This is a genomic window from Algoriphagus aestuariicola (genome assembly GCF_017254835.1).
Taxonomy (GTDB): domain Bacteria; phylum Bacteroidota; class Bacteroidia; order Cytophagales; family Cyclobacteriaceae; genus Algoriphagus; species Algoriphagus aestuariicola.
The window spans coordinates 1-57,671 of sequence record NZ_JAFKCW010000001.1; the positions used below are offsets into that span (position 1 = coordinate 1).

The window sequence follows — 57,671 nt, forward strand, 5'->3', positions numbered from 1 at the left end:
CGCCTTGACGAAAACCCCTACTCCTACGGATTACAGCCAATTGGATGAGGTGATCAGTTACGAGCTGGTGGTTACCAACTCAGGCAACGTGACGTTGACCGGCGTTGCGGTAAGCGACGTGGGCACGACCCTTGACAACCCTCAGGTAGGCACACTGGCACCAAACCAGAGCGCCACGGTAACGGGCAGCTATACGATCACGCAGACAGACATTGACAACGGCAGCTTCGTGAACACGGCTACGGCTACGGGTCTGGATCCGAACAGCGGAACGCAGACCGCTACGGCGACGGCGACGGTGACTGCGAACCAGACACCTGCTTTGGATCTGAAGAAAACAGCCAGCCCGCATACCTACAGCCAGGTGGGCGAGCAGATCAGCTATACCCTTGAGATAGAGAACACGGGCAACGTGACCCTGACCAATGTGGTGGTCAATGATCCGTTGGCCAACTATACTTCCCCAAGCTTCACGTTGGTTCCCGGCCAGACCGAATCGGTATCCGGCATCCTGACCATTACCCAGGCAGATCTGGACAGAGGCTTTGTGGACAACGTGGCCACGGCGGTGGGCACCGATCCGAACAATACGGTACTGACGGTGACGGCCCCTGAGCGTATCACGGCAGGCCAGAGTCCATCGATCAGTCTGTCGAAGACTGCTGACAGACAGACCTACGACCAGGCCGGTGATGTGATCACCTATACGCTGGAAGTGGAGAACACGGGCAACGTGACCCTATACGGAGTGGTGGTGACCGATCCGCTGCGCAACTTTACCTCTCCGACCCTGCCTGAACTGGCTCCCGGCCAGACGGCAAGTTATTCAGTCGGCTTGACGGTGACCCAGGCGGACGTGGACGCAGGGGGAATCCTGAACACGTCCACGGCCACGGGTGTGTCGCCTGCGAATGTGACGGTGGACGCGACGGACGACGAGCTGGTACTGGCCAATGTGGCCCCGGCACTGGATCTGGTGAAGACCGCCAACCCTAAGGTCTTTGTGAATGCGGGCGAAGTGGTGACCTATACGTTTGAGGTGAGCAACGTGGGCAACGTGACCCTGACAGGGGTATTGCTGAGCGATCCGTTGATCCCATACAACCAGAGCATCGGCACCATGGCTCCTGGCGATAGCCAGACCTTCACGGCGACTTATACGCTGACTCAGGCAGACATAGACAACCGCATCCTGATCAACACGGCGGCGGTGACAGGCACTGCACCGGACAACAGTACGGCCACGGCAACAGACAGGGCTGTGATTGCCTCGCAGGACTTCGGTGCGATCGAAGTGGATAAGGTATCGCTGGATCAGGTATACAGTACGGTAGGGGAACAACTGGAATATGAGATTACGGTGACCAACATCGGTAACGTGACCCTCAACAACGTGGTGTTGACAGATGATCTGACCGGATTGACGCAGTCAGTTGGCACGATGGCACCTGGAGCAAGTTCGGTTTACACGACGACTTACGTGGTAACCCAGCAGGACCTGGATTCAGGGCTGATCACGAATGAGGCCACGGCCACGGGAGTGGAAGCGACCCCTCAGGCCACCCCTGTGAGTGATAAGGACAATGCGGTTTCGGTAGCCAGAAGACAGCCGGGTATCAAACTGAACAAGCAGAGCAGTACAGCAAGCTATGCCCAGCCGGGGGATGTGATCGACTACACGTTGACGGTTACCAACATAGGCAATGTGACCCTGGACAATATTGTACTGGATGACCAGTTGACAGGAATTACCCAGGTGGCATTGAACGACCTGTTGCCGGGAGCATCTACGGTAATAGCGACCAGCTATACGGTTACCCAGGCAGACCTTGACGCAGGCACCGTGGACAACACGGCCAGTGTGAGCGGTCAAGGTCCGGGTGGAAGAACCGTTGCCTCAAAAGACAGTGAATCCGTACCGGGCGTGCGTGCAGGCGGCATCCAGCTGATCAAGACCGCAACGCCGAAACTGTACATCCAGGCAGGCCAGGTGATCAACTATACCTTGGAAGTGACCAATACGGGCAACCTGACCCTGGACAATGTGACGGTTACTGATCCGCTTACAGGAACCAATACCAATCTGGGAACATTGGCACCTGGGGCTATGACAGTTGTACCGGCGACTTACACGATTGTACAGTCGGATGTGGACAACGGCACGGTGACCAACACGGCCACGGCCGAAGGCACGGATCCGTTCAATACGACCCTGGGCACGATGGACAGCGAGGTGGTCCGGGCGATTGGGGTCTCTAGGCTACAATTGATCAAATCCGCAGACGTGGCAACATATGATCAGGCGGGAGATGTGATCAATTACACCTTGACCGTGACAAATGCTGGAAACGAGACTTTGGACAATGTAATCCTGACCGATCCATTGACCGGCCTGAACCAGTCCATTGGCACAATGATTCCAGCTCAGGTGATCACGGAGACAGAAAGCTATACGGTTAATCAATCCGATATTGACAATGGAGCTGTGGTCAACGTAGCAACGGTCACGGCGACGGATGCAAATAATACGGACTTGAGCGACACGGCCACTGCCACGGTGACGGCAGTTCAAACTTCAGGAATCGAGCTGACCAAAACAGCGGATGTCGCCATCTACAATCAGGTAGGTGATGTGATCACTTATACCCTGACAGTGAGCAACACCGGAAACGAGACTTTGGAGAATGTGACCTTGACCGATCCACTGACCGGCCTGAACCAGTCCATTGGCACAATGATTCCAGCTCAGGTGATCACGGAGACAGAAAGCTATACGGTTAATCAATCCGATATTGACAATGGAGCTGTGGTCAACGTAGCAACGGTCACGGCGACGGATGCAAATAATACGGACTTGAGCGACACGGCCTCTGCCACGGTGACGGCAGTTCAAACTTCAGGAATCGAGCTGACCAAAACAGCGGATGTCGCCATCTACAATCAGGTAGGTGATGTGATCACTTATACCCTGACAGTGAGCAACACCGGAAACGAGACTTTGGAGAATGTGACCTTGACCGATCCACTGACCGGCCTGAACCAGTCCATTGGCACAATGATTCCAGCTCAGGTGATCACAGAGACAGAAAGCTATACGGTTAATCAATCCGATATTGACAATGGGTCTGTGGTCAATGTGGCAACGGTTACGGCGACGGATGCAACCAACTCAAACCTGAGCGATACTGCGACTGCGACCGTGACAGCCATCCAGTCTTCTGACATTGACCTCACCAAAGTTGCAGACGTCACGACCTACGACCAAGTGGGCGATGTGATCACTTATACCCTGACAGTGAGCAACACCGGAAACGAGACTTTGGACAATGTGACCTTGACAGATCCTTTGACCGGACTGAATCAGGCCATCGGTACCCTGGCACCGGCCCAAGTAGTGACAGTGACAGAAAGCTATACCATTGCCCAGTCTGATATCGACTCAGGCTCTGTGGTGAACGTAGCGACTGTAACTGCGACGGATGCGACCAACACCAACTTGAGCGACACTGCCACGGCTACCGTTACGGCAGTCCAGTCTTCGGGAGTTGATCTGACGAAAACAGCCGATGTTGCAACCTATGATCAAGTTGGTGATGTAATCACTTATACCCTGACAGTGAGCAACACCGGTAACGAGACTTTGGACAATGTAATCCTGACCGATCCGTTGACCGGCCTAAACCAGTCCATTGGGACAATGGCACCTGCCCAGGTAGTGACGGTAATTGAAAGCTATACTATTAACCAAGGTGATATTGATGCTGGACAAGTAGTGAACATAGCGACGGTGACCGCAACAGATGCAACCAACTCAAACCTGAGCGATACTGCGACTGAGACCGTGACAGCAATCCAGTCTTCTGGTATTGATCTGACGAAAACAGCAGATGTTACAACCTACGATCAGGTGGGTGATGTGATTTCATATACGTTGACCGTGACCAATACTGGCAATGAGACTTTATCAAATGTCCTTCTGACCGATCCGTTGTCAGGATTGGTTGAGACTATCCCGACTATGACACCTGCAGAATCGCTTACCTATACTACCACCTACACGGTGACACAATCGGATATGGAAGCGGGTAGCATCACCAACATTGCCAGTGTGACAGCTACAGACGCAATTGGAAACAGTGTCGGGGATAGCGACGATGCAGTGGTAGTTACGGATGCGAAACCGGACATTGAGATTGTTAAGACCGCGGACATTGACGTTGCAATTGCGAGTGGACAGGTGATCACCTACACCTTGCTGGTTACTAATACTGGAAATGTTGATTTGACTAATGTCCATGTGACGGATCCACTGACAGGATTTGATCAGACTATTGCCAGTTTGGCTCCACAAGAGTCAACGGAATTTGTAACCACATATACGATCACTGAAGCAGATGTTGCCTCAGGAGACACGGTTGTCAATATAGCCTATGTGACAGCCCCCAACCCGATAGATGCAGATCCTCTGACGGATCAGGATGACGCGATCACCAGAATAGAGTGCAACGGCGAAACTCTGGTCACGGGATTGATATATCATATCATTGGTCAGGAAGGCCTGGCAAATGTACCGGTCATTCTTCTTCCAGGAGAAAACACACCTGGCGATACATTGATCAGTATCACCAATGGCAACGGAAGATATCAATTCATAGGTGTGCCAGCAGGAGATTACCAAGTCAAAGTACTTGATCAAAATCTGGAGATTACAAGAGGATTGAGGGCGATTGATGGGGATGAAGCGGACATCACTGTCGTACCATGTCAATATAACCCGGTTGATTTCAGGTATGCCCGTACTGGTTCAGGACCTGTTGCGAATAATCCATTCTTGAGAGGCTTCGTTTGGTACGATTTAAATGGAGATGGTGTTGAAAACGAATGGTTTGATGCCGACGGAAATGGAGATGTTACTCAAAACTTCATTACGCAAGGCCAAGCGATCAATGTTTACAGTTGGGAATGGTTTGACTTGAACGGTGACGGAAGCTACGAAGGACCTGAGAACGAAGGAGAACTTAACAAAGCAGGTTTTGGCAATCCTGGTGGACAAAACATCTTGATCAAAGGTCCGAACGGTTACGAGGCGCTGGAAACTGTCAATCAGCTGGGTTATTGGAAACACGAACTTACCCAACCGCTTCCTTATGGAGAATACGAAGTCACGCTGGTGCCTGACGTGGTATTCGATTCTCGTGGCTTGAATTTGGGAGGATCTGGTCTGGTGAAAGTGCTTCCAGATCCATCCGGAAGACTCACAGAGACTAGTGCGACGAACCGATTGGTTTGTGAAGTGACCACTCCTATAGTACAGACGGGAGTCGTTTCAACGGAGAATCCGACCAGATTCAACTTCGACTATGGCTTGAGATGCTTCCTGGTAGATGATGAGGTGAATCTTTCCGTCGAGAAAACTTCGTTTGAAGTCGAAATCTATGAAGGCGATGAATTTGAGTATGAAGTCACACTCAAAAACATCGGCGGTACAGATGCGACCGAGGTAGTCCTGATTGATGATTTGCCTATCAATGTCGCATACCTGAGCGACGAAATCGTGACCAATGCCAGCAATGCTGAGGTGGTCAGTTCCGTATCTGGCAACAGGATCATTTGGACCATACCAGTTTTTGCTGCAGATGCAGAACTTGTCATCAGAATTAAGGTGAAGGCTGGAGACCCAGGCATCATTACCAATCTGGCTTCTGTGTCATCTGGTGAAACAGACACAGACGAGATGGATAATCAAGACGATGATGTCAATGAAATCCTTCCGTTCCATATCCCGAACGTGATCACACCAAATAACGATGGAGACAATGATACCTTCGAGATTCAGGGACTAGGTAAGTTTGTCAGCAATGATATCGTCATTTTTAACAGGTTCGGAGATCACGTATTTAAAATTGAAAACTACGAGAATGATTGGGATGCACCAGGCCAAGTAGCAGGCACGTACTTCTACATCTTAAATACAGTAGACAAAGATGGAGGCAAACACGAATTCAAGGGCTGGATTCAAGTGATCAAAAATTAGATGCTTATGGTGTTTACATTGCCTATTGAGTGCCTTTGAAAGAGGATGGTCTCTTAAGTTATTGATAGATAAGTGTTTGCTGATGTCTTTAATGTATGGGAACCCTAGAGCGATCTAGATCATTTAATGGAGATTTTCAGAGTTAATAGAATCGGATTTTCTTCAAGCCATTCCTGAGAATTAGCTAATAGGGCTAGCGTTAAAGTGTGATGCAACGGGAGCGGCGATTGAAAGCAGACCGAAAATCCCTTTCAGGCCAGGTAGAGCATAGGAAGGCATTTGGCTCACCAAAAAGAGAAATGGAGAGTAGCCCCAGCATTAATAAACCTGGCCTAGTTTCTTGAACATCTCTTTTCTTTATAAAAAACGCTGAAAGAGTTGGGTATTTCAGCAAAAAATGGATAAGCTTGGAGATCGATGAGAATATGTAATGTGATTGGTTGAAACGACTTCGAAAGCTAGTTTGGGCGTGAATTCAGGTGTGAAAAGAAAGCAGTTTTGTTGTTCCATTCATGTAAAATTGGCCTAAATTCGGTCTAAACAGCGGATTCTTTCAAAAAAGTTAAAACACCCCATTGTTTTTTGAATTTAAAAAATCATAACTTTAAAACTCGATTTTAATCTGGAAACCATTTAACCTTTATCAAAAGTCTAATTAAAAACACATTATGAGAAAGTTAATCGCTTTGTTCATGCTTGCAGGTATCATGACTGTTCCTGTTTTCGCTAACGCGCAAGATGCTGATTCGGCAGCTGCAACCACAACCCCGGCAGTGGAAACCCCTGCTGCATCTCCTACAGTAGTTGACGATGAGATCGTCGCAGAGGAGCAAAGCTTTCACCAAGTTATCAAGGAGAAATTCATCGAAGGTGATCCCATTTACATGACCCCAGTATTGATCTGTTTGATCTTGGGTCTTGCGATTGCCTTGGAGAGAATCATCACTTTGAACCTTGCGACTACCAATACCAAAAAGCTGATCAACAAAGTGGAAGATGCTTTGGCATCTGGTGGGATTGAAGCTGCAAAAGACGTGACCAGAAACACCAAAGGTCCTGTTGCTTCCATCTTTACCCAAGGCTTGATGAGATATTCCGAAGGGATTGAAATGGTAGAAAAATCGATCATCGCTTACGGATCTGTAGAAATGGGTAGATTGGAAAAAGGTCTGGTTTGGATCTCTCTTTTCATCTCTCTTGCTCCAATGTTGGGTTTCATGGGTACTGTAATCGGTATGATCTTCGCCTTCGATACCATCGAGGCTGCTGGTGATATTTCTCCATCCATCGTAGCAGGTGGTATCAAAATCGCCCTTTTGACTACAGTTGCTGGTTTGATCGTTGCGATCATCCTCCAGTTGTTCTACAACTACTTGGTAGCAAAAATCGACTCTTTGGTCAACGACATGGAAGATGCTTCCATCTCTTTGGTGGACGTGTTGGTTAAGCACAAATTGACTGGTAAGTAATTCTTACTACCATTTTGTCTTAAACCCTATTCTTAACTAATAAAAAGAGAAATACAATGGATGCTACTGATATTATGCTCTATGTGAGCTATGCGCTGGTAGGGTTGGGAGCTGTAGTTTCTATACTGCTTCCGCTGATCAAGTCTTTGGATGATCCAAAGAGCTTACTAAAAACTGGCCTGGGAGTGGTTGCTATTTTGGTGCTGTTCTTCATTTGCTATTCTATTTCCACCAATGAAGTATTGCCCAAGTTTGAAAGCGAGCCATTTAACCTGACTCCGCAGATGTCTCAAGTTGTAGGTGGCTGTTTGATTACTACCTATGTTTTGACCCTTGTTGCGGTTGTCGGCATCGTGATTACAGAACTTAACAAAGCTATCAAGTAATTATGGCAAGAAGTAAAGGTAGAGGAAGTCAGGAGGTCAATGCAGGGTCCATGGCGGACATTGCGTTTCTGCTCTTGATCTTCTTTCTAGTTACAACGACGATGGCTTCGGATAAAGGGATTTTGAACATCCTGCCTCCGAAGTTGGATCCAAATGTACCGCCCCCTGACATCCAGAAGAACGAGCGGAACATCTACACTATTCTGATCAATGCCAACGACGACTTGTTGGTTGAGGGGGAATATAGAAGAAGTCCAGACGGTTTGGATAAGGAGATAAAAGAATTCGTTTTGAATTTTGGAGCTCCAACAGAGAAGGGTGTGGCATTGTACAACACGCTGCCGGCAACAGTTCAGGCCCAAGCACTGAGAAGACCTGAGTCTTCTGATGACCCTACCGAAGCGGTAGTGTCCATCAAGACTAACAGAGGTACCAGCTATGAGCTTTTTCTTGAGGTGTTTGACTTGGCGAAAAAAGCCTACTTTGAAATCTACGGAGAACGGGTAGGGCTCACCGCTGAGGAGTATCGCAAACTTACTGGTGACGATGATGCCACTCAAGCACTTTTGGACAGGGGTAAGGAAAATCTTCCAATGGCAATCTCTATCGCAGAACCAGATAAAATAGGAGGAAACTGATATGTCAAAGTTTAAGAAAAAGACGAAAGCCGAAACATCTATTCCTACTTCGGCACTTCCGGATATCATCTTCATGCTCCTGTTTTTCTTCATGGTGACTACTGTGTTGCGCGATCAGGAGATCTTGGTAGAGCAGAAAATCCCTCAGGCTACGCAGTTGCAGAAGCTTCAGAAGAAGAGCTTGATTTCCTACCTCTTCATCGGTAAGCCTAAGAATACTTCACTATACGGCTCAGAGCCTAGAGTACAGGCCAATGATGTTTTGGTTACCGCTCCGGATATCGTTCAGTGGGTGAACCAGGAACGTGACAAACTGCCTGAGGCTGACCGTGGAATGATAACCATCTCCATGAAGGTCGATAAGGATGTGAAAATGGGACCAATCTCAGATGTTCAGACAGAATTGAGAAATGCAGATGCCCGACGTGTGCTCTATGCTTCGACAGGCAAAATCTACGAAGATTAAATATTGAGATTATCTATATTTAAAGCCATTCGATTATCGAATGGCTTTTTTGTTTGAATTTATGAAGGTAGAACTAGCGAATAGAAAGAAAATCCATAGGGCTTGGGCCATGTACGATTGGGCCAATTCCGTTTATAGTCTTGTCATTACCTCCACCATCTTTCCGGTGTATTACAACAGCGTCACCAAGGGAGCTGATGGCTCAGACATTGTGGATTTTTTTGGATGGAACCTGGTCAATACGGTGTTGTATTCTTATTCTATTTCGTTTTCCTTTTTGGTTATCGCTATTTTCTCTCCGCTGCTTTCTGGGATAGCCGATGCCTCCGGCAAAAAGCTGACATTCATGAAAGCTTTCGCCTATTTGGGATCCCTGTCCTGTGTCGGTCTTTTCTTTTTTGAGGGTGACAATCTTGAGTTTGGGATTATTTGCAGTGTATTGGCCAGTATTGGATACGCGGGGAGTATTGTTTTCTACAACGCTTACCTCCCGGAGATAGCAGAGGAGCACGAATATGATTTTCTGAGTGCCAGGGGATTCGCACTGGGATACATCGGAAGCGTGATATTGTTGGTTTTTAATCTGGCATTGATCCAGTTTCCTGATGCTTTTGGAGTGCCAGAGGGTAGCTTTGCACCCAGATTCTCGTTTCTGATCACGGGTCTTTGGTGGGCTGGTTTTGCACAGATCACTTTCAAGACTCTTCCGAAAAACCCGTTTAAAAAGAAGATTGAAAGTAAGCTACTTCTCAAAGGCTATCGAGAGATCAATTTGGTTTTTTCCCAGGTAAGGCAAATTCCAGTAATGAAGCGATATTTGATGTCTTTCTTTTTTTACTCCATGGGCGTGCAGACGGTGATGTACCTAGCCGCCTCTTTTGGTGATAAGGAACTGGGATTGCCTGGCGATCAATTGATTTTGACTGTTTTGATTATACAATTCGTGGCGATCGCGGGGAGTTACCTTTTTGCTTATATCTCAAAAGTCTCCGGAAACAAGATCAGTTTGATGATACTTGTTCTAATATGGATTGGCATTTGCGGCGCCGCCTACTACGTTTACTCAGTTTACGAGTTCTATGCTTTGGCCTTTGTCGTAGGGATGGTGATGGGTGGAATACAGTCCCTCTCCAGGTCCACGTTTTCCAAGTTGATCCCCGAAGAGACCACAGACCATGCGTCATTTTTCAGCTTCTACGATGTGACTGAGAAGCTGGCGATCGTGTTTGGGACATTTTCCTATGGGATTATTGAGCAGATGACTGGAAGCATGAGAAATAGCGCGGTTTCACTAGGAATATTCTTTGTAGTAGGACTTGGGTTTCTTCTTTTAGTGACCATACCCAAAAAATCCCTTTCCGTCCAACCTTCCTAAATATGTTGAAAATTCTCTCAGGCAGCCAAGTCAAGGAGCTGGACGCAGCTTATATTAATCGAAAAGGGATTTCCAGTTTGAATTTGATGGAAAGCGCGGCGTCTGGATTCGTGGGCTGGTGGACAGCGATGGATTTTGACAAACAACTTCCGGTTGTAGTTTTTTGTGGCGCAGGAAACAACGGAGGCGATGGATATGCTATAGCGCGACTCTTGCATGGATTGGACTTCGAAGTTATTGTTGTCCAGTGTTTCACTGATTCCTCTGGTATGAGTCCGGATGCGCTGTTCAACAAACAGTCTCTGCCGGATGGTGTCCAAGTTAGGCATTGGTCGGAATTTGCGCCCTGCGAATCAGCAGTTGTGATAGATGCTTATTTGGGAGTTGGGTTAAGAGGGCCCTTGAGGCAGGAAGCTGTTGAGGTGATCCAAAAGATAAATTCCCTTGCCGGGTTGAAAATCTCGGTTGATATTCCAAGCGGCTTGCCGTCCGACGGATTGCTTGACGGACTCTGTGTCAGGGCTGATTTTACAGTCACATTAGCTTTTCCAAAGCTTTCTTTGCTCTTTCCGGAGCATGCCTCCGTCGCCGGGAAATTGGTGCTTGTGGATATAGGAATAGAAGATTCGGACTATCAAGAGTTTCCCAGCACTTATTTTTTTCTTATAAAAAAAGATCTGAAAAGCTACCATAGGACGTTTCACAGGTTTTCCCACAAGGGTGATTTTGGTAAAATCATGTTGTTTGCGGGAAGCATAGGAAAGATGGGGGCTGCGGTGCTGGCGGGAAAAGCTGCCTTGCGCACAGGTTCCGGCTTGGTCACAGTGCAGATTCCAGAAAGTGAAAGGCAGGTCGTTCAGACTGCGGCTCCTGAGCTCATGTGCAGCTTCGGCTTGCAAGGGAATTTGGGGATGTTCGATGCCCTTGGAGTGGGGCCGGCTATAGGAGTGGACGACAATGCCGGAACTCTTGCCTACCTGTTCCAAAACTTTCCAAAACCCATGGTCATCGATGCGGATGCGATCACCTTGCTGGGCAAAAAACCGGATTTGGTTCAGCTGATTCCAAAAGGCAGTATACTCACGCCTCATCTGGTTGAATTTGATCGTATCTTGGGAAGGAGTGAAAACCATCTTGAGAGGCTTGAGAAAGCCTCTGATTTTTGCAATAAGTGGGGTCTCAACATGCTCATCAAAGGGGCCAATTCGGTGATTTGTTTGGCGGACGGGAGGCAGATATTCAACTCATCTGGTACGCACTACATGGCTACTGCGGGAGCGGGGGACGTGCTCACTGGAATTTTGACCTCATTACTTGGCCAGGGCTACAGCCCGGAGCAAGCGATGATTTGCGGGGTGTATCAGCATGGGCTTGCGGGGGAGATTGCGGGTGAACGAAAGCGCCGGGGTACGATTGCTTCAGATATAGTCGAAGCTATTCCGGAGACTTTTCGGAGACTTGATATTTCCTGAAAAAATACCTCCGGGCCAAACTTAATCCTATCCATCCGGGTTTTCAAACCATAGATTTTTGACATGCAAAACGAAAAGGCGATTCTCTGGACGCTCGCTGCCATCAACTTTATTCACATCGTAGACTTTATGATTCTCATGCCGCTCGGACCGCAGCTCATGAGAATCTTTGATATAGGCCCAAGCGAGTTCAGTTTGTTGGTTTCTTCTTACACCTTTAGTGCTGGGATTTCCAGTTTTTTCGGAGCCTTTTTCTTGGATCGCTTTGATCGGAAGAAGATCCTGATTTGGGTCTATATCGGCTTTACGATTGGGACATTGGGCTGCGCTCTCTCTCCGAGCTATGGGATTTTGCTTGTAGCAAGGGTCTTGTCCGGAGTTTTCGGCGGACTGACTTCGGCCTTGATTCTCGCCATCATCGGCGACGTGATTCCCGACGAAAGAAGGGGGAGGGCAATGGGGCTTGTCATGGCGGCTTTTTCCTTTGCATCGGTCATGGGCGTTCCAATTGGTTTGTTTTTGGCCAGTATTTCCAGCTGGCATACCCCATTTTTCATCCTCGCTGGATTGTCGATTATGAGTTTTGCAATGATTTACAAATTCATCCCGCCAATAAGGGATCATTTGGGAAAGGAACTCAAGCGGCCCCATCCACTGAAGGTAATTTCGCGGGTGACCAGCGATGGCAACCAAATGCGGGCGATAGCGCTCTCGGTGATGATGATGTTTGGGCAGTTTATGATCATTCCGTTTTTAAGCCCGTACAACGTCGCCAATGTGGGCTTTACTGAATTGCAGCTTACCTATATCTATATCGCCGGTGGAGCTTTTACCATATTCACTTCCCCTTGGGTGGGCAAGCTGTCTGATCGACACGGAAAGCTGAAGGTCTTCACGATCTTCATGCTGCTCAACCTGATTCCCATCGGGATTGTTACCCATCTCGGCGTAACTCCGATTCCCCTGGTGTTGGTGGTGACTACGATGTTTTTTGTGACTTCCAACGGTCGCTATGTGCCGGCGGCAGCCATTATCACCGGGACGGCAAAGCCCGAAAATCGAGGCAGTTTTTTGAGTTTCAACTCCGCAGTGCAACAACTCGCGGCGGGTTTGGCTTCATTGGGTGCCGGGTTGATCATTGGGGAAAATGAACTTGGGCAGTTGACCCATTTTAACATCGTTGGCTATCTGGCTATTTTCTTCAGCATCCTCTGTATTCCCTTGGCTCGTAGGGTGAAGGTTGTGAGCTAAACCGGATTTGTCTTTATCTTGGAAGTGATTTAAGGTTTTCGAAGCATTTCTGATGAAGGTTTTTCAATTTTGGTGTATCACATGGGTTTGTATGATATGCGGGACATCCTTTGCCCGCCAAAATCCAAGTAATCAAGATTCTCCCAATTTTCTGTTCATTGCGGTGGACGATTTGAGGCCGGAATTGGGCGCTTATGGGCTGGACTATGTCCATTCTCCTCATTTGGATCGGCTAGCGGCTGAAAGCAGTCTTTTCAAAAATCATTTTGCGACGGTTCCTACATGCGGAGCATCCCGATATAATCTGCTCGTGGGTAAGCTGCCAAAAACGACTGCCGAGGTTGGAAATCTTGCTGCCGTCCAGATGATTTCAAAAAAGGAGGAAAGGGAGAGGGCGATGACCTTTCTGGAAAAATTAAGGGGCAATGGCTACTATACTGTTGGAATTGGTAAGATATCCCATCATCCGGACGGCTATGTGTACGACTATTTGGAGCCAAAAAGCGATCAGATCGAGCTTCCCGGAAGTTGGGATGAGATGCTGTTCGATTCAGGAAAATGGGGAACTGCCCACAACGCTTTTTTTGGCTATGCAGATGGATCCAACCGAAATACGCTCAAAGGCCAAGTGAAGCCCTATGAGTCTGCGGATGTAGCCGATGAGGACTATCCGGATGCGCTTACGGCCAATCTTGCGATTGAAAAGTTGAAGGAATTAAAGGGGAAAGGGCAGCCGTTTTTCTTGGGTGTTGGGTTTTTTAAGCCCCATTTGCCTTTCACCGCGCCTAAAAAGTACTGGGATCTTTACGATGAGGCAGAAATTCCTTTGGCTCCATTCGCGGCCATTCCCGAAAATTCATCCAAAGCAAGTCTTATCCAGAGTGGAGAATTCAACCAATACATCCTAGGCGAAGAAAAGGCAAGCTTGGACGTGGCGATGTCCGACGGATATTCCCGGAAAGTTCGCCATGGGTATTTGGCGGCTATCAGCTATGTGGACGCCCAGATTGGTAAGGTCTTGGATGAATTGCAGCGGCAGGGATTGGCGGAGAATACCATTGTGATCGTTTGGGGCGACCATGGCTGGCATTTGGGAGACCAACTGGTGTGGGGCAAACACACGCTTTTCGACAGAGCTTTGCAAAGTGTTTTGATGATCCGTAGACCAGGGAAATCCGGCAACCAAATAGAGCAAGTGGTGAGTAGTACGGATATTTTTCCAACTATTTTGGAATTGGCGGACTTGACTCCGGTAGAGGGTTTGGATGGAGCGAGCATCGTGACGTTGATGGATTTTCCGGATTTGCCAACTTGGAGAAACTATGCGTATTCCTACTACAATCGAGGCATTTCAGTCCGTAATTCACGCTATCGACTGACGGAATATTTTCGAAAAGAAGGAAGGGAACTCGAATTGTATGACTTTGAGACAGATCCTTTCCAAACCAAAAACATCGCCGGGGATAAGTTAGATCAAGTTGGTGAGCTGGTGAACTTGTTGGAAAAAGGGAATACTGGCCTCTATCAGCAGGAGCCTAGGGATCAATAAATCTACAAAAGCGCTAAAATAAGAATCCCCGACCATCGGCCGGGGATTTTCAGTTTTTAGAATTCTGCGTTTCCCGGAGTCCTTGGGAAGGCAATCACATCCCGGATATTTCCCATGCCGGTGACGAACAAAACCATTCGCTCAAAGCCCAGACCAAAGCCGGCGTGTGGGTTGGCCCCAAATCTACGGGTATCCAGATACCACCAAAGCTCCTCCTCGGGGATGTGCATCTCCTGCATTCTTTGGGTCAGGCGGTCCAATCTTTCTTCCCGCTGCGATCCTCCAACTATCTCTCCGATACCAGGAAATAGAATATCCATAGCCGCAACTGTCTTGCCGTCTTCGTTTTGCCTCATGTAGAAAGCCTTGATTTCCTTCGGGTAGTCAGTCAGAATAACAGGTTTTTTAAAGTGTTTTTCCACCAGATATCGCTCGTGCTCAGACTGGAGGTCAGCGCCCCAGGAATCGATTAGGTATTGGAATTTCTTTTTCTTGTTATGGTTGGAGTTGCGGAGGATGTCAATCGCTTCCGTGTAGGTCAGGCGGACAAAATCGTTTTCGACGACGAATTTCAGCTTCTCGATCAGTCCCAACTCGGCACGCTGTTCGGCTGGCTTGGCTTTCTCTTCATCGGCTGCGCGCTGATCCAAGAATTGCAGGTCTTCGGCGCAGTTTTCCAAAGCATAATTGATGACATATTTCAGGAAGTCTTCGGCCAGGTTTTGGTTGTCTTCTGCATCGTAGAAGGCCATCTCCGGCTCGATCATCCAAAATTCCGCCAAGTGACGGGTGGTGTTGGAGTTTTCAGCACGGAAGGTTGGGCCAAATGTGTAGATCTCACCTAGGGCCATGGCTGCCAATTCACCTTCGAGCTGACCGGAAACCGTTAAGTTGGTTTCTTTTTCGAAGAAATCCTGCTTGAAATCAATTCCCCCTGCCTCGTCTTTTGGGAGGTTTTTCAGGTCGAGAGTGGTTACTCGAAACATTTCCCCAGCCCCTTCCGCATCCGAAGCGGTGATGATGGGGGTGTGGATGTAGAAAAAGCCACGATCGTTGAAATACTTGTGGACGGCAAAGGCCAATGCATGCCTGACCCGGAACACTGCGCCAAAGGTATTGGTGCGCATGCGGAGGTGGGCAATGTCCCTGAGGAACTCAAGGGAGTGTTTTTTGGGCTGAAGCGGGAATTTTTCCGGATCGGCTTCGCCGAGGATTTCGATTGATTTGGCGTGGAGCTCGGAAGATTGGCCGGCACCCTGGGATTCCACGACGATTCCGCTGACCTTCAGGCAAGCTCCTGTGCTGCACTTTTTCAAAATCTCCTCGGAGATCAGATTTGGATCGGCAACAACCTGGTAATTGGTGATGATGGAACCGTCATTGAGGGCGATAAAAGAGACATTTTTGTTGCTTCTTTTGGTGCGTACCCACCCCATTAGGGTGATTTCTTGTCCGATCAGATTTTGGTCCAGGACGGCCTTGATTTTGACCCGTTTGTTGAATGCCATTGGAGATTGTTTATGCTGGAAAAGATGCTTTTCCGGCCGTTTTTCAGTGGAATGCAAAAAAACGATTAAATCACCTTTTTATCAAAAATTTGCCTCTTTTTCCTAAATTTGATTCACGGGCTTTTTCGGATGAAAAAGCTTTTTTTAACACCCAGTAGCAGGTTTTATCTCATTTACATGCAAAAGCTTAATCTTAGTCAGTCCCTTTCCCAGAAGCTTTCCCCCCAACAAATCCAGTTTATCAAACTGCTCCAAGTACCTACTGCAGAACTGGATGCCAGGATCGAAGAAGAGCTTGAGGTAAATCCTGCCTTGGAGGAGGGAAAAGATGAAGAGCCCGAACAGACCCAAGAGGATGACTTCGAGGATTCTTACGAGGAAGATCGGGCACGGGAGGATAGTGAGGTCAATCTGGACGACTATCTCGATGATGAGTATAGCGGATATAAGATGCAGGGTGACGGAAACTACAACGCAGACGACGAAGACCGCGAAATACCGATTTCCTCCCAGGCCTCACTCCATGAGCAACTGATTTCCCAACTCAGCTTCTTGAAGCTCGACGAGCGCCAGAAAATGATCGGCCAACAGCTGATCGGAAGCATAGAAAATGACGGATATATCAGGCGGGATCTGGAGGCGATCATCAATGACCTTGCCTTCAGCCAGAATATCGAGACTGATATTGACGAAATGGAGGAGATCCTCCGCAAAATCCAGAACTTTGACCCGGCAGGCATAGCCGCACGCAGTCTGCAGGAATGCCTGATAATCCAGCTGGAACGTAAGGAGCATCCCGATGATCAAGTGGTGCAGCACGCCTTGATGATTGTTCAGGAATGTTTCGACGAGTTTACCAAGAAGCACTACTCAAAGATCCAAAAGCGTCTCGATCTCGACGAGGAGCAAATCAAAGATGCTGTCAACCTGATCACGAGGCTCAATCCCAAACCAGGTGGAACCTCCGATGGCTTGGTGCGGACGCAGTACATTATCCCGGATTTTATCCTGACAAACACGGGCGGGAAGCTGGAGGTCAGCCTAAATTCAAGAAATGCACCAGAGCTGAGGATATCGCGGTCCTACGCAGAGATGTTTGATGCCTATGACAAGAGTGACAAAAAGGACAAGAAGCTGAAAGATACCGTCACCTTTGTCAAGCAGAAGTTGGATTCGGCAAAGTGGTTTATCGATGCCATCAAGCAGCGGCAAAATACACTTCTAAGGACCATGGAGGCAATTCTCAACTACCAGCGGGAATTTTTCATAGATGGAGATGAAACCAACCTTCGCCCGATGATCCTGAAAGACATAGCGGAAAGGATAGACATGGACATCTCCACTGTGTCCAGAGTGGCAAACAGCAAGGCTATTCAGACAGAGTTTGGCGTTTATCCGCTGAAATACTTCTTCTCCGAAGGCATAGCCACGGATAGTGGCGAGGACGTGAGCAACCGGGAGGTGAAATCCGTGCTCCAGGCTATGGTAGATGCGGAGGACAAGAAGCGGCCTCTGTCCGACGACAAATTGGTGAAGATGCTGAACAAAAAAGGCTATAACATCGCGAGAAGAACAGTAGCAAAATATAGGGAACAGCTGCAGATTCCAGTGGCAAGGCTAAGAAAGGAACTGTAGTGCTGAGATCGATTGCCCTGCTGATAACAGCGGTTTTTCAACCATTGCTCATGCCAACCTTAGTTTTCGGACTGCTATTGTTTGCAGTGCCGCAAGCCACCAGCATACCCGAGGAATTCAAGTATAGGATTTTCTTTTTGATTGTCCTTTCCACTTTATTAATTCCGATGGTTACTATCATTGGGTTTCACCTAAGCGGCACGGTCAAGAGCCTTCACATGCCTGAGGTCAAGGACCGCAAGCTTCCCTTTACCATCACCGCACTCTATTTTCTGCTCACCACTTGGTTTTTGCAGCAAAAGACAGATCTTGATCCAATTCTTTGGCTTGGGATGATGGTCATCTGCATAGCCGTAGTCTTGTTGGCGGTGGTGAGTTTTTTCTGGAAAATCTCGGCCCATATGATTGGGCTAGGGGGGCTGCTAGCTGTAGTGCTGGTTCTGGGCAGGAAGTTCCCGACATTTGAAGTGTTGTACCCGCTTTTGGGTGTGCTGTTGCTTTGCGGCATTGTGGCGTCCTCCCGACTTTTTCTTCAGGCCCACAAGCCTACTGAAATTTATACTGGCTTGGTAGTTGGGTTTTTGGTTTGTTGGCTTGGTTTCAACTGGATTTGGGCATAAAAAAACGATCCGGATTGCCGGATCGTGTATGTCTTGAGTAGAGAGTCTTTTGGTGAAGTTTGGCTCGGTTCGGGCGCTTTTTAGAACACAGTGACCGCAAGGCCGAAATTCAGCTGACTTGCTTGGGTAGCATAAGGGCCACGTCCCTTTTCCCACATGTCATTCAGGTAGAAATTTCCCCAAACGTAGAAGCCTGGAGAGCCAGCTTTGACAGAGATTGCATAACGGATCTTTTCCAGACCGTAGCCTTGGCTATCCTTGATTTTTCGCTTGTCATAGGCGGCGGATTCATACTTTACTTTGGTATGGGCCTCGTATAGAAAGCCTACTTTTCCACCCACGCTGAATCTAAAACTTTTGCTGTAGTTGTTTTTGTTGAGATGGTATCTCAGGTCGATTGGGATCTCCAGATAGTTGGCTGCGAAATTATTGGACTTGATCAGGATATTTTCTCCATAGACGTCGGTGATGTCCTTAAGCTCCGAAGAGTTGGCTCCCAATGTGGCATTTGTGAAGAGGTTCTCGTTGTTTTTGAAGGCAATCTTGTCTGATCCGACTCCCAAACCCGGGTTTAACGTAAATCCCGAGCTTTTTCCAAAAAGATAAACTGGAACCTGATAGGACATGTTGAAGGTCCTGGAACCGATGAAATCCACGCCGATTTCCGAAGGTCGGTTGGTGAGCTGGTTAAATCCAAATTCGAAATTAAGATCACTGGGGATATTGGGACGGCCTCCGATTGGAGTTCTTGGTTTAGTTTCGGATTCCTGTGCCTGCACAAAATGGAAAGCCAAGATTGCGAGAGACAGCGTAAATAATTTTTTCATTAACGAGAATTCAAATCAGTGGAATGTGGGCAAAAATATGAAATCCAAAAGGATTTACCCCCTTGGCCATCTTAATTATTCTTAAGGTTTAAGCTTGTCTGGTAAATTTTCTTGGTAGCGGTTATTTGCAAAAAACAGAATTATGGATACCTTTGCAAACCAATTCGGCTTCGTAGCTCAACTGAATAGAGCACCTGATTACGGCTCAGGAGGTTTCAGGTTTGAATCCTGACGAGGTCACAAAGCTAGTGAAACTGGGGCACATTTTAGCACGTTGTGTCTCCATTTTGTGTCTCCCTTTTTTTTCGAGGGTGACACAAATCTAGAAGCATCAAAGGGAGGAGCAGTCGCTTCTCCCTTTTTGTTTTACATGCTTCGTCACAATTTCCCATCATCTGCAAAGCTGAAATATCCGTTCCTAGCGGTAAGGATCAAGTGATCCAGCAACTCCACGTCGACATACCTGCAAGCCTGCTTGACACGCTCAGTTAGCCTGATGTCTTGATCAGAAGGTGCCAGTTTACCGGATGGGTGATTGTGGGCCAGAACTATCGAAGATGCAAGTGTTTTCAGCGCCATAGACAGAATCATCTTGGGGTCACAGACGACCGAAGCGACTCCACCCTGAAACGCCTTGTAATATCCGATCACCTGGTTGGATCGGTTCAGGTACAGGATCACAAATTCCTCCCTTGCCTCGATCAAGTCATGATCAAACACACGGTTCAGGATTTCGAAGCAATCCCTGCTGGTTTTAATGGCACCATGTACTGGTTTTTTAGAGGTGCGGTGGTAGCTCAGTTTGAGCTCGTAAAGAAAGTTTTTCATGATGTGTGCAAAAGAAAAACCCACCGCTTTTGACGGTGGGCTCTTGGTTCAACTTAAATACCAGAAATCCGGGTGGGAACTGTCCAGTGACCTGCGAATCTGTTCCGTGAACTCAAACCCGTTTACCCCACGCTCCAGAAACTTATCGATGTAGGACTGTTTATTCGCCCCTGTGAACAGGTTGAAAAACCTCCACAGATCTATCGCACCGTTGTTTTGTCTGGAGAAGTTCTGATCCTCGTAGAAAGATTCTGCAATTCGAGAAACCTGTGTGTCGTTGATCAACAGTTCCGGGATCTCGTTTCTCAGAGACTTGGGGAGAAACTGATACAACCTGCAACGTCCTATGATCTGAGCAAATTGCCGCTCCTCCAACTCATACGCAGTAAACGTGGCCAGATTTCTGACATAGCTGACGGGGTTAAATCCGGCAATAAGCTCCATCGTTTGAAGATACAAGTCCTCAGTCGATCTGGCTTTCATATCCAATTTGACTCCGTCAGTTGAAACGCAGAGGTTGGTACACACTCTGTTTTTAAACCCGATGAACACCTTGAAATGTTCGGGGCTTCCTTTACAGGCGTTCATGTTATCGAGGTGAAATGCCTTTACCCCTCCAACCGTTAACTCAAGCAAGTTGCCAGAAATCTCATCCTGAATACCCGGAATGGTGATCATGAAAGCCATCCGTTCGAAGTAAATGGTCTTCTCATGCTGTAGAAGATCCTGAGCTTTTTTGTGACGAGCTTCGTAAACACGGCCTTTGACTGGATGGGAAACCCGTATCCTTGGCTCAGGAAAATCCGAGAAACTGAAGCTGTCTTGTGCGGCCTGAGACACAGCCTCCACAAATTCACAGTGTGAGATAGCGGGTTCGTTATCCTTGAGGAAAACCGGGATCACATGATGGTCACGCATTTCCTTGAATGCCACTGCTTCTGTATTCGCTTCAATGAACGAAGATGAGGGCTCGCTGGTCAATTCGATGTTTGGCCGGAGACGGACAGGTAGCTGATCAATGCGCAGTAGTTCCATTCTGTTTGTAGTTAGGAAGTGACCGAAGGGAATTTTTCTGTGCAATGAACTCATCTCGATAGATCTGCTGCAAGTGCGGATTATCGTTGAAGAGTTTGATTAGCTCGTCAAGGCTCTGACACGCTTGGATTGTATCCAGGAAGTCGAGGCTTTTTTCAAACTCGTCAATAAGAGAAAAGGCATTAGGTTTCTGAGAAGCTGGAGCACCTTCCATGCACCACTTGAGAATTTTCTGGCCTGTCTCCTGACTAATCTTGAAGTCAGGCTGATCGACAAAAATTCCGGTGCGATCCTTTGAGGCTGAAGCCTGGTGCTTGATGTTCACATCGAATACTATGGTGAAATCGTACTCCAGTCCGTCACGCTGTACTCCCTTCAATCCGACTTTCTCAGGAACCATCTTCCCATTTTTATCCATGAGCACGTAGTCCTGTTTGCTTCTGACAGTCGCGACTACATGTGAGGTGGAGGACAGGATTTTGTTGATCAGGGCATTGTGGCGGGGAGTGATCTTCGCCCAGTTGGTGAAGCTGTTGCCTGGCATGTTGGACTGGATGTCGAGCAAAGTTTCCCACTCGTGAGAGATGCTGTCAATAATGATCACTTCCATACCGGCTTTCTCACAGACCTCGATTGCCTCCACATACTTCTCGGGGGTGTGAGGCGCACCTATCGAGAGAACATTGTACTGACCCAGGTTGGCATAGAGATCCGCGCTCTGGTTCTCGGTGTCGATGACGGCAATCTTTGACCAGTTGCCAGTCAGACCATAAGCAAGCAGCAGTGAAGAGTAAGTCTTGCCAGCCCCGCTTGGACCCTGCAACGCAATTCGGATGCGAGCTTGGGAACGTTTTGAAATCCGTAAATTTTCCATGTGTTTGAGGTTTAAGTTTAACACTGGATTTTTCGGGGGATAGGAATCTGGGTAGAAAGATCCCCACAGGAAGGCGGGGGGTGGTCCCGATGAAAGCTTGACCGGGGGGATCTCTACGGGGGGGTACCTGCTCACTGCTACATCGCACTTTTGCTAGGCCGCAATTTTGACTTTTTTCACCTGGTCATAGGTGTGGTTCATGAACTCCAGGATCCTTTCAAAATCGTCCAATGCATTAAGTCTGGCGGTTCTCAGAGGTGTGGTCTCAATGCGATGGTCTGCATCGGCCTCCACCAACTCAATGATGAAGTCATGGTTGAACCAAGTGTGCAAGAGTTCAAGATTTACCCAGTCCGCATGGTTGATAAGTAACCTGATCAGCTGATTCTTGTAGCTCTCAGCCTCGGTTCTGGTTTGAAATTCAGCTGAAACGATCAGCGATTCTCCGCTCTGCATCGAGCGAACTTGGATGTAAAAAGTGGTGTCCATGGTGTGAAAAGTTGGGGTAAAAAGAGCGTCGGAAACCGTTCGACATATAAGAATATACGAAAAAATGTGGCCAAAACCAAGCTAAATAACAGTTAATCAGGCAAATAAACGCGTTTGAGCAGGGTAGGAAAACGGTGGGAGAGTCAGGGGGCTATGTGTAAGAACCACAGGTCTCACAAGCTGTGATATATTTATCAACTTAGTTTGAAGGTCATTCCTGATACAAGTAAAGCTTGTATCAGCTTTTCGTCAGAATCCGATGATGGATCAGAATAAATCAAGGCAGCACATCAACCAAAACTTGTACAGTGTTTTTCTGGGTGGAGGAGATGCGATGTTAAAAACTCATATTGCTATATAGTACCGATCTGTTATCACCACGGTTCTGACAGATTTGACGGCTCGTTTAACGCCGAACCCGCTGGCCTCTCCTCTACCCAGACTAAAGACGTTGAACGGAATTGTGCTGTGAGGAACTAACCTGACCTCCCATTTCGGTAAGGCAGGTTCTGACTTCAGGAAGCATGACCTTTCGAATAAGCTTCGATCGTCTTGGTCCGTTTGGAATTGTTCATCTGCTTTCCGCTAGCAGAAGGTGGTAACATTTCGTTACTCCCTTTGAATCAGTCTTGAACTGTTTAAGGGAGCTTTTTTCAATTCCTTCAAGATGACGTCGTAAATTGCGACCCCATCGGTTAGCTATTTTTTAAACTCATCGTCAAGGGTACACATACTGTGTGTACCCTTTGATGGTCAGCTAAAAGGATTCCACTCGAAGGGGGGAGGCGGTATTTCACCGCTCCCTTGTAAAGCTGGAACTTGGTTAAACTTCCAACGAGGCTTGGTCTTACTCTGGACATAAGGTATGTCCATTTCGGCCACCCCTTTGAACAGACTTTCATAGGTGCCGTAATGATTCGGGCCACCACAGAGGATCTCCGAAACAGAAATCACACATTTAAAAACGGATCAAATTGAAGGGTGTAACCACTAGTTATACCCTTTCTTCGCTGGTGGGCGCTTGGCGAGAAAGGTCTTACTCAGGGATAATTTGGTTATACTATATGTCTCCTTCGGAAGGGGTCACTTTTTCGGAGACCCCTTTGCAATGCACTCTGATTGCATCTGCTGTTTTCACGTATCCAAGCACTTCATCCAGGTCTTTGACATCAGATCGAATTGGATCTCTGCTGCACATGTTTCTGAGAACTTCGGCTTGCTATTTAACTATACTGCGCAGACTGTTTTGTCTTGTGCGTAGTTTTTCAAGTTTTAGAGTTGCGGAGAGTAGGCAGTCGCTCGATTAAACGGTCATTTCACAAAAAGTGCATCGTGGTTCCCTATATAAATTAAACCACGTGACACCTCTCTGCATTCAGTTGTTGATTTAAGATTAAGTGGTTTCTGCTTGATAGAGCGAGGCATCAAACTGAAATGCTGAAACTCCTGCCTTATACTCTTTGATGTTGGTCTCTGGGACACATCTTGCCTTGATCCGATATTTGCCGTTCTTCTTTCTAGTCTCAAAGATCCTGTTCAAAAAAAAGATCGGGGGATGATCTTCCAGAACCGAGAAGGTTTGGCCTTCTGATGCTTTAAGCAACTCCCACTTTCCTTTGAGTTCGCTCTCGCTGTAGGACTCGCCAATAGTAAATTCGCGATTCAGAACGTGTTCGAAGTTGCTCGAAGATTTCTGGGCTGCAAACATCAGTTCAAGTCTTAAATTAGCCAGTCCGGTTTTCCAGCCGTTCAATTTTTCTGTGGCTTTTTGGATCCTGGATTTGAGGAATACTGGGTCGAAATATGGCGCAGCTTCTTTGAAGGTTTGAAAAACCTCAGTTTCAAAGCTGTTCTGACCTTCCTGAAATGAGTATCCCTTAGGATCAAGGATGTACTGGTTGAGTATGACTTCTACATTTAGCTTAGATCGATCAAACCATGCGGATATGATTTTCTTCTTGTTGGAAGCGGGCAAAGTTGTGTCGTTTTCTGTTGCTACATCAAATCCTGCTTCTCTGAGCGCTTTTTCAAAACTGTCCGGTTTATCAAAAACATCAGTGAATAACCTATTGAGCTCAGATATGGAGTCAACGTTCAAATAGGAGACTTTGAACTTGCCAGTAGTTTGATCTTCAAAGAGTAGTTTTCTGCCCAGGTGACGTGAGGTATCAAGAATTGCTTTGACGTTGTCAAGCGTCCTTTTGCCAAGTATGGGACAAGAGACGAACTGATGTTTTAAGCACTCGATAGATTTAATAAGGCGATTAGCTGCATCAAGCAATTCTTCGATTGAGTTCGGCGTGAAAGCTGATCCGTTAGTTTGCTGATAAAGTAGAGTTGTTGAATTTAAGCCTTTTCGCGCTCTTCCGACGATTTGTTTGAATCTGTACTCGGAAATGGCCAAACTGGTGATACTAGGGTTACACACGACTATAAGGTGGTAGCGCTCTTCAATATCAAATCCGGTGAAATATGCAGCGGTTTTAAAATTCAGCAACCCCGGCAGGGTATTCGAGTCCAACTCATGAAAGTAGCTACCAACCAGACCTGCTTTCTTTTTGCTGCACAGGATCTTTACATCATTCGCGTTTTTGATGATCCCAGCTGCTTGGATTTTAAGGCGAACACTTTCTATCGCCTCCACAGAGTTAAGTGCGACAAGCAGTTTTTCGGTTGGGAACCGCTTGAAGTGTTCTGCTATCAAAAGCTCAAGCCCAGACTCAAAGTCGTTCGTTTGTACTAGTCTGACCTTCGTTGAATTTGGGGTATCATATTTGACTATAGTGAGCGGTTCATGTTGTAGTTCTGGGTCCGAAAACTCCAAAGGGGTCGCAGTTACCGTTGCTCTCATGTTTGCCGGGTGTTTTTTGTATACTTCCATAGCATCAGACATCGATGGCCTGAAACCGGAGTCTAGTTGCAGGGAATCGGTTTCATCAAGCAGCAAGAAAAACGAGCCACGATCCTGGATAGGAATCGAGTCCATGACTTTTTTCAGGCTGTCCACAACACAGATGAGCTTCTTGTCGCCTGGACTATTTAAATATTCCTTGATCTGCTTGGCGCTAGGAGCTTTGGTGGCTTTTGATCCTGGTTTTGTTCCAGCGTAAAATCCCCCGTGCTCATTGTGTTTAGTAGCGGCAATTACCCTAAGCGGAACAACAATAATTGAATTTCTAAGCGCTTTTATCTCCACAGTAGTTGCACCCATTCCGGTTTCACTTTTAACAATTATCCCGCTTGGAAGGTGATTGAAGACATCTCCGAGCTTGGTGGGTGAACCAGTATTGTTCTGGTTTTTCAACGTGTAGATGGTCTTGTTTCCATTTACTACTTCCGAGAAAATCAAGTCTCGGTCTTTGATCAAACTCATGTGATACTTGTGCAGCGTATTTGAAGTTGCGAATCTATACCCCTGGAACTTGGTTTTCAAACAATCTTCAAAGTTGCGAGCTTTATTTTCAGGCCATCAGCTTAATCTGGATGAGGCTTCCGGAGATTTTACAAGCCATGTTTCTCACAAATCTGTCGGATTTCTCACAACTGTGACGGCTCAGGCTGCAGTGATCCCGCTGATAAAAGTCTCCACGAAATCCACGATTTTACCGATCACCCTCTCGGCTGTGGTTCTGCGGATGGACAGACCGGGCTTATTTTTCATGATGGAAACGACCTCGTCCCGGAGCGGTTCCTTCTCGGTGTAAATGTAGCGGGCGATGACATCTTCCAGCCGCTCGGATTCCAATCCTTCTTCTTCGCTCAGCTTCCGGATTGCCTCGATTCGTTCTTTGGTCCAGAACTCCGCAAACTCATCCTGTATCTGTTCTGAGTCCTCGATATTCGGCAGGTTTTCCCGGATGAATTTCTCCACCAACTCCCGCTTGCTTCGCAGCTGGGATTCTCCTACCATGAGATCGACGATTGCTTTCTGCTGCTTCTCTTTTTCTTCCTCAGGTGCGTCCTTCAGTTTGGCCAACAGCCTCAGGATGTAGCTCACATTGATCTCGTCTCGGTGGATCAGTTCCAGCTCAAAATCCACATCTGCCAGGATCGAAACTTTCTCCTTCTGGTGGTTCCCTTTCGCCTTGTCGTAAAGATCCAGGTATTTGCTCTTGTAGTCCTCGAAGGACTGCTCGGGCATGGACACATCCTCAAACGTGAACTCCGTAAAAGTACCGAGCACGTTCTTGATCCGCATCAACTCCCGGAATGCCTTGATGAAATCCAGCTCCTCCACCTCACTTGGAAGATCATTGACACTGTTCACAGTTGGTGCGATTTGCAGGAGCTTGATGAATGCCTCATTGAACTTCTGGACGTAGTCTTCATACGGCTGCATGATGATCTCATCCTTTGCGTTGATATTGGAGAAAAGCGTGATCGCATCATCGGTAGCTTGCTTCAGATTTCTGAAGCAGACGATGTTCCCCTGTGATTTCAGCTCGTTGAGAATCCGGTTGGTACGGGAATAGGCCTGAATCAAGCCGTGATATTTCAGATTTTTGTCCACATAGATCGTGTTCAAGGTTTTGGAGTCGAAGCCTGTCAGAAACATGTTCACGACCAACAGGATGTCAACCTGTTTATGCTTGACTCGAATGGCCACGTCGTTGTAATATCTGTAGAACGACTGGCTGTCCTTGGTAGAATAGTTTGTGGCAAACTTGGCGTTGTAATGTCCGATGAATTCATCCAGAAATTCCCTCGGATGCTTCTTGCTCGGGTTTCCGTATTCGTCTCTCGGATTATCTGCAGCGATTCCGAATTCGCCTTCCTCCCAGTCCTGTTCAAATCCATCGCTGTCCATCAGGTCCACATTCGCACCGTAAGAGAAGATGGTTGCAACGGTCAGGTTGTGTTCACCCGCCTGCTTTTTCTTGTGGAGGATGTTGTAGTAGTCGATCAGGGTGGGTACGCTTGAAACGCAGAAGATTGAGGTGAACTCTCGGTTGTGAGACTTCCTACCATGATTGTTGATGATATAATCTGCGACGTTATTCAGACGCTGTGGGGCTCTCATGACTTCTTCTTCGTCAATGGCCTCCACGTTGATGTCCAGGATGTGGTCTTTCTTTTTGAAGGTGCTGATGTACTCTACGGAAAACTTCAAAACGTTCTCATCCCGGATCGCATCGGTGATTACGTATTTGTGGAGGTAGTCCCCGAAAAGCATCGTGGTGGTTCGCTTACCATAGGAATTCGAGCCTGCGTTTTCTTCGAAAATCGGAGTTCCTGTAAAACCGAACATCTGACACCCCTCGAAGAAGCCTTTGATCTCCTCATGGGTTTTTCCGAACTGACTTCGGTGGCACTCGTCGAAGATGAATACGATTCGCTTGTCTTTCAGCGATTCCATCTTTGCCATGTGCCGGGCTTTGCTGATTGCCGTGTTCAGTTTCTGAATAGTAGTGACGATCAGCTTGGTGTCGTCCGCTAGCTGATTGACCAGAGCCTGTGTGTTGTTGGTTCCATCAATACTCCCTTTGCTGAAGCTGTTGAATTCCTTGGTCGTCTGATAGTCCAGGTCTTTTCGATCTACCACAAAAACGACTTTGTAAACCTGTGGTAAATTGGTCAGAATCTGAGCTGTCTTAAAAGAGGTCAAGGTTTTGCCCGAACCTGTGGTGTGCCAGATGTACCCGAATTTCTGAGTTGTCTTCACCCGGTCGATAATTGCCTCCACCGCATAGAACTGGTATGGGCGAAGCACCATGAGTGACTTTTGGGACTCGTTCAGCACGACGTACTTGGTCACCATCTTGGAGATGTGGCAAGGCTCCAGAAAAATATCCGTGAAGTTTGACAGCTGGGTGACCAGTTTGTTTTTGTTGTCGCTCCAGTAAAAGGTCTGCTTGAAGGATCGGTCTTTCAGAGCAGAGTTCGCATAATACTTCGTATTTACCCCGTTGCTGATTACGAAGATCTGGATGAACTGGAAGAGCCCCTGTCCAGAGCCGTAAGAGTGAATCGTATAGCGGTCTGTCTGTTTGAAAGCTTCTTTCAATTCCAATCCTCGTCGCTTGAGTTCGATCTGAACCAGAGGTAAACCATTTATCAGAATAGTAACATCGTAGCGGTTTTTGTATTTGCCCTCCATGGTCACCTGCTGCGTGACCTGAAACTGGTTCTGACACCAGTGGAGTTGATTGATCAGCTCGATGGTCTTGAACTCACCCAGGTCATTGGTGTAAGGGATTCGGTCTCTCAGAATCTTGGCGCGTTCGAAGACGTTCCCTTTGTTGATGAAATTGAGGATCTGAGTGAAGTCGTTGGGACTCAAGATCACTTTGTTGTGAACTTCGAGTTGAGACTTGAGATTTTGCAGTAGGTCAGACTCGTCTTTGATTAAAACTCTTTTGTATCCGAGCTTTTCGAGCTGGTCCACGAGGTTGTTTTCAAGTGTCTGTTCCGGTTGTGATGTCATGTGCGTCAAAAAAAAACGACCCGAGAGCAGATCTTACGGTATGCTACTCAGGTACATTTGATTCCAAGATGTGGATTTAGTTGATGCGAAGCAAGTGGAGGCATCTCTGTCCGTAAAAAGTCTCGCAAATAAACGATCAGTGTTTAAACGGTGGAGGTTTAAACCCCAGAAGTTTGCATGGTTTCACTCTTGTTTGATCGGTCCTCTTGCATCCATTTGATCTTCCAGCAACCCTAATATTCTTTTCACAAGGTCACTGTACTCTATGAGATCTTCTTCATTTAGAGCTAGAGGGCGATATGCTTCAGGAGGAGCATGGGAAAGCGCATTTCTTAAACTTGCCCAATCGAGAAGTTCTTCTTTGTCTGCTTTATTTATTTCGAAGCCTTGGTCCTCCACCACTTGTAGCTTCTTTAGTAGTCCCACGAGCCTCATACTTGGGAAGAACTTCTCTTTCAAGATTCCTTCAAATATTCCTTGGAGACGCCAGAGTCCAAAGTGGCATAAATACTCGTTTCCGATTTGGTGGTAGTAGATGAGATCATCATAAGCATCCGCCGCATCAGGAGATTGTTTCTCGACTGGTTTACCATCTGGACCATAAACTACAACTACATCTAGTTGTTTTTGCAGGTGGACCTTTCTGTCTTGCATGATTTTCCTGATCAGTTCAATAGTGTAGTCGAAGTCCCTCTTATTGAGGCCATAGACAAGCCAATTGAAGTTTTTGAGTTCTGGTCTCATGTTACTTTACCTAAATTTCCTAAACGCCTGAATGGTCTGATAAATACCGAAACCAACGAAGATTCTTCCCACAATATCCCAGACGTAGTACCAGTTCGAGACGGAGTATTTCTCGTAAAACTCAGAACCGAGATAATCCAGCCCATGAGTGGGCAGGATAAAATTTAGGTAGTTTGGGATTTCTTTACGAACGATGTTCCAGTCTAAGTTCAATGCTACCTCATACTTCTCAGTCTGTATGATGTTGAGATAAAAGAACAGGACGCCCACGGTAAGCGTGAAAATCACTCCTTGCATCGGTGCCCGGCCAAAATAGTTGGAGATCCAGTTAAGACCCAAGACAATCAGGTCCCAAAAACTCCTCCACCATTCCTTGAAGGTGTCTGGTTTTTGGAGTGTGTCCAGCAATTCAGTCAAAAGTGTTTTTTTCTCTAGCGCTTGGTAGGGGAGAGACTCAATCACGTTGTTTTGCTGGATGTTCGCTTGTTTCAAGATCCGGAATGTCTCCCGTTTGTTTTTGATCGGGATATCGCCAGATTCCGAAACCGCGGATTCGAACTCAGTGTCGCTAAGCTTTCCTTTTTTTTCTTTGAAGTCCCAAAGTGATAAACCGAAAGTTCCTACCGATCCAGTGATGATTGCTGTTGAGAGATCGATTCCTTCACGGATTTTGGTTCCTCGAAAAAGAATCAGCTTTTCAATAAGCGTGTAGGTGAAGAGTACGTTTTTCTCGAAGGTTGTCGCTGAGAATACGGCTGTCCCCAAAAAGTCAGTTTTGTAAAAGACTGTTTTTTGCTGGAAAGTACTTCGCCAAAAGTCTGCGAGGTCTTTAAACTTGGTGTTTCGGAAGTTTGTCGATCCAAGAAAAACACACGACATGAACCTGATTTTTCCATTTATACGGCTTTCACTAGCATCCATTTCAGAGTGAAATTCACAATTTTCAAAGGTGAGATTTCTTTCTCGACTATAGATTCGCACTTTTCCCGTAAAAACACAGTCGTTCAATCTGACGTCAACTGGTCGACTTGGGTGCACATACATGTCCCCAAAACTCAAATCAAATTTCACGAGATATCCGTCATACTCGCAATCTTCGAAAGTTTTTGAAGTTTTGAGGGTCCCTCCCTTAAAGAGATCATCCCATTCTGAAGAATCCGAGACCTCTTTTATCCTTCTGCCGGTTGAGTTTTCTGGTTCCCTTTTCATGATAGAAGTTTCTCAATTCTGGAGATAATGGCATCTCGTTGGGGCTCCCACTTGTCACCGTCCAAGGGTTCGAGGTCAAAAAGTTTTTCGAGGTCTCTTTTGAGTGAAGACCATTTCAGCCTATCCAGAATCTGGAACCCCTGAGTGGTATTGATCACACCGTTGGTTTCGTCGTAAGTAAGTGGAGGAATCAAAACTGGAACGTGCAGCTTCGACAACACCCATGTTGCTCCCATTTCCAGAAGGCAAATTTGGCTGGTGAAGTAGTGGCGTGATAGCAACGAAATCACCACGCCGTCTCTACTAACCTCACTTTTCAAGGTTTCAACCCAGTCTTTACCAAGTGGTACACCATACCCTGCAGCTGAAGTATAGAAAATCTGACTATGTTTGACTCCGATAAGTTGAAGCATGTTGACGACTTCTTTTCCGATCTCGTTATCTTTTGAGGAGTGGCTGATAAAAACTTTTTTTTCCGTGATTGGAGTCAAAGAAGGTGCTTGATGAACGGACGGTGAATTTTTTGCTTCTTCTATGAGGTCAGTTAAAAGCAGTCCCGCCTTCTCCAATCCGTTTTGTAGGTTTTTTTTCTCGTATTCAGCTTTTGGCATTTTGTCGATGTAGATGTTAGAGAACATGTACCAATAGCGGATGTTGCGAAAGTCCATCAACTCATCTGACTCATTGCCAAAGAGTTTCTTGATTGTTCGAAGTGTTTTCTTTTTCCAGTTTTCGAACTTTGCATCCGAGTAGGTCCCATCTCGAAGTGAGGGGATCTGTTCGAGCGACCATTTAAGATCTTCAATATTTTTCGTCATTCTCTCTTAAGGGTTTCACACAAACATCTTTTGCAGCAGCCCCTTCTTCCAGGTCTGCGTGTGGGTGATCTGTTGATTCAGGTTCTCTAAACTGCTGTCCAAGCTTGTCAGAAACTGGACGATTTTCTTTTGCTCCTCCAAGCATGGGAGGGCTAAATCAAGCTCTTTCATTCTCGGGACAGAAATGCTCAACACTTTGGTACCCTGTGCGATTTTCTTGATCTGGGCTCGAAGTCCATCTGACTTCATGATGTAGCCACCAAACCCCAACTCGGTAGTGTTTTGCTTTCGTTTTGCGTGAAGGGTATGAAGTCCAGCTAATACTTTTTGTCTGTTCGAATTGACTACTTCGATGGTTTTACCAATGTCAGCGTAATCCTCGGAAGCATCGGCGATCAATAGGTCACCGTCCTCCACCAAGTTCTCAGAAAAAGTTTTTCGGATCTCAACATCTTCGTTTACGAACGGAAGATCAACTTTTTTCAAGTCCAAAAGTGTGGGAAACTTGGTGTGAATGTCTCCGTAGTGGATGTTTCGGTATACTCCGGAATCATAGTTCAGCTTGTCGCGTGAAAAAGAGTTTGTGGTTCGAAACTCGTAAACCTCCCCCAACTTCTTCTCCTCCCAATCCTGGAAGGCTGAACCATCGTCGGCTTTGAAACGGAGCTTCTGAGCAAAGATTTTTTGCATCACGCCCTTCTTGTACGCTTCCAGCTTCTTCTTCTTGGCCTGAAGGAGCTCGATCCTCCGGTCCACGGCTGTCAGAAACTCTGCGATCTTTTGCTGCTCGGGGAGGGAGGGGAACCCAAGCCTTAAATCACGAATAATGCTCGTCGTTAAATTATTGAAAACTCCACCTGTTGTTGCTTCTCCTTGCATCCGTTCGTGGAGTTTCACAAAGAGGTAGTATAAGAACTCGTTTTCCACCTCCATAAGGTTTCTGAATCCCAACCATCCATCATGAATGCACGCATCAACACCAAGGATCCCAGGTATAGCAACTCGGGTACCAGAGCAGCTTAAAATGACGCTACCTTTTGGTAGGAATCTGCTTTTTTTTGCTCCTTCTTGGGTGAGGAAATCAATTTTTGGTGTGGTGTACTTACCGTCCCTTGTCACATCTTCGATAAGTACCCTTGGTATAGATCCGCCATAATACAACGGGTCACTTTTTGGTCTTGGGCTGGCTCCTCTAAAAATTTCCATTTTCTCAGAGAGTTTGGGCAAATCCCAAGTTGATGTAAATTCCAAAAACCTCAACTTCGGCACATTTCTTTTTTCGCTCATGTCAGAAAGGCGTTTGAATTCCGAGTTGCTTGCAGAAGCCAATTAGCGACACTTCGTTTGATTTCAGTTCCGAGTCCAAAGTTCTCAGATCCTTGGCGAGCTGATCCAGGTTGATTTCGTCTTCCTCTTCGAAGGTGTCCACATAGCGCGGGATGTTTAGGTTGTAGTCGTTTTCAGCGATTTCTTGGAGGGAGGCCACATAGCTGTACTTCTCAATGGGTTTCCTACTCCGATAGGTGTCCACGATCAGGTCAATGTCTGACTCCCTCAGTTTGTTCTGGTTTCCAACTTTGACAAAGTGATCGTCTCCACTCGCATCGATAAAGACTACATTGTCATCCTGCTCCCGGCATTTCTTTAACACTACGATACAGGTAGGAATGGAAGTCCCGTAGAAGATGTTTGCAGGAAGTCCGATTACTGCATCCAGCGCGTTCAGTTCCCGAATCAGATATTCCCGAATCACTCCTTCCGCTGCTCCACGAAATAGTACTCCATGTGGGAAGATACTTGCCATGATGCCGTTGTCTGCCAGCTGAAAGAACATGTGCTGCATAAAGGCAAAATCCGCCTTTGTCTTGGGTGCCAGCTTGCCGTACTGACTGAAGCGTGGGTCGTTTTGATAGATTGGATTTTCGTCACCTTTCCAGTGTGCGGAAAACGGAGGGTTGGCCACAATCGCCTCAAACTTCATGTCCAAGTGCTGCGGATGCTCAAGCGTATCATCCTGCTTGATGCTGAATTCCCGGTAGTGAACCCCATGGAGGATCATGTTCATCCGTGCCAGGTTGTAGGTGGTGCGGGTCATTTCCTGCCCGTAGTACTCACTGACCTTGGCTTCTTTTGCTACCCGGAGTAAAAGCGATCCAGAGCCACAGGTAGGGTCATAGACGGATTTGAGTTTTTCCTTTCCAGTGGTGACGATTTTTGCCAGAATCTTCGAAACCTGCTGGGGGGTGTAGAATTCCCCGGCTGTTTTTCCTGCACCTGCGGCAAACTCACCGATCAGGTATTCGTATGCATCCCCGAGTACATCAGATTCGATGTCCTCCAGACGAAAGTCGATCTTGTTGAGGTAGTTCAGGATCTGGACGATGATCGCATTTCTGGCAGCGACGGTTCTCCCGATCTTGGTCGAGTTCAGATCCAGGTCATCAAACAGGTCGTTGAAGTCTTCCTCCGAATCGGTACCCATCGTGCTTTGCTCGATGTGGTTGAGAACAGCTTTTAGGTCCTCCAGAATGTAGTTGCTTTCCGATTCGGTGTCAGAGTTTCCCTTGGCGGCCAAAGCAGAGAACAGTTCCTGCGGTTTCAGGAAGTATCCGAGCGTTTGAAGGGATTCTTCCTTGATGGCATCAAGCAACTCAGGGTCTTTCAATTCATGGTAATCCTCCACAGCTTCCCCCTGAAGCAATGTGTTGGCGTAGTTGAACTGTCGCTCAGACAGGTATTTGTAAAAGATGAAGCCCAGAATGTAGTCTCGGTAGTCGTCAGCAGCGATTTTTCCTCTCAGCAAGTTGGCGATTCCCCAGAGCTGGCTTTGCAGTTGACGTTTTTGATCTTCAGACATTGTGGTAAAAGAGTTTTTCGAAACCTGGTTAGTTCTTGAGAATCAGCAATCTGCAAAATGCAGGGCAGTTGTTTCTGGAGCTTCGAGTTCGAAAAAGTGTTTGGATGCTTAAAAATAGGTTTTTCGGTGAGAAGGGAAAGAGTGGAGGTGAAAAAAAGAGCCCTCTTTGTGGGAGGGCTTGAAATTACTGAGGATGTAGTCTGCGAAAATCGTCTCAAGACCGGGATCTGCAAAAGTACGGAGGTCTGATTCATCTTAAAGATTCAGCACGTACCAGAAAATCGCCGAACCGGCTGCAGCAATAGCTGTGATCAAAATTCTTGTGTTTCTTTCTCCACTTTCTTTTGCGAACATTTGAGGGATACTTATCCCCAGTACTCCCGTAAGGAACAAGAAGAAGCAAACTCCACTTAGGTCCTTTTGCTGAATGATGGATACTATCCACCCTAAAAGTGCAAGCCCCAAGAAAATGGCGCACCAGATTTTTCCGATTTTTTGTACAGCTTCCATGTAGTTTTTTGCGTAGTCGTGGTTAAAGGGTTCTGAGTTTTTAGAAAGATAATCCGGTAGAAGTAGTTGAAGCAATAGCTGGTTGCGTGTCTAACAGGTTCGGTTTTTTAAAAACTTAGAAATCAGACGTTAAATTTTCAGGGTGTTGATGAAAATGATTAGACTTCCCGCGCTTTTCAGTCACAGAAAAAAGCCCGAGGCTTTACTCCCCGGGCCTTGGACGTCCTCCGCCGAGTTAGTGATTGATGGGTTGGACTATAACTTTAAAGTCCCTCGTTTGCCCGATCGATTTCCTCGCTTGAGAAACTGTTCAGATACACTTGAGTCGTTCGGGTATCGGCATGCCCCAAGGCCTCTGAAATCAGAGCAATCGGCGCGTTCAGTTTCAGCAGTACAGTGGCATAAGTATGTCGGGCAGAGTAGAATGAGAGGAGCCTTACCTGTGAGGGTTCGTATTTCAGATGAGTAGCTGCCAGCTTACGGATGTGTGCATTAATCACTTTTGCCCGTTGTTTTCGGACCTTAGTGAGCAGATCCGGATTTTTCATTTCTTCGTCAGACAAGTCATCAAAGATTCGGAAAACCAGCTTTTTTGAAAGCTCATTTCTGATCTGACCCGCTTCAAGCATTTCGTTCAGGATTCTGTATTGCTTCTCTAAAATTTTTCCGTCTGCACCTGGACGGATTTTGATGTTGAAGAAGTCAAGTGTTTTCTTTCGTGCATAGAGGATCCGATCACCCACGATATTTTTGTCCCAGCGTAGTAGGCACATGTCTTTGAAATTCATCCCCTGGCAGTAGTACGAAAACAGAAACAGGTCTCTGGATTCCTCCACAAAAGGATTGTTACTAAGGTCCAGGCTGGCCAGCAGTCTCATTTCTTCCTGCTTGATCGCTTTTTTGGGTGTCTTGGCGGTTTTGATTTTGAACCCATCTCGTGGATCTGATTCAGGTTTGACGAGTTTTCTTTTGATGGCTCTTCCATACACCGCAGACATGGATCGGAGATAGATCCCGATTCCGTTGGTGGATTGTCCAGACTGTACCATGAATATCCGAAACTTCTCGAAAGTAAGCTGGGTGATGTGGCGGATCGGGATGGACTTGCTTCCTACAAACTTTTTGAACTTGTTCAATGCGTTCTCATAGGAGTCTGCTGTTCCGTTTCGGTTTTCTTTTCTCAGGTCTCGGATCACCGACTCCCAAAAGGTAACAAAGTTCTCACCGGACTGGAGTGGAGAAGATTCTGAGAAGTCTTTCGAGAATAAGTCAAAATCAAACTCGTCGTGCAGCGTTTCGATTTTCTGAGCAAGTTCAAGTGCTTTGTGCAAGAGTTTCTGTACGAGTTTGTTTTCTCTGGCTTTCCCAATGATCTGAGAACTTGCCTCGTCCCAGTGTTTGGGATGTACAGAGACTCCGGTTCGGAAGTATCTGCGTTTTCGGTTGTGATATACTTTGACGACTACCGGGAAGTTTCCGTTTTTGGTAGGCTTCCAGTTTTGAAGGATGAGATTTACCTGCGTATCTTGCGCTGCCATTACAAATGAGTTTTGGTCGCGTCGAAGATTTAGCCCTACTTCCTCCCATAGGAGCAGATCAAAAAGTGGCGATTTGTCACCCTTTTGTGTCTCCCTCAGTTGGTGAGGTGTAGTCATTGAGGCGAAACATCTGTGTAACTAACTGATTTCCAGTTGCAAACCAATTCGGCTTCGTAGCTCAACTGAATAGAGCACCTGATTACGGCTCAGGAGGTTTCAGGTTTGAATCCTGACGAGGTCACCAGGTGAAAAGCTTCCAGTGAAAACTGGAAGCTTTTTTGTTTTTCGCCTACCCAAGTGTTCAATACTGCATGGAATTGTAGCCTAAAGCTTGAAGTTGTAAAATTCGGATGGTGTAGGTTTCCACTACGTCTAGGCCTGAAAAAAGCTGGTCCTTTGTGACACCTAGTCTTTTCATGGCGATGCTACAAATACTGATCCGGACCTTGCCTTTATATTTGTCAAAGTAGGCCTCGAGTTCTGAGCCATTGACCATAGTTTTCACCACAGGGCCTTTGACCACCACTTCGAAATTTTCGACCTGGACTCCATTTTCCAACAGAATGTCGTACATGGATAAGGCTCCCTTCAGGCCATCCTCATCACTTACTCCAAAGACATAATTTGGTGTCTTGTTGAGGTCTGAGACCGTTTGCTTTTCAAAAACGGTCTGAGCCATGGTGGTTTGAGACGATAGATAGGTGAGAGATATCACGAGAGCGCACAAGAGGATTTTTTTCATAGCTGCTGGATTATGTTTTCCGAGATTGGGTGAATTCCTAAAAATAAGCTTTTTGAGGGTAGCGGAAGCGAGAAGACTGGCGAGAAAAGCGAATCTCCAGTCTTGATAAATGAGGGAGATGCAGAAGTAGCAGTGCACGGCGGCTTTTCAAGACAGTCTTTTGATAATGCTTCCTTTTCTAAATCTGGATAGTGCAGAAATAAGAAACCCTCCGGTGAAGGAGGGCTTTTCAAATTGGCTGGTAGAATGGTTTTCTACTTGATCACAATGTCCTGAGGCATTCTCACCTGAATGCCCTGGTAATCCTGAAGGTTTTTGATCTTTTGGATGAGAGGGAAGTTTTCTCCAAGCTGGGCTTGTAGGACTTTGAGCTCTACTTTGTCACCAAAGTCGCTCATCAGTTCTTCAACCCAGGTTTTCTGCTCTGGATAGTACACCACGCGATAGTCATCACCAGCATCCAGCTTGTCCGCAGCTATTTTGATCGCTGTATTCAAGCCGCCCAATACATCGACTAGTCCGCGCTCCTTGGCTTGTGTGCCTGTCCACACTCGTCCCGATGCCACTTTTTTGACGGAGTCGGGATGCATGCCTCGGCCTTCCGCCACCCGGGAAATGAACGTCTCATAGCCTTCTTCTATATTTTGCTGGATAATGGTCCGCTCTACTTCAGACAGCTCCCGGGTCGGATTCATGAAGTCGGACAGCTGCCCGGTAGAGACCACGTCGGTGGTCACCCCGAGTTTCTCATTGAGCAATTCCTGTACATTAAACCAGAGACCAAAAATCCCGATGGAACCGGTAATGGTATTGGGTTGGGCCACGATCGTGTCGGCTGGAGCTGAGATGTAGTAGCCCCCCGAAGCTGCAACTTCACCCATGGAGACGATCAAAGGCTTGGCTTTCTTGGCCTCGGTCATCTCCCGCCAGATCACGTCCGAAGCGACGATTGAGCCACCTGGAGAATTCACCCGGAGTACTATAGCCTTGATGTTGTCGTCCTTTCTGGCCTTGCGGATTTCCCGGGCAAATTTGTCTGAGCTCAATGCTCCGTCCACATCACCGCCTACTATATCCCCTTCTGCGATAATGACTGCAATTCGGTTTTTGGAAGTGATATTTGTGGATTTTGCCAAGGAGCCCAAATCTGTTGCGTTGATTGTTGGGATCTCGTCATCCTCTATGAGCCCGAGTTTTTCGCGGAGTTTGGAATGGACCTCATCCTCATAGGCCAAGGCAGTTGCCAGGCCATAGGTAACCGCATCTTCAGCTTTTCTCACCAGCATTTCCGAGTTGATCTTTTTTAGGCTGTCCAATGCAATTTTTCTGGATTCGGCGATTTTGGAAACTGCCAAATCGTTGATCTCATTGAGGAAATACTGGGTTTGCAGCCTGTTTTCGGGGCTCATTTTGTCAAGGATAAAAGGCTCCACCGCACTTTTGAACTCGCCGACGCGGAAGACCTCAGGCTTGATTCCCACTTTGTCAAAAAGACCTTTCAGAAAAATTCCTTCTGAAGAAAAGCCGTTGAAGTCTATCGCTCCCATGGGATTCAAGAAGACCTCATCTGCCGCCGAGGCAAGGAAGTATCCTCCCTCTGAATAGGCTTCGTCGTAAGCGATGACAAATTTGCCGGAATCTTTGAAGTCGATCAGTGCCTCCCTGAGCTCCAAAAGATTGGCTTGTCCGGCGATTATCAGGCCTGTATTTAGATAGATGCCTTTGACGTTTTCATTGGTTTTTGCCTCCGAGATTGCCTTTTTAAGGTTGACCAATCCCGCATTGAGATCACCTCCAAAAGGATTTCCGAATGCGCTGAGGTCAAACTCATCCTCCGCTGTCCTTTCGACCAGCATCCGGCCGTTAAGATTCAGGTGAAGGACAGTATTTTCTTTCACTGAGACTTCCTTCTCCGAGGACGCGGCAATCATGCCTATAATGCCAAAAAAGAGAAGAAAACCGAGAATCGAGAATATGAAAAGGCCGACTATGACGGCCAACACATTGCCAAGAAATTTCATGCGATTTGAATTTGGGCTCTAAATTAGCCTTTTTTGACTGACCTTTACAATCCTAGAGCTACAAGTGATGTATACGGAAGCAGTATTGAGTTTGGGGGGAAACAAGGGTAACCGGGAATTTTTATTGGCTCAGGCGGTAGAGGCTTTGCGGGATCAGTTTGGCGTGACCAAGCTCTCGGATATCTACGAAACAGGCGCTTGGGGAGGTGTCGCCCAGGGAAATTTTCTGAACCAAATCGCGGTAATCTTGACGGAAAAGAATCCGGAGGAGGTCCTGAGGATTATTCAGGCAATAGAAAAGAATCTCGGCAGGAAGCGGGATGAGCACTGGGGTGACCGAACCATGGATATTGATATCCTGTATTTTGGCGACCGGATCTTGGATACAGACCAGCTCAAAGTTCCCCATCCCTTCCTTGCGAAACGGAAGTTTGTGTTGGTTCCGCTGGCGTCCCTACTGCCAGAGAAGAAGCACCCCATCACCTACAAAAGCTCAATCGAAATGCTGGCTGAGTGTGAAGATGAAAGTGAAGTAAGCGTCTATGTCAAGTGACAGGCAGCGGTTCCGGGTTCAGTACTTAGCTCATGCCTTTGCCAGAAATAGCTGGAACTCCAAAGGACTGCAAGGTTGGAACTCATCCACTTCCAAATCCTCAAAAATCTCTTCGTCAAACTCCATCTCGGTCTTTTCGATCCGGCCGTCAGGATGGATAATCAGTTCTATGCCTGTGAATTCGTTCGGATTTACCATCACCAACACCTGATAGTCGTCAAAAACCCGCTTGAAATATTGGGAGATCGCCTTGGCCATGTTTTTTTTCCAAATCTATGCCTTATTTCCCAAGCGTGCTGGAGGCGTACACATAAATGACTTCGGCAGGTGGCTGTTGTGTCGCGCGTATGCGGTCAAAAACAAAGAAAGTTTGGGTGAGAAACTCTTTCTGGTCGATTGTGGATACCGCTTTTATCCCTTGATTTTCCACTTTGAAAAGCGGTCCGTGTGGTCCGATTATCTCATATCCGTTGGGATTTTTGATTTTTTTAAGATTGACTACGCTGCCGTCGGCAAAGACCATTTTTGCATCGCCAAAGAAAAATCCGCCCTTTCCTCTAGCAACCAACTCATTGCTGTCCTGGTCAATGATGCGCGCCTGGCGGAAGTTTGGATGATTACGATTGAAAAAAAACCGGACTTTGTCGCTTCCCTCCATAAGATCGGCGTAGTCAAATCCGGGATCGATTGCCAATTTTATCGTTTCGCCGCTTTCGTCAACGAATTTTGCCTCATGTAGAGGAAGGGACCAACCGGTCTGGTTTTGGGCAAAGAGTGTTGAGCACAGCCCAATTACAAAAAGGGAGAGAAGCGCGGATTTTTTCATGACTAGGTCGGATAAAAGTTTGATCTACTATACGAAGCGTTCATTTTCAGGGTTTTCAAGCTTTGTGATCTTGTTTCTCTTGGAAAATAGCGTTTTGGAAATATTTTTTTTGGAAAAAAGGGAAACCATGCTTTGCAAATTCCAAACCGTTTCTAAATTTGCCGAAGTCTTATGAAAACGATCGCAAATAAATACTGGTGGTGGCATTCTATTTCTTTCCAAGGGAAAGCTCAGAAAGCCGTTGCCTAAATTTTGCGCAACAACATATGTAAAAGGCTTACTGGATTTCCCGGTAAGCCTTTTTTCATGCTAAATAAAAATCCCCGAATGAGCCAAGTGAAATTTCCGATCCTGACCACCTATCGCAAAAGACTTGCCGATACCATCACTCCGGTAAGCATTTACTTGCAGATAAGAGACCGTTTTGCCAATCCGATCCTACTGGAGAGTTCTGACTATCATGGTCAGGAAAACAGCTATTCATTCATCTGTTTCAATCCACTGGCTACTTTTAGTTTCAATGCCGGGACCGTTCGGGAGAGCCTTCCTGCAGGGGAGGTCCTAGAGTATCAGGTCTCCGCCAAAAAGCGGCTGATGGATTGTTTGAGGTCTTTCGGTAATAAATTTGATCCTACTCCGGACAAATTCAAATTTAGCACCAACGGGCTTTTTGGCTATATCCAGTATGATACACTCGCTTACTTTGAGGATATCAAACTTGGCAATACTAAGCCCAACGAAACCCCGATGATGCAGTACTCCATGTATCAAAACATCATCGTGGTCGACCACTACAAAAATGAGCTGCATCTCTTCGAACACCGGGTGGCTGGGGCTGAAAATCCCGAGTACATGGATGAGATTGAAACCTTGCTCAACAACAAGAACATTCCCACCTATTCATTCAAGAAAGTTGGAGAGGAAGTTTCAAATTATACCGATGAGCAGTTTCTGAAAATTCTGAACCAAGGAAGAGAACATTGCTTTCGCGGGGATGTTTTCCAGATCGTGCTTTCGAGAAGGTTCACCACCGAATTCAAAGGGGACGAGTTCAACGTCTACAGAGCGCTGCGTTCGGTGAATCCCTCGCCTTATCTTTTCTATTTCGACTATGGTTCGTTCAAGGTATTCGGCAGCTCGCCGGAGGCTCAGATCGTGGTGCACAATCGGAAGGCGACAATTTATCCGATTGCTGGAACCTTTCGCCGGACAGGAAATGATGCCGAAGATGCGGAGTTGGCGAGAAAGCTCTACGACGATCCCAAGGAAAACTCAGAACATGTCATGTTGGTGGATTTGGCCCGAAATGACCTTTCCCGTTCTTCCGACGTGGTGAACGTGGACGTATTCAAGGAGATACAGTACTACTCCCACGTGATTCATTTGGTATCCAAAGTGACCGGACAACTGCCGGAGGCAGCCAATCCTCTACAATTGGTGGCGGATACTTTCCCAGCTGGAACGCTGACTGGGGCACCGAAGTACCGAGCGATGGAGCTCATCGACGATTTGGAAAACGTCAGTCGGCAGTTTTACGGAGGGGCAATCGGCTATCTTGGATTTAATGGAGATTTCAACCATGCTATCCTGATCCGCTCTTTTGTTTCCGAAAACAACCACCTAAGATTCCAGGCTGGAGCGGGAGTCGTTGCCAAATCATCCATCCCTTCAGAGCTGCAGGAAGTGGCGAATAAACTGGAGGCCTTAAGAGTCGCATTGCGTGCGGCGGAAAAGATTTAAACCTATCGAAGCATGAAAATATTGGTATTAGACAACTATGACTCCTTCACCTACAATCTAGTGTATATAGTTAGGCAGTTAGGCTACGGAGCGATGATGGATGTCTATAGAAATGACAAAATCAGCCTCGAGGAGGTTGAGAAATATGATAAAATCCTTCTGTCCCCAGGTCCTGGGGTGCCTTCCGAGGCTGGGATTATGCCAAAATTGATCGCTAGATATGCGGCGGAGAAGTCAATTCTCGGGGTGTGCCTTGGACATCAGGCCATAGGGGAGGCTTTCGGCGGGAGTCTGACCAATCTCTCTGAGGTTTTGCACGGGGTGGCATCGAAGGTTTCTGTTCAGGAGGACTTGCTTTTTAAGCAAATCCCCGATACATTTAGTATTGGAAGATATCACTCTTGGGTTATAGAAGAATCCACCCTTTCTCCTGACCTAGAGGTGATTGCCCGTACACCTGACCAGCAAATCATGGCGGTAAGGCACAAAAAGTTCAACGTAAGGGGGGTCCAGTTTCACCCCGAAAGTATCCTCACAGAAAACGGCGCCAAAATCATGCAAAACTGGCTGGAGTCCTGATCCATGCCCCAATCCCTGACCCCCCACCCACCCACAAGAAATGAAAGACATCCTCAACCAATTGATCGAACACAAGACACTGTCCAAATGCCAAGCGAGGGAAGTGTTGAAAAACCTGGCAACGGGCGCCTATAACCATAGCCAGATCGCCGCCTTCATGACCGTTTACTTGATGCGCTCCATCACCGTGGAGGAGCTGAGCGGATTTCGGGAGGCGATGCTGGAACTGTGTATTCCCGTGGAAATCGAAGAATACGACGCAATGGATCTTTGCGGTACTGGGGGTGACGGCAAAGACACCTTCAATATCTCGACCTTGGCCTCCTTTATCGTGGCGGGTGCAGGGCAAAATGTCGCCAAGCACGGCAATACGGGAGTCTCCTCCATATGTGGCTCTTCAAATCTGCTTTCCTACTTTGGTTACGAGTTTACCAATGATATCAGTGAGATCCGACGTTCTTTGGACGAAGCCGGACTTTGTTTTCTCCATGCTCCACTTTTCCATCCTGCGATGAAAAACGTCGCGCCGATCAGAAAGGAGTTGGGAGTGAAAACCTTCTTTAATATGCTAGGTCCCATGGTAAATCCCAGTTTTCCCAAAAAACAGCTCGTGGGGGTGTTCAGTCTGGAGTTGGCGAGATTGTACGCTTACCTCTACCAGGAGATGGAGGGGAGATTTTCGATACTCCATGCGCTTGATGGATACGATGAGATTTCCCTCACGGGACCTTTTAAAATGATCTCAAACCAAGGAGAAAAGCTACTCCAACCGGAGAATCTGGGGTTGCAGAAAATTTCCGCTGATAGCATAGCCGGAGGCTCAACCGTTCAGGAATCGGCCAAGATTTTTGAAAGCGTATTGAGAGGAAAAGGTAGCGAAAGCCAGAATGCCGTGGTGACGGCCAATGCGGCTGCTGCTTTGGTCACGGCCAAAGAAGACCTGTCCTTCGTAGATGCGGTAGCCTTGGCGGAGGAAGTCCTGCTCAGTGGTAGGGCTCTCCGCGTATTTGACGGATTGGTCAATCCCAAGACGTCTGTTTCATTAGCCTAACAAGTACCCATGAATATTTTAGACAAAATCATCGCTTCCAAGTATAAGGAAGTGGAAGAGCGAAAAAGTTTGGTGCCGGTCAAGCTGCTGGAGAGCAGCGTTTTTTTCGACGGCCCGGTGGTGTCGATGAAGAAGTATGTGACCCATCCCGACAAATCGGGCATCATTGCTGAATTCAAGCGCAAGTCGCCTTCCAAGGGAGTGATCAACAGCTCGGCTTCTGTCGAGAAGGTCAGCATTGGCTATATGCAGGCAGGTGCTTCTGCTTTGTCCATTTTGACCGACAAAGAATACTTCGGTGGAAGCAACGAGGATTTGAAGCTCGCTCGGAAATACAATTTCTGCCCAATTATCCGCAAGGACTTCATAGTGGATGAATACCAGATTTTGGAAGCTAAATCCATCGGCGCGGACTGCATCTTGCTTATCGCTGCTGCCTTGGAACCTGCCAAGTTGAAATCCCTAGCCTTTATTGCAAAGAGTCTCGGAATGGAGATCCTCATGGAAGTGCATGATGGTGAGGAGCTGGAAAGAAGCCTCTGCCCCGATTTGGATCTGGTTGGGGTGAACAACCGAAATCTTAAGACTTTCGAGGTATCCGTGGACACGTCTTTCGCACTGGCCGATCAGATTCCTGGAGAGTTTGTAATGGTCTCCGAAAGTGGGATTTCTGACCCGAGGACGATGGTTGAGCTGAAAAAGGCCGGATTTGACGGCTTTTTGATCGGGGAAAACTTCATGAAATCCAGCCGTCCCGAGCAGGCAGCCTATAACTTTATCAAGGAATTCAAGAAGCTCTCGGCCCAAGCCTCCGAGTTGAGTAAGGCCTGATGGAAATCAAAGTCTGTGGCATGCGGGACTGGGAGAATGCCCTGGAACTGATCCGGGAAATCCAGCCAGATTGGATGGGATTGATCTTCTATCCCAAGTCACCACGTTTTGTCCCAGATGAAGCCGCAGGACAGCTGGCTCAACTGGAAGTAAGAAAAGTCGGTGTCTTTGTAAACGAAGAGTTGGACGAGATACTTCGAAAGGTCGGTTTGTTTAGGCTGTCTGCCATTCAGCTTCATGGGAAGGAAGCAGTGGAAACGGTCCGGGAATTGAAAAAGAAGACCGATGCAGAGATTTGGAAAGTGATTTCTGTCAAGAGCGAAATCGACTGGGAAGCCTTTAGAGAGTATTTGCCTTTGGTGGACAAGTTTCTCTTTGACACGGCAACCGTGGAGCACGGTGGATCCGGTAGGAAATTTGACTGGAAGGCGCTGGAAGGCTATCCTTTTGACAAAGGTTTTCTTCTCAGTGGCGGATTGGACGCGGAGAGTACGGATGAGCTTTTGGCTTTGGCTGAAAGGATTCCACAGTTCCAAGGCGTGGATCTGAACTCCAAGTTTGAAGACGAGCCGGGGCTGAAGAATATCAAGATCTTGAAAATTTTTAAAGAAAAATTAGACCATAGCTGAGAGAAGCTGGTCCATTGGACTATCAGCTATCAACCGTACGATATATGATTAAAGTTGATGAAAAGGGTTTTTATGGCAAGTTTGGAGGGGCCTATATCCCCGAGATGCTGTATCCCAACGTGGAGGAATTGAGGGAGAATTATGAGGCAATTATGGCTTCACCAGATTTTCAGGCAGAGTTTCGAGGCTTGTTGAAAGACTACGTCGGTCGACCGACTCCACTCTATTTTGCGTCAAGGCTTTCTGAGAGATACGAAGCCAAAGTCTATCTGAAGCGCGAAGATCTCTGCCATACTGGCGCACACAAGGTAAACAATACTATTGGGCAAATCCTCTTGGCTAGAAAGCTTGGTAAGAAGCGCATCATTGCCGAAACCGGCGCGGGTCAGCATGGAGTAGCAACAGCAACTGTCTGCGCCCTGATGGGAATGGAATGTACTGTGTACATGGGCGAAATTGACATCGCACGTCAGCGACCGAATGTGGAGCGAATGAAGATCCTAGGAGCGACGGTCGTTCCGGCTGTCTCCGGCTCCAAGACCCTCAAAGACGCCACCAACGAAGCCATGCGGGCTTGGATCAACAATCCCGTGGACACGCACTATATCATCGGTTCGGTGGTTGGCCCACATCCTTATCCAGAAATGGTCGCCAGATTTCAGTCAGTGATTTCTGAGGAAATCAAGTGGCAACTGAAGGAAAAGGAGGGTAGCGAAAATCCAGACATCGTGATAGCCTGTGTCGGCGGTGGGTCAAATGCGGCCGGGGCTTTCTATCACTACTACAATACTCCAGAAGTGCGCCTAGTCGCTGCTGAAGCTGCGGGCTTGGGCGTGAGTTCGGGGAAATCTGCTGCCACGACCGCTTTGGGCACGCCTGGTATTTTGCACGGTTCCAAAACTATTTTGATGCAGACGGAGGACGGACAGGTCGTCGAGCCGCATTCAATCTCAGCTGGCCTCGACTATCCGGGTATTGGTCCTGTCCATGCCCATCTTTTTGATGTGGGAAGAGGTGAATTTGTCGCCGTGGAGGATAAGGATGCGATGGCGGCCGGGATCGAGCTGAGCAAACTCGAAGGCATTATCCCAGCCATTGAGTCTGCCCATGCGCTGTATGCCCTCAATATGATCGAGTATGGCAAAGACGATGTGATTGTGATCAACCTATCCGGCCGAGGAGACAAAGATCTGGAGACCTATATCAAGTGGGGAGGATATTAATCTGGGATGTCGGGTGTAGGATGTAACAAACATTCCGCTTTGGTCATCGGACATCAAGCCATTAACAACTGAAAAATGAATCGAATACATTACCTATTCAATACCAAAAAGGAAAGGGTACTTTCCATCTACTTCACCGCTGGATTTCCAAATTTGGAAGACACTGTCCCAGTCATGGAGGCTATTCAGGACGGGGGAGCGGATGTCATCGAAATCGGTGTTCCCTATTCCGATCCGGTGGCTGATGGTCCAACAATCCAAGACAGCAACAAGATCGCCTTGGACAATGGTATGTCCATGAAGTTGCTCTTTGAGCAGTTGAAGGGCTTCCGAGCAAAAGTCCACCTTCCTGTGGTGCTCATGGGGTATCTAAACCCAATCATCCAGTTTGGGATGGAGGCCTTTTGCCAAAAGTGCAAGGAGGTCGGCGTGGACGGTTTGATCGTGCCTGATCTGCCCATGCAGCAGTATCTGGAAGATTATAAGGCCATGTTTGACCAATTCGGATTGGTGAACACTTTTCTGATCTCTCCCCAGACCTCTGAAAAGCGCATCTGGGAAATCGACGAAAATACCAACGGTTTTATCTATATGGTTTCTTCGCACGCGATCACAGGAGCCAAAGCGGACATCAGTCCCGAGCAGGTGGCCTATTTCGAACGAGTGGCCGCGATGGGTTTGAAAAATCCCCGCTTGATAGGCTTTGGAATTTCGGATGCCAAGACTTTTGGACAAGCTTCACAATATAGCAATGGGGCCATCATCGGCTCCGCCTTTATCAAGAAAATCAAAGATTCAAAAGACCTGAGTGGGGACATTCGGGAATATATCCAAAGCGTAATTAAGCCATGATTATTCAGCTGCAAGCCGATATCACAGATTCCCAAAAGGGAAAACTCCTGGCCAAGGTCAACGAGATCGGATACAAGACCACCGAGGTCAAAACCCAGCTAGGGGACTACATTATCGGTATCGGGAAAAATGAGTTTGATATCCGTAAAGTCGGACAGATGGACGGGATCAAGGATATTCACATCGTTTCCGATGAGTACAAGCTCGTGTCCAAAAAGTGGAAGGCCAAGCCCACCTCTGTGGATCTCGGCGACGGGGTCTTCATCAAGGACGGGGAAATGGCCATCATCACTGGTCCATGCTCCATTGAGTCCGAGGAGCAGATCCGAAAAGTGGTGGCCCACTGCGTGGAAAACGGGATCACGATGATGCGGGGCGGCGTGTTCAAGCCAAGAACTTCTCCCTACGCATTTCGCGGAATGGGGATCGAAGGGCTGCAGCTTTGGCATTCCATTGCGGCCCCGGCCGGAATTAAGATTGTTACCGAGGTGATGCAGCCCTCCCAGATCGAGGCGATGTATCCCTATGTGGATATCTACCAGGTAGGTGCGAGAAACTCCCAAAACTTCAACCTGCTGGACGAATTGGGCAAAGTCGACAAGGCAGTGATGATTAAGCGTGGCATATCCGGGACCATAGAAGAACTCTTGCAGTCCGCCGAGTATGTCTTTGCCGGAGGCAATGAAAAACTCATCCTCTGCGAGCGCGGCATCAGAACTTATGAGCGCGCTTCGAGAAATACGCTGGATCTGAATGCAATCCCCATCCTGAAAGCCAAATCCCATCTTCCGGTAATCGTAGACCCTTCCCATGGGATAGGTATTCGTGCTTATGTGCCGCAGATGGCTTTGGCCGGCGTCATGGCCGGTGCAGACGGCATTATCTATGAATCCCATGAAGTGCCCGAAAAGGCCTATTCCGACGGGCAGCAGACGTTGGATTTTGCACAGAGTGCAAGGCTAGCAGCTTGGATCAGAGAGATTTTCGCGAAGAGAAAAACTTTTGACTTGATCTGAAAATAGTTGGTGCAAAGTAGAAACATCCTTAACTTCAAAGCATGAATCCGACACCAAGAACCTACGTGCATCATTCTTACCATCATCAAAGATGAAGGGATAGGATTGCTATGGTTTTTTGGTAAAAAAATAGACAGGCCTATTCCTTCTCGGAGTAGGCCTTTTTGTTTTCGTGCTTGGCTCGCAATGAAGGCCAGTCGAATTTGTTATGAGCTTGATGAGATATAAACCCAAATAAAATGCAGATGGAAACGAAACCGAAAAACTGGGTCTTTGAAGACCTGCGACTCCAAAAGCTGAGGCAGGAGTACGATCAGTATACCGAGGAAGACTTTAAGGTCTGGAAGATTCTCTTCGAACGCCAGATGCCCAATCTTCCCAAAGCGGCGTCCAAGGCCTACTTGGATGGCGTGAAGGCAGTGAAGTTTTCGGCTGACCGAATCGCCAACTTTGAAGAGCTAAACGCTATTCTGAAAGAAAGCACGGGTTGGGCGGTACAGGTTGTGCCTGGGCTGATTGATGACGACTTGTTTTTCGGTTTGTTGAATAATAGGCGTTTTCCCTCATCCACTTGGCTGCGGAAGATGGAGCAATTGGACTACCTAGAGGAGCCTGACATGTTTCACGATGCCTTTGCACACATGCCTCTGCTGACCAATCAGCCTTACGTGGATTTCTTGGAAAGCCTTTCGGGAATCGCCCTAAAGCATATCGAAAACCCTTGGGCGATCCAGCTGCTGAGCCGGATCTATTGGTTCACCATCGAGTTTGGGCTGATCCGAGAAGATGGGGAGTTGAAGATTTATGGTGCCGGTATCCTAAGTTCGGCTGGAGAGACTAAATTCAGCCTTTCGAACGAACCCGCGCATCTTCCTTACGATGTGCGGAGGATATTGAATCAGGAATACTGGAAAGATCGCTTTCAGGACAAATACTTTGTGATCGAAAGCTACGAGCAGCTTTACGAGTCGCTTCCAGAGATTGAGGAAGTACTGGAGGAAATATTGAACAAGAAATAGAAGTCCGATGAACGATGTCGGATGAATGCATCGGACATCGGTCATTCGACATTTGACGAAAAATGAAAACAGCGGTAATCAAATACAATTCGGGCAATGTGCAGTCGGTGCTTTACGCGCTGGAACGCTTGGGCGCCGAGGCTATTTTGACAGATGATCCGGACGAAATCCGCGGGGCCGATCGTGTGATCTTCCCCGGCCAGGGTGAAGCCAGCACAGCGATGAACTACCTGAAAGCACGTAAACTCGACCAGTTGATTCGGGAGATCAAGCAGCCCTTTTTGGGCGTTTGTCTGGGTTTGCAGTTGCTTTGCGAGCATTCGGAGGAAAACAACACCGGATGCCTCGGGATTTTTCCCGTCAAGGTGAAGCGCTTTATCCCCGAAAACTCCCAGGAGTTTAAGGTGCCACACGTGGGTTGGAATGAGCTGGAGAATTTGGCGGATAACCCGCTTCTCAGAGATTTGCCGGACTCCCGATTTGTCTATTATGTACACAGCTACTATGCCGAGCTCAGCGAGGCAACCATAGCCAGCACTCATTATATCCACGACTTCACTGCTGTCCTCCACCGGGATAACTACTGGGCAATCCAAGCCCACCCAGAAAAGAGTAGCACGGTAGGGGAGAAGCTGCTGGAGAATTTCTTGAGTATTTAGTGTGAGAGTTTGCCCAAATTAAAGGGCTTCGACTCCGCTCAGCCAGACAAGACAGTGGGCTTCCTTGCCACCGGCGAGCGTGTCAGGTTGAGCGGAGTCCAGACCAAGAAAATGACGTAAAACCTATAAACCCGCAAGTCTTGATATTTGATTCTTGCGACTTGATACTTCACAAATGCAAATCATCCCCGCAATCGACCTCATTGGAGGCAAGTGCGTCCGCCTTAGCCAAGGCGATTACAGCAGCAAAAAAGAATACCACGACGATCCGCTCGAAATGGCCAAACGCTTCGAAGGAGTTGGAATCCAACGTCTGCATTTAGTAGACTTAGATGGTGCCAAAGCCAAGAAGATCATCAACGGATCCGTGCTGGAGCGAATCAGCCAAGGAACGTCTTTGCAGGTCGATTTCGGTGGAGGAATCCAAGCGGATGAGGAAATCGAAAAAGCCTTTGAGCTGGGAGCCAAGCAAGTCACCGGTGGAAGCATCGCGGTGAAAAATCCGGAGCTGTTTAAGTCTTGGATCAAATGTTATGGTTCGGAAAAGATCATACTCGGTGCCGACGCCAAAGACCGGAAGATCGCCGTGGGAGGCTGGGAAGAAACCACTGCGGTAGACCTGATCCCATTCATCCAGTCCTATGTGGAGCTGGGTATTCAATACGTGATCTGCACGGATGTGGCCAAAGACGGCTTGCTGCAAGGCCCTTCAATAGAACTGTATGAGGATATCATTCGGGAAATCCCTGGTCTGAAGTTGATTGCCAGCGGCGGAGTTTCTTCGGTCAAGGATTTGGAAGCCTTGGAGAAAATCGGAGTTTACGGGGCGATCGTCGGCAAGGCTTACTATGAGGGAAGGGTGACGCTGGAGGAGCTAGCGACGTTTTCGTAAGTCAGAATTCTGACATCAGAAAGCTGAAACCTCGTCAATTTTCCAATCTTTCAATTTTAAAATCTTCCAATTCATAAATGCTTACTAAACGAATCATTCCCTGCCTAGACATAAAAGACGGCCGTACCGTCAAGGGAGTCAATTTTGTCGAGCTTCGGGATGCGGGCGACCCAGTGGAGCTCGCCAAGGTCTATTCCGATGAAGGGGCGGACGAGCTCGTCTTTCTGGACATCACGGCCACCGTGGACAAGCGCAAGACGCTGGCGGAACTCGTGACCAAAGTGGCCAAGGCAATCACGATTCCCTTTACCGTTGGTGGAGGGATTTCCACAGTCGAAGACGTGAAGTTTTTGCTCAATGCCGGTGCGGATAAGATTTCGATCAACTCGGCCGCGGTGAATAATCCAGACATAATTGACCAAATGGCTCGGGAGTTTGGCTCACAGTGTATTGTGGTGGCAATCGATACGCGGGATGTGGATGGGCTTGATTTTGTTCATACCCATGGAGGGAGAAAACCGACGCTGCTGAAGACTCAGGCGTGGGCGAAGGAAGTGGCTGACCGTGGAGCTGGGGAAATCTTGCTTACTTCGATGGATCATGACGGAACCAAGGCTGGATTTGCCAATGAGCTGACGGCTGAAATTTCCGCTGCACTTTCCATTCCAGTGATCGCTTCGGGTGGTGCTGGGACGATGGCGCATTTCAAGGATGTGTTTACCTTTGGTCAGGCCGATGCGGCCTTGGCCGCAAGTATTTTTCACTTTAAGGAAATCGGGATTCCGGAGCTGAAAGGCTATTTGGCGAATGAAGGGATTAGTATTAGAAAGTAAGAGATGAACAACAGAACGATAGATTTTGCCAAGATGAACGGCCAAGTGCCGGCAATTGTGCAGGACGCCCAAAGCGGAAAAGTCCTGATGCAAGGTTACATGACGGAAGAGGCTTTGGCAAAAACCAAGGAAACCGGAAAGGTGACCTTTTTTAGCCGGAGTAAAAATCGACTTTGGACAAAAGGTGAGACTTCCGGCAATTTTATGGAACTGGTTTCCATCACGGTGGACTGTGACGGAGATTCTATCCTTGTCAAAGCCAACCCTTGCGGCCCTGTTTGCCATACCGGCGCGGATACTTGCTGGGATGAGACCAATTCTTCCAAGACCGGTTTTATAGACCAGCTTCGATCCATCATCAAAGACCGGAAGAATAATCCTTCCGACAAGTCTTACACTGCTTCTCTTTTTGCCAAAGGCATCAACAAGGTGGCCCAAAAAGTAGGAGAGGAAGCTGTCGAAATTGTCATTGAAGCCAAAGACGACAACAAAGACTTGTTCCTCGGCGAAGCGGCAGACCTACTTTATCATTATTTGGTTCTGCTGGAAGCCAAAGGCTACGAGCTCGACGAAGTGATGGAGGTCTTGATCGCAAGACACAAGAAAAAATAAAATAGGCCCGAACTAGTTTCGGGCTTATTTAGTACGCCGGAAACTCCTGGCCCAATCCTTTAAACGCATCGATCATTTCCCATTTCGGTTTGAAATAAGTGTTAAGCATCCTGCCACTGACTGTTCCGTTTTCTAGATAGCTCAAGGCAGCCGCTAGTCGCAAGTCCCGCTCGTCTCCCCAAGGATATTGAGGTGAGTCTCCCACGGAAAAGTCTGCGGGAAAGCCGTCAAAATATTCGGCCTTTCCGGCGGAATTGGCGATCGCGAAAGTAATCGGGACGAGCTCTACATCGTTGTTTTTAAGCGTAGTGTTGTAGGATGAAAGCGGGAAGGAACCTACGGGCTTGCCATAGGTATTGTCGCCGATCAGAACTACGTCCAAATAGGGAGTCATGCTATTGATCACCAATTCAGAGGCTGAAGCCGAGCCTCGGGAAGTGATGATAATGATTCGATCCAAATCGATGGTGCCTATTTTGTAGAAATTTCTGGACGTGTTCAGCTTGGTCTTCAACGAATTCAACTTGTTGGTGTACATCAGCTTGTTTGAATTCGAACCCTGGATGAGGTAGTTGCAAATCTGTTCTGCCACCGCGACCGAACCGCCTCCATTGTAACGGAGATCGATGATCAGCTCTTGGATACCCTGGTTTTGGAAAAACTCCATGGAAGCGTCCACTTCGGTGCTTTTGGTAGGGCTGACACCGGCCGTGGCCTTGAAGCTTTGATAGACCCAGTATCCCACTTTTTTGCCCCCGAGGTCGAAGATTTTCTTCTCCAAAACTGAATTGGACTGATACTCAGCCTTTACGTTGGTGCGGGTAGTAGAACTGCCGTCCGGAAGCTTGAACATAAAAGTGTTTGAGATTCCGGGGTCTGGGTTTCCCAGTTTAAAGTCGTAGCTACCGGATGCCGTTTTATATTCAGCAATAGCCTTGCCGTTGATCTGTACGATTTCCCAACCTCGCTTCCAGCCGTCTTTTCCGGCAGGAGACTCGTCAAAAACAAATGAAATGTACAGCCTTTCGTCCGCGGCAAAAGCAAAGCCGAATCCGTGTCCTGCATTTCTCCCGACGAAAGAATTGTTGAATGCCTCCTGCGTGGTGAGATAGGAAAACCTATCCAATGGCTTGAACACGATAGCATCGAGCAGCGCTTCGTTGGAGTTGTATTTTGAATAGTCCACCGTCGCGGGAAGCTCCGCATTCCAGAAATACCATTCACTCATAGAGGCAAAGATGGCCTCTTTGACCTCCAATTCCGGATCGACAGGAACAGGATCCTCTTTTGGATCACAGGCGAAAGATCCGAAAAGGACAATACCGATGATCCAATAGGGGATTTTCATTTTTTCTGTTTTTTGGTGGATTGTCCTAAGGCAAGATTTGCCTTAGATGGCGATGTCATACACTTTCACCGTCTTCCACATGTGGGAATATTTCTCGATGAACTCCAAGTGAAGGGGTTCTTTTTGGTAAGCGAGTTGGTCCTCGAGGCTATCGAAAAATGCCGTGCAGCAAACTTGCCAAGAGTGGTCGACCACATCTCTCTTTTCTGTGTCTGCGGGAGTACCGGCGATGAACTTTCCCACAGTCGGGCATCTACCCAGCATGGGTACTGCCTCGGTCAAAAACTCTTGCGTGTTTCCTGCGTCGTGGAGCCAGAAGTAAACCTGGTGAATCATTTTTTGCTTTGCCATATTCTTAGCTATCGTATTAATAGGTAGGGCAGCAGCAGCGGCTGCGAGGCCCAGGGTTTGGATTGCTTTTCTTCTTGAGGTCATGTCATGTGACAATTGGAGGTGGCCAGTGGGATTCACCGGTTTCCAAAAGGCTATTAAAGATAGAAATATAAATCGCTTTTTTGATTTTGGAGTGTACTGGATGCAAATGAAAAAGACCGGGAAGCCGGTCTTTTTTGGTTTAGAGTACTACTCTGTTCGCCATGTTTTTGAAATACTTGTTTTCTTTCGAAATCAGGTAATAGTTGGTGATGGTCTTGTCGTTTCGCTCCATCAAAATGACTACGTCTTCTTCCGCCCGGATGACCTTCAGCTCTTTTGTTTTGCTGGGGATATGGGATGAGGATACATAGATTCCATCTTCTTTTTCCATGATTTTGTCAAACTCAAACATCAAAGGCTTTCGGCTTTTATCGTAAACGGTAGCAATCTCCCGAGTTGGATTCCAGTCGTTTCTGTTGAGCTTATGGGTTTGGTAGTGGTGGTACTTTTGACCGGTGATGATCTGTCTAACTCCCTCTTTGTCCAGTGCCTCGGTAGAATATCCGGTACCGCTAAAAGTGGTTTGGGTCGAGTTTCCGGGCTGGTTTTCTCCTCCGTACTGATTTCCCCGCTGATAGACGTTCCCGACAAAAACCACATTTGCGCCCAGCATGGCGGCTTCCGCTTTCAGCTTGTCCAAGGCTCTGTTTTTGACATTATTGATCGAGGATAGCGTCGTCACACCTGTAGCTTTGCTAAAGAGTTCTCCTTTCGGATTCAAACCGGCGATGTCTTCGGGATTGTAAGTGATGTAGACTAGCTCTGCATCATCCAGTCCCTTGACGGGTTTAAACGGGCTCTCAAAGGTTTCCTCCCTTCCGCTCGCATACTCAATCTTAGTTACCTGATGCTTGCTGACACTATAGACCGTGTTTTCGTTGGGATAGCTGTACTTGATCGTGTTGAATCCAACCTCCTTTACTTGAACCTCCTTCTGCCCTTCAAGAAGGTGCATGACGTCATTCTTGGTTTGTGAAAAAGAGAGTGTTGCAAGTGAAAGCGAGAGGGGTAGAATAAACAAAGCTTTGTGCATAGTGGATAATTTGGATTTAGTTTTATTGACGAAAGATTAGTGATAAGGTTTATATCTCAAACAGTTTCCTATAATAAAAAGCAAAAAAAAATCCCGCGATGAGAGTTGCGGGATTTTTTGGTATTGGAGGACTGTTTGTTAGGCGTCTTTTTTTGCCATTCTGGCTCTTTCGTTTTCGTCCAAGTAGATTTTTCTCATCCGGATGGACTTAGGCGTGATCTCCAGGTATTCATCCTTTTGGATATATTCCATAGACTCTTCCAAAGAGAATTTTTTCGCAGGTACGATTCGCACGTTGTCATCAGAACCGGAAGCACGCATATTGGTCAATTTCTTGCCTTTCTGCACGTTTACGACGATGTCATTGTCACGGGAGTTTTCACCAATTACTTGGCCTGCATAAAGCTCATCTCCTGGATCGATGAAGAAAGTACCTCTATCCTGTAGTTTGTCGATCGCGTAAGCGGTACACTGACCACCTTCCATGGAGATTAATGAACCGTTGATACGGCCAGGAATTGGACCTTTGAATGGTTCGTAGTCTGTGAATCTGTGGTTCATGATCGCTTCCCCTTGGGTTGCAGTCAAAACGTTGTTTCTCAGTCCGATCAGGCCTCTAGATGGAATTTTGAACTCCAAATGCTGTAGATCGCCTTTTGGCTCCATGACCAAAAGTTCACCTTTGCGCTGGGTAGCCAATTCGATTACCTTACCAGCAGTTTCCTGAGGAACGTCTACCACCAAAGTCTCGATTGGTTCGCATTTTACACCGTCGATGTCCTTGAAGATCACCTGAGGCTGGCCTACCTGAAGTTCGTAGCCCTCTCTTCTCATGGTCTCGATCAATACAGACAAGTGAAGGATGCCACGTCCGTAAACGAGGAATTTGTCTTCTGAATCAGTTGATTCTACTCTCAATGCCAGGTTTTTCTCAGTTTCCTTCATCAGACGGTCACGTAGGTGACGGGAAGTCACAAATTTGCCTTCTTTGCCGAAGAAAGGAGAGTTGTTGATGGTAAAGAGCATGTTCATCGTAGGCTCATCAATGGCGATACGTGGAAGAGGCTCTGGGTTTTCGGCGTTGGCTATGGTGTCGCCGATTTCGAAATCATCGATACCGGTAACGGCGCAAATGTCACCTGCAAACGCTTCGGTTACTTTATTTTTACCAAGACCTTCAAACGTGTGAAGTTCTTTTACCTTCATTTTTTTAATGGAACCGTCTGCCTTGCAAAGCGCAATCTGCTGGTTTTCCTGGATTGAACCTCTCTTGATTCGGCCAATTGCAATTCGCCCAACGAAGTTGGAGTAATCCAATGAGGTTATTTGCATTTGCAGCGTTCCTTCTTCGATTTTTGGCGCTGGGATGTAATCTACGATTGCATCCAGCAAAGGAATGATAGAATCGGTGGGGTTTTTCCAATCTGGCCCCATCCAGTTTTGCTTCGCAGAACCGTAAAGCGTATGGAATTCCAACTGCTCTTCAGTTGCGTCCAAGTTGAACATCAGTTCGAACACAGATTCGTGGACTTCGTCAGGACGGCAGTTTTCTTTATCAACTTTGTTTACTACTACAATCGGAGTAAGTCCGAGAGCCAAGGCTTTGCCCAATACAAATCGGGTCTGAGGCATAGGTCCTTCGAACGCATCAACCAATAGGATAACCCCATCAGCCATCTTCAGTACGCGCTCCACTTCACCGCCAAAATCGGCGTGACCAGGAGTGTCGATGATGTTGATTTTGGTGTCTCTGTAGCGCACCGACACGTTTTTGGAAAGAATGGTAATCCCTCTTTCACGTTCGAGATCATTGTTGTCCAGGATCAGATCGTCAAACTGCTGGTTTTCTCTGAAGATTTTGGATGCGTGGATGATCTTGTCCACAAGAGTGGTTTTGCCGTGGTCAACGTGTGCGATGATCGCGATATTCCGAATATTCTGCATGGTTTGCCTAATTGAAGGCGCAAAAGTACGAATAAAATTTTGGAGTAGGGTTATCCATCCGTGAACTTTCCTGCCCAGCTTGATGATCAAGCCCCGTAATCGCTAAAAGCCGGCGATCCATTTGATGCTGAAAGGGTTAGGCAAATGTCTGTTATTGATTTTGACTAATTTTCCTAGTTGACATCGCTGTCTCTATTATGTACCTTGAATGGACTTTTGGCAGTTGTAAAAATTGGGATTATGGCAAACCACCCAAATAAAATGCTTTTTAACAAAG

At 47.2% G+C, this 57,671-nt stretch carries 48 protein-coding genes and 2 tRNA genes (1 of these 50 running past the window's edge); 28 read left to right on the plus strand and 22 right to left on the minus strand.

Annotation, left to right across the window (positions count from 1 at the left end):
• The first annotated feature begins 4 nt into the window (after positions 1 to 4).
• The 9 genes from J0A67_RS00005 to J0A67_RS00045 all read left to right on the plus strand — a co-directional run bounded on the left by J0A67_RS00005 (position 5) and on the right by J0A67_RS00045 (position 14,640).
• A complete protein-coding gene (locus J0A67_RS00005) occupies positions 5 to 6,034 on the plus strand; it encodes a CLIPPER-2 domain-containing protein (RefSeq protein ID WP_438839586.1) in 6,030 nt (2,009 codons plus the stop codon).
• 668 nt (positions 6,035 to 6,702) lie between these two features.
• The gene (locus tag J0A67_RS00010) at positions 6,703 to 7,503 is read left to right on the plus strand and encodes a MotA/TolQ/ExbB proton channel family protein (RefSeq protein ID WP_206567222.1); all 801 of its coding nucleotides are present in this window, start codon (positions 6,703 to 6,705) and stop codon (positions 7,501 to 7,503) included.
• A gap of 56 nt (positions 7,504 to 7,559) precedes the next feature.
• Positions 7,560 to 7,889, plus strand: a complete 330-nt coding sequence (locus J0A67_RS00015; protein WP_206567223.1) for a hypothetical protein — start codon at positions 7,560 to 7,562, stop codon at positions 7,887 to 7,889.
• Between the two features lie 2 nt (positions 7,890 to 7,891).
• A complete protein-coding gene (locus tag J0A67_RS00020) occupies positions 7,892 to 8,527 on the plus strand; it encodes an ExbD/TolR family protein (RefSeq protein WP_206567224.1) in 636 nt (211 codons plus the stop codon).
• Position 8,528: 1 nt separating this feature from the next.
• Positions 8,529 to 8,993 carry an ExbD/TolR family protein gene (locus J0A67_RS00025; protein ID WP_206567225.1) on the plus strand — a complete coding sequence of 155 codons (465 nt, stop codon included), beginning with the start codon at positions 8,529 to 8,531 and terminating at the stop codon, positions 8,991 to 8,993.
• Positions 8,994 to 9,054: 61 nt separating this feature from the next.
• Positions 9,055 to 10,368: an MFS transporter gene (locus J0A67_RS00030; RefSeq protein ID WP_206567226.1), complete on the plus strand. Its 1,314-nt coding sequence runs from the start codon at positions 9,055 to 9,057 to the stop codon at positions 10,366 to 10,368.
• Between the two features lie 2 nt (positions 10,369 to 10,370).
• Entirely contained in the window at positions 10,371 to 11,840 is a 1,470-nt protein-coding gene (locus J0A67_RS00035; protein ID WP_206567227.1) for an NAD(P)H-hydrate dehydratase, read from the plus strand.
• Between the two features lie 63 nt (positions 11,841 to 11,903).
• Positions 11,904 to 13,091: an MFS transporter gene (locus J0A67_RS00040; protein WP_206567228.1), complete on the plus strand. Its 1,188-nt coding sequence runs from the start codon at positions 11,904 to 11,906 to the stop codon at positions 13,089 to 13,091.
• Between the two features lie 91 nt (positions 13,092 to 13,182).
• Positions 13,183 to 14,640, plus strand: a complete 1,458-nt coding sequence (locus tag J0A67_RS00045) for a sulfatase (RefSeq protein ID WP_206567229.1) — start codon at positions 13,183 to 13,185, stop codon at positions 14,638 to 14,640.
• Positions 14,641 to 14,696: 56 nt separating this feature from the next.
• Here the strand turns inward: J0A67_RS00045 and asnS are convergent, their stop codons facing one another.
• A complete protein-coding gene (gene asnS, locus J0A67_RS00050; RefSeq protein WP_206567230.1) occupies positions 14,697 to 16,148 on the minus strand; it encodes an asparagine--tRNA ligase in 1,452 nt (483 codons plus the stop codon).
• A 177-nt stretch (positions 16,149 to 16,325) separates the two neighbouring features.
• Here asnS and rpoN point away from each other — a divergent pair, with 177 nt between their 5' ends.
• Both rpoN and J0A67_RS00060 read left to right on the plus strand, forming a co-directional pair.
• Positions 16,326 to 17,783, plus strand: a complete 1,458-nt coding sequence (rpoN, locus tag J0A67_RS00055) for an RNA polymerase factor sigma-54 (RefSeq protein ID WP_206567231.1) — start codon at positions 16,326 to 16,328, stop codon at positions 17,781 to 17,783.
• Between the two features lie 50 nt (positions 17,784 to 17,833).
• Positions 17,834 to 18,403: a phosphatase PAP2 family protein gene (locus J0A67_RS00060; protein ID WP_241265020.1), complete on the plus strand. Its 570-nt coding sequence runs from the start codon at positions 17,834 to 17,836 to the stop codon at positions 18,401 to 18,403.
• An 80-nt stretch (positions 18,404 to 18,483) separates the two neighbouring features.
• On the opposite strand, the gene J0A67_RS00065 is transcribed toward J0A67_RS00060, so the two are convergent.
• The gene (locus tag J0A67_RS00065) at positions 18,484 to 19,230 is read right to left on the minus strand and encodes a porin family protein (RefSeq protein ID WP_206567233.1); all 747 of its coding nucleotides are present in this window, start codon (positions 19,228 to 19,230) and stop codon (positions 18,484 to 18,486) included.
• Positions 19,231 to 19,396: 166 nt separating this feature from the next.
• On the opposite strand from J0A67_RS00065, the gene J0A67_RS00070 reads away from it, so the two are divergent.
• Positions 19,397 to 19,470: transfer RNA gene (locus J0A67_RS00070), tRNA-Arg, on the plus strand.
• Between the two features lie 138 nt (positions 19,471 to 19,608).
• On the opposite strand, the gene J0A67_RS00075 is transcribed toward J0A67_RS00070, so the two are convergent.
• From J0A67_RS00075 to J0A67_RS00130, 12 genes are all read right to left on the minus strand, one after another.
• A complete protein-coding gene (locus tag J0A67_RS00075; RefSeq protein ID WP_206567234.1) occupies positions 19,609 to 20,058 on the minus strand; it encodes a JAB domain-containing protein in 450 nt (149 codons plus the stop codon).
• Positions 20,059 to 20,106: 48 nt separating this feature from the next.
• Positions 20,107 to 21,093, minus strand: a complete 987-nt coding sequence (locus J0A67_RS00080; protein WP_206567235.1) for a DUF3871 family protein — start codon at positions 21,091 to 21,093, stop codon at positions 20,107 to 20,109.
• Positions 21,074 to 21,967 carry an AAA family ATPase gene (locus J0A67_RS00085; protein ID WP_206567236.1) on the minus strand — a complete coding sequence of 298 codons (894 nt, stop codon included), beginning with the start codon at positions 21,965 to 21,967 and terminating at the stop codon, positions 21,074 to 21,076. The genes J0A67_RS00080 and J0A67_RS00085 overlap by 20 nt, the downstream gene beginning before the upstream one ends.
• Positions 21,968 to 22,120: 153 nt before the next feature.
• On the minus strand, positions 22,121 to 22,456 hold the full coding sequence (locus tag J0A67_RS00090) for a hypothetical protein (RefSeq protein ID WP_206567237.1): 336 nt from the start codon (positions 22,454 to 22,456) through the stop codon (positions 22,121 to 22,123).
• A gap of 1,393 nt (positions 22,457 to 23,849) precedes the next feature.
• Positions 23,850 to 25,889 carry a hypothetical protein gene (locus tag J0A67_RS00095; RefSeq protein ID WP_206567238.1) on the minus strand — a complete coding sequence of 680 codons (2,040 nt, stop codon included), beginning with the start codon at positions 25,887 to 25,889 and terminating at the stop codon, positions 23,850 to 23,852.
• Positions 25,890 to 26,009: 120 nt separating this feature from the next.
• The gene (locus tag J0A67_RS00100; RefSeq protein ID WP_206567239.1) at positions 26,010 to 28,880 is read right to left on the minus strand and encodes a type I restriction endonuclease subunit R; all 2,871 of its coding nucleotides are present in this window, start codon (positions 28,878 to 28,880) and stop codon (positions 26,010 to 26,012) included.
• A gap of 183 nt (positions 28,881 to 29,063) precedes the next feature.
• Entirely contained in the window at positions 29,064 to 29,624 is a 561-nt protein-coding gene (locus J0A67_RS00105) for a hypothetical protein (protein ID WP_206567240.1), read from the minus strand.
• A 6-nt stretch (positions 29,625 to 29,630) separates the two neighbouring features.
• Positions 29,631 to 30,833: a pentapeptide repeat-containing protein gene (locus J0A67_RS00110; protein ID WP_206567241.1), complete on the minus strand. Its 1,203-nt coding sequence runs from the start codon at positions 30,831 to 30,833 to the stop codon at positions 29,631 to 29,633.
• Positions 30,830 to 31,651: a toll/interleukin-1 receptor domain-containing protein gene (locus J0A67_RS00115; RefSeq protein WP_206567242.1), complete on the minus strand. Its 822-nt coding sequence runs from the start codon at positions 31,649 to 31,651 to the stop codon at positions 30,830 to 30,832. The genes J0A67_RS00110 and J0A67_RS00115 overlap by 4 nt, the downstream gene beginning before the upstream one ends.
• Positions 31,652 to 31,666: 15 nt before the next feature.
• Positions 31,667 to 32,857: a restriction endonuclease subunit S gene (locus J0A67_RS00120; RefSeq protein ID WP_206567243.1), complete on the minus strand. Its 1,191-nt coding sequence runs from the start codon at positions 32,855 to 32,857 to the stop codon at positions 31,667 to 31,669.
• 82 nt (positions 32,858 to 32,939) lie between these two features.
• Complete coding sequence (locus tag J0A67_RS00125) at positions 32,940 to 34,508, minus strand: type I restriction-modification system subunit M (protein ID WP_206567244.1); 1,569 nt, start codon at positions 34,506 to 34,508, stop codon at positions 32,940 to 32,942.
• Positions 34,509 to 35,281: 773 nt separating this feature from the next.
• Complete coding sequence (locus J0A67_RS00130; RefSeq protein ID WP_206567245.1) at positions 35,282 to 36,556, minus strand: site-specific integrase; 1,275 nt, start codon at positions 36,554 to 36,556, stop codon at positions 35,282 to 35,284.
• Positions 36,557 to 36,723: 167 nt separating this feature from the next.
• Here J0A67_RS00130 and J0A67_RS00135 point away from each other — a divergent pair.
• Positions 36,724 to 36,800, plus strand: a tRNA-Arg gene (locus J0A67_RS00135).
• A gap of 57 nt (positions 36,801 to 36,857) precedes the next feature.
• Here J0A67_RS00135 and J0A67_RS00140 read toward each other — a convergent pair.
• Positions 36,858 to 37,298 (minus strand): DsrE family protein, encoded by a 441-nt coding sequence (locus J0A67_RS00140; RefSeq protein ID WP_206567246.1) that lies wholly within the window; start codon positions 37,296 to 37,298, stop codon positions 36,858 to 36,860.
• A 254-nt stretch (positions 37,299 to 37,552) separates the two neighbouring features.
• Positions 37,553 to 39,319 carry a signal peptide peptidase SppA gene (gene sppA / locus J0A67_RS00145; protein WP_206567247.1) on the minus strand — a complete coding sequence of 589 codons (1,767 nt, stop codon included), beginning with the start codon at positions 39,317 to 39,319 and terminating at the stop codon, positions 37,553 to 37,555.
• A gap of 67 nt (positions 39,320 to 39,386) precedes the next feature.
• Here sppA and folK point away from each other — a divergent pair, with 67 nt between their 5' ends.
• Positions 39,387 to 39,872 carry a 2-amino-4-hydroxy-6-hydroxymethyldihydropteridine diphosphokinase gene (gene folK / locus J0A67_RS00150; RefSeq protein WP_206567248.1) on the plus strand — a complete coding sequence of 162 codons (486 nt, stop codon included), beginning with the start codon at positions 39,387 to 39,389 and terminating at the stop codon, positions 39,870 to 39,872.
• A 30-nt stretch (positions 39,873 to 39,902) separates the two neighbouring features.
• Here folK and J0A67_RS00155 read toward each other — a convergent pair whose 3' ends face one another.
• On the minus strand, positions 39,903 to 40,130 hold the full coding sequence (locus tag J0A67_RS00155) for a hypothetical protein (protein ID WP_206567249.1): 228 nt from the start codon (positions 40,128 to 40,130) through the stop codon (positions 39,903 to 39,905).
• 22 nt (positions 40,131 to 40,152) lie between these two features.
• A complete protein-coding gene (locus J0A67_RS00160) occupies positions 40,153 to 40,698 on the minus strand; it encodes a hypothetical protein (RefSeq protein WP_206567250.1) in 546 nt (181 codons plus the stop codon).
• Positions 40,699 to 41,025: 327 nt separating this feature from the next.
• On the opposite strand from J0A67_RS00160, the gene J0A67_RS00165 reads away from it, so the two are divergent.
• The 13 genes from J0A67_RS00165 (at position 41,026) to hisIE (ending at position 52,634) form a co-directional block, all read left to right on the plus strand.
• Positions 41,026 to 42,438 carry an anthranilate synthase component I family protein gene (locus J0A67_RS00165; protein ID WP_206567251.1) on the plus strand — a complete coding sequence of 471 codons (1,413 nt, stop codon included), beginning with the start codon at positions 41,026 to 41,028 and terminating at the stop codon, positions 42,436 to 42,438.
• A 12-nt stretch (positions 42,439 to 42,450) separates the two neighbouring features.
• The gene (locus J0A67_RS00170; protein ID WP_206567252.1) at positions 42,451 to 43,017 is read left to right on the plus strand and encodes an anthranilate synthase component II; all 567 of its coding nucleotides are present in this window, start codon (positions 42,451 to 42,453) and stop codon (positions 43,015 to 43,017) included.
• A 40-nt stretch (positions 43,018 to 43,057) separates the two neighbouring features.
• A complete protein-coding gene (trpD, locus tag J0A67_RS00175) occupies positions 43,058 to 44,068 on the plus strand; it encodes an anthranilate phosphoribosyltransferase (RefSeq protein WP_206567253.1) in 1,011 nt (336 codons plus the stop codon).
• A gap of 9 nt (positions 44,069 to 44,077) precedes the next feature.
• Entirely contained in the window at positions 44,078 to 44,899 is an 822-nt protein-coding gene (gene trpC / locus J0A67_RS00180) for an indole-3-glycerol phosphate synthase TrpC (protein ID WP_206567254.1), read from the plus strand.
• A complete protein-coding gene (locus tag J0A67_RS00185; protein ID WP_206567255.1) occupies positions 44,899 to 45,528 on the plus strand; it encodes a phosphoribosylanthranilate isomerase in 630 nt (209 codons plus the stop codon). Before trpC ends, J0A67_RS00185 begins: the two co-directional genes overlap by 1 nt.
• A gap of 44 nt (positions 45,529 to 45,572) precedes the next feature.
• Positions 45,573 to 46,751, plus strand: coding sequence for a tryptophan synthase subunit beta (gene trpB, locus J0A67_RS00190; protein ID WP_206567256.1), 1,179 nt, complete (start codon positions 45,573 to 45,575; stop codon positions 46,749 to 46,751).
• Positions 46,752 to 46,826: 75 nt separating this feature from the next.
• Complete coding sequence (trpA, locus tag J0A67_RS00195; protein ID WP_206567257.1) at positions 46,827 to 47,603, plus strand: tryptophan synthase subunit alpha; 777 nt, start codon at positions 46,827 to 46,829, stop codon at positions 47,601 to 47,603.
• Positions 47,600 to 48,619, plus strand: a complete 1,020-nt coding sequence (aroF, locus tag J0A67_RS00200; RefSeq protein ID WP_206567258.1) for a 3-deoxy-7-phosphoheptulonate synthase — start codon at positions 47,600 to 47,602, stop codon at positions 48,617 to 48,619. The genes trpA and aroF overlap by 4 nt, the downstream gene beginning before the upstream one ends.
• Before the next feature lie 245 nt (positions 48,620 to 48,864).
• Positions 48,865 to 49,638, plus strand: a complete 774-nt coding sequence (locus J0A67_RS00205; protein ID WP_206567259.1) for a phenylalanine 4-monooxygenase — start codon at positions 48,865 to 48,867, stop codon at positions 49,636 to 49,638.
• A 62-nt stretch (positions 49,639 to 49,700) separates the two neighbouring features.
• On the plus strand, positions 49,701 to 50,297 hold the full coding sequence (gene hisH / locus J0A67_RS00210; protein WP_206567260.1) for an imidazole glycerol phosphate synthase subunit HisH: 597 nt from the start codon (positions 49,701 to 49,703) through the stop codon (positions 50,295 to 50,297).
• A 175-nt stretch (positions 50,298 to 50,472) separates the two neighbouring features.
• Positions 50,473 to 51,189, plus strand: coding sequence for a 1-(5-phosphoribosyl)-5-[(5-phosphoribosylamino)methylideneamino]imidazole-4-carboxamide isomerase (gene hisA / locus J0A67_RS00215; protein WP_206567261.1), 717 nt, complete (start codon positions 50,473 to 50,475; stop codon positions 51,187 to 51,189).
• A 77-nt stretch (positions 51,190 to 51,266) separates the two neighbouring features.
• Positions 51,267 to 52,022 (plus strand): imidazole glycerol phosphate synthase subunit HisF, encoded by a 756-nt coding sequence (hisF, locus tag J0A67_RS00220; RefSeq protein ID WP_206567262.1) that lies wholly within the window; start codon positions 51,267 to 51,269, stop codon positions 52,020 to 52,022.
• Positions 52,023 to 52,025: 3 nt separating this feature from the next.
• On the plus strand, positions 52,026 to 52,634 hold the full coding sequence (gene hisIE, locus J0A67_RS00225) for a bifunctional phosphoribosyl-AMP cyclohydrolase/phosphoribosyl-ATP diphosphatase HisIE (protein ID WP_206567263.1): 609 nt from the start codon (positions 52,026 to 52,028) through the stop codon (positions 52,632 to 52,634).
• Between the two features lie 28 nt (positions 52,635 to 52,662).
• On the opposite strand, the gene J0A67_RS00230 is transcribed toward hisIE, so the two are convergent.
• The 4 genes from J0A67_RS00230 to typA form a co-directional block, all read right to left on the minus strand.
• Positions 52,663 to 53,982: a S41 family peptidase gene (locus J0A67_RS00230; protein ID WP_206567264.1), complete on the minus strand. Its 1,320-nt coding sequence runs from the start codon at positions 53,980 to 53,982 to the stop codon at positions 52,663 to 52,665.
• A gap of 42 nt (positions 53,983 to 54,024) precedes the next feature.
• Positions 54,025 to 54,417, minus strand: a complete 393-nt coding sequence (locus tag J0A67_RS00235; RefSeq protein ID WP_206567265.1) for a Dabb family protein — start codon at positions 54,415 to 54,417, stop codon at positions 54,025 to 54,027.
• A gap of 139 nt (positions 54,418 to 54,556) precedes the next feature.
• On the minus strand, positions 54,557 to 55,450 hold the full coding sequence (locus J0A67_RS00240; protein ID WP_206567266.1) for a hypothetical protein: 894 nt from the start codon (positions 55,448 to 55,450) through the stop codon (positions 54,557 to 54,559).
• A gap of 138 nt (positions 55,451 to 55,588) precedes the next feature.
• Positions 55,589 to 57,394, minus strand: a complete 1,806-nt coding sequence (gene typA, locus J0A67_RS00245) for a translational GTPase TypA (protein WP_206567267.1) — start codon at positions 57,392 to 57,394, stop codon at positions 55,589 to 55,591.
• A gap of 261 nt (positions 57,395 to 57,655) precedes the next feature.
• Here typA and J0A67_RS00250 point away from each other — a divergent pair, with 261 nt between their 5' ends.
• Positions 57,656 to 57,671: the 5' end (the start) of an RNA polymerase sigma factor gene (locus J0A67_RS00250; RefSeq protein ID WP_206567268.1), read on the plus strand. The gene runs 557 nt beyond the window's last position; 16 of the gene's 573 nt are visible here — the first part of the coding sequence; its start codon is at positions 57,656 to 57,658; the stop codon falls past the right edge of the window.

Coding starts and splice junctions, on each gene's coding strand:
- trpA (WP_206567257.1), top strand. CDS start 46,827: ATGAATCGAATACATTACCTATTCAATACCAAAAAGGAAAGGGTACTT.
- J0A67_RS00155 (WP_206567249.1), bottom strand. CDS start 40,130: ATGGCCAAGGCGATCTCCCAATATTTCAAGCGGGTTTTTGACGACTAT.
- rpoN (WP_206567231.1), top strand. CDS start 16,326: ATGCAAAAGCTTAATCTTAGTCAGTCCCTTTCCCAGAAGCTTTCCCCC.
- J0A67_RS00065 (WP_206567233.1), bottom strand. CDS start 19,230: ATGAAAAAATTATTTACGCTGTCTCTCGCAATCTTGGCTTTCCATTTT.
- J0A67_RS00230 (WP_206567264.1), bottom strand. CDS start 53,982: ATGAAAATCCCCTATTGGATCATCGGTATTGTCCTTTTCGGATCTTTC.
- trpB (WP_206567256.1), top strand. CDS start 45,573: ATGATTAAAGTTGATGAAAAGGGTTTTTATGGCAAGTTTGGAGGGGCC.
- sppA (WP_206567247.1), bottom strand. CDS start 39,319: ATGAAATTTCTTGGCAATGTGTTGGCCGTCATAGTCGGCCTTTTCATA.
- J0A67_RS00035 (WP_206567227.1), top strand. CDS start 10,371: ATGTTGAAAATTCTCTCAGGCAGCCAAGTCAAGGAGCTGGACGCAGCT.
- J0A67_RS00015 (WP_206567223.1), top strand. CDS start 7,560: ATGGATGCTACTGATATTATGCTCTATGTGAGCTATGCGCTGGTAGGG.
- trpC (WP_206567254.1), top strand. CDS start 44,078: ATGAATATTTTAGACAAAATCATCGCTTCCAAGTATAAGGAAGTGGAA.
- J0A67_RS00235 (WP_206567265.1), bottom strand. CDS start 54,417: ATGACCTCAAGAAGAAAAGCAATCCAAACCCTGGGCCTCGCAGCCGCT.
- hisF (WP_206567262.1), top strand. CDS start 51,267: ATGCTTACTAAACGAATCATTCCCTGCCTAGACATAAAAGACGGCCGT.
- J0A67_RS00140 (WP_206567246.1), bottom strand. CDS start 37,298: ATGAAAAAAATCCTCTTGTGCGCTCTCGTGATATCTCTCACCTATCTA.
- J0A67_RS00020 (WP_206567224.1), top strand. CDS start 7,892: ATGGCAAGAAGTAAAGGTAGAGGAAGTCAGGAGGTCAATGCAGGGTCC.
- J0A67_RS00075 (WP_206567234.1), bottom strand. CDS start 20,058: ATGAAAAACTTTCTTTACGAGCTCAAACTGAGCTACCACCGCACCTCT.
- J0A67_RS00165 (WP_206567251.1), top strand. CDS start 41,026: ATGAGCCAAGTGAAATTTCCGATCCTGACCACCTATCGCAAAAGACTT.
- J0A67_RS00090 (WP_206567237.1), bottom strand. CDS start 22,456: ATGGACACCACTTTTTACATCCAAGTTCGCTCGATGCAGAGCGGAGAA.
- J0A67_RS00045 (WP_206567229.1), top strand. CDS start 13,183: ATGATATGCGGGACATCCTTTGCCCGCCAAAATCCAAGTAATCAAGAT.
- J0A67_RS00010 (WP_206567222.1), top strand. CDS start 6,703: ATGAGAAAGTTAATCGCTTTGTTCATGCTTGCAGGTATCATGACTGTT.
- J0A67_RS00085 (WP_206567236.1), bottom strand. CDS start 21,967: ATGGAAAATTTACGGATTTCAAAACGTTCCCAAGCTCGCATCCGAATT.
- J0A67_RS00160 (WP_206567250.1), bottom strand. CDS start 40,698: ATGAAAAAATCCGCGCTTCTCTCCCTTTTTGTAATTGGGCTGTGCTCA.
- J0A67_RS00185 (WP_206567255.1), top strand. CDS start 44,899: ATGGAAATCAAAGTCTGTGGCATGCGGGACTGGGAGAATGCCCTGGAA.
- hisA (WP_206567261.1), top strand. CDS start 50,473: ATGCAAATCATCCCCGCAATCGACCTCATTGGAGGCAAGTGCGTCCGC.
- typA (WP_206567267.1), bottom strand. CDS start 57,394: ATGCAGAATATTCGGAATATCGCGATCATCGCACACGTTGACCACGGC.
- J0A67_RS00205 (WP_206567259.1), top strand. CDS start 48,865: ATGGAAACGAAACCGAAAAACTGGGTCTTTGAAGACCTGCGACTCCAA.
- J0A67_RS00110 (WP_206567241.1), bottom strand. CDS start 30,833: ATGAAAAGGGAACCAGAAAACTCAACCGGCAGAAGGATAAAAGAGGTC.
- hisH (WP_206567260.1), top strand. CDS start 49,701: ATGAAAACAGCGGTAATCAAATACAATTCGGGCAATGTGCAGTCGGTG.
- aroF (WP_206567258.1), top strand. CDS start 47,600: ATGATTATTCAGCTGCAAGCCGATATCACAGATTCCCAAAAGGGAAAA.
- J0A67_RS00060 (WP_241265020.1), top strand. CDS start 17,834: ATGCCAACCTTAGTTTTCGGACTGCTATTGTTTGCAGTGCCGCAAGCC.
- asnS (WP_206567230.1), bottom strand. CDS start 16,148: ATGGCATTCAACAAACGGGTCAAAATCAAGGCCGTCCTGGACCAAAAT.
- hisIE (WP_206567263.1), top strand. CDS start 52,026: ATGAACAACAGAACGATAGATTTTGCCAAGATGAACGGCCAAGTGCCG.
- trpD (WP_206567253.1), top strand. CDS start 43,058: ATGAAAGACATCCTCAACCAATTGATCGAACACAAGACACTGTCCAAA.
- J0A67_RS00115 (WP_206567242.1), bottom strand. CDS start 31,651: ATGACGAAAAATATTGAAGATCTTAAATGGTCGCTCGAACAGATCCCC.
- J0A67_RS00030 (WP_206567226.1), top strand. CDS start 9,055: ATGAAGGTAGAACTAGCGAATAGAAAGAAAATCCATAGGGCTTGGGCC.
- J0A67_RS00240 (WP_206567266.1), bottom strand. CDS start 55,450: ATGCACAAAGCTTTGTTTATTCTACCCCTCTCGCTTTCACTTGCAACA.
- J0A67_RS00040 (WP_206567228.1), top strand. CDS start 11,904: ATGCAAAACGAAAAGGCGATTCTCTGGACGCTCGCTGCCATCAACTTT.
- J0A67_RS00125 (WP_206567244.1), bottom strand. CDS start 34,508: ATGTCTGAAGATCAAAAACGTCAACTGCAAAGCCAGCTCTGGGGAATC.
- J0A67_RS00025 (WP_206567225.1), top strand. CDS start 8,529: ATGTCAAAGTTTAAGAAAAAGACGAAAGCCGAAACATCTATTCCTACT.
- folK (WP_206567248.1), top strand. CDS start 39,387: ATGTATACGGAAGCAGTATTGAGTTTGGGGGGAAACAAGGGTAACCGG.
- J0A67_RS00170 (WP_206567252.1), top strand. CDS start 42,451: ATGAAAATATTGGTATTAGACAACTATGACTCCTTCACCTACAATCTA.
- J0A67_RS00130 (WP_206567245.1), bottom strand. CDS start 36,556: ATGGCAGCGCAAGATACGCAGGTAAATCTCATCCTTCAAAACTGGAAG.
- J0A67_RS00120 (WP_206567243.1), bottom strand. CDS start 32,857: ATGGAAATTTTTAGAGGAGCCAGCCCAAGACCAAAAAGTGACCCGTTG.
- J0A67_RS00080 (WP_206567235.1), bottom strand. CDS start 21,093: ATGGAACTACTGCGCATTGATCAGCTACCTGTCCGTCTCCGGCCAAAC.
- J0A67_RS00105 (WP_206567240.1), bottom strand. CDS start 29,624: ATGAGACCAGAACTCAAAAACTTCAATTGGCTTGTCTATGGCCTCAAT.
- J0A67_RS00100 (WP_206567239.1), bottom strand. CDS start 28,880: ATGACATCACAACCGGAACAGACACTTGAAAACAACCTCGTGGACCAG.